At 37.6% G+C, this 57,671-nt stretch carries 51 protein-coding genes, 1 pseudogene and 1 other annotated feature (1 of these 53 running past the window's edge); of the genes and pseudogenes, 47 read left to right on the top strand and 5 right to left on the bottom strand.

Annotation, left to right across the window (positions count from 1 at the left end):
- From EDD71_RS10250 to srlD, 9 genes and pseudogenes are all read left to right on the top strand, one after another.
- Positions 1–229, top strand: the end of a protein-coding gene (locus EDD71_RS10250; protein ID WP_166636439.1) for a BglG family transcription antiterminator. It extends 1,904 nt beyond the left edge of the window; only the last 229 of its 2,133 coding nucleotides appear in the window; its start codon lies off the left edge, out of view; it ends in the stop codon at positions 227–229.
- Positions 207–2,084: a PTS mannitol transporter subunit IICBA gene (locus EDD71_RS10245; protein ID WP_279233021.1), complete on the top strand. Its 1,878-nt coding sequence runs from the start codon at positions 207–209 to the stop codon at positions 2,082–2,084. Before EDD71_RS10250 ends, EDD71_RS10245 begins: the two co-directional genes overlap by 23 nt.
- A 13-nt stretch (positions 2,085–2,097) precedes the next feature.
- Positions 2,098–3,261 (top strand): mannitol-1-phosphate 5-dehydrogenase, encoded by a 1,164-nt coding sequence (locus EDD71_RS10240; protein WP_133628646.1) that lies wholly within the window; start codon positions 2,098–2,100, stop codon positions 3,259–3,261.
- Between the two features lie 428 nt (positions 3,262–3,689).
- On the top strand, positions 3,690–5,660 hold the full coding sequence (locus tag EDD71_RS10235; RefSeq protein WP_133628645.1) for a BglG family transcription antiterminator: 1,971 nt from the start codon (positions 3,690–3,692) through the stop codon (positions 5,658–5,660).
- Positions 5,657–6,061 carry a transcriptional regulator GutM gene (locus EDD71_RS10230; RefSeq protein ID WP_133628644.1) on the top strand — a complete coding sequence of 135 codons (405 nt, stop codon included), beginning with the start codon at positions 5,657–5,659 and terminating at the stop codon, positions 6,059–6,061. The genes EDD71_RS10235 and EDD71_RS10230 overlap by 4 nt, the downstream gene beginning before the upstream one ends.
- A 42-nt stretch (positions 6,062–6,103) precedes the next feature.
- Positions 6,104–6,685 (top strand): PTS glucitol/sorbitol transporter subunit IIC, encoded by a 582-nt coding sequence (gene srlA, locus EDD71_RS10225; protein WP_133628643.1) that lies wholly within the window; start codon positions 6,104–6,106, stop codon positions 6,683–6,685.
- A gap of 30 nt (positions 6,686–6,715) precedes the next feature.
- Positions 6,716–7,672, top strand: a pseudogene (srlE, locus tag EDD71_RS10220) (PTS glucitol/sorbitol transporter subunit IIB).
- A 32-nt stretch (positions 7,673–7,704) separates the two neighbouring features.
- Positions 7,705–8,070, top strand: a complete 366-nt coding sequence (locus EDD71_RS10215; protein ID WP_133628642.1) for a PTS glucitol/sorbitol transporter subunit IIA — start codon at positions 7,705–7,707, stop codon at positions 8,068–8,070.
- 95 nt (positions 8,071–8,165) lie between these two features.
- Positions 8,166–8,942, top strand: a complete 777-nt coding sequence (gene srlD, locus EDD71_RS10210) for a sorbitol-6-phosphate dehydrogenase (protein ID WP_133628641.1) — start codon at positions 8,166–8,168, stop codon at positions 8,940–8,942.
- A gap of 72 nt (positions 8,943–9,014) precedes the next feature.
- On the opposite strand, the gene EDD71_RS10205 is transcribed toward srlD, so the two are convergent.
- Entirely contained in the window at positions 9,015–9,602 is a 588-nt protein-coding gene (locus tag EDD71_RS10205) for a DUF1836 domain-containing protein (protein WP_133628640.1), read from the bottom strand.
- A 275-nt stretch (positions 9,603–9,877) separates the two neighbouring features.
- Here EDD71_RS10205 and EDD71_RS10200 point away from each other — a divergent pair, with 275 nt between their 5' ends.
- The 14 genes from EDD71_RS10200 (at position 9,878) to hsp18 (ending at position 22,657) form a co-directional block, all read left to right on the top strand.
- On the top strand, positions 9,878–10,315 hold the full coding sequence (locus EDD71_RS10200; RefSeq protein WP_133628639.1) for an amino acid permease: 438 nt from the start codon (positions 9,878–9,880) through the stop codon (positions 10,313–10,315).
- A gap of 13 nt (positions 10,316–10,328) precedes the next feature.
- The gene (locus EDD71_RS10195) at positions 10,329–10,976 is read left to right on the top strand and encodes a PspA/IM30 family protein (RefSeq protein WP_133628638.1); all 648 of its coding nucleotides are present in this window, start codon (positions 10,329–10,331) and stop codon (positions 10,974–10,976) included.
- Between the two features lie 145 nt (positions 10,977–11,121).
- The gene (locus tag EDD71_RS10190; protein WP_133628637.1) at positions 11,122–11,775 is read left to right on the top strand and encodes a DUF1292 domain-containing protein; all 654 of its coding nucleotides are present in this window, start codon (positions 11,122–11,124) and stop codon (positions 11,773–11,775) included.
- A 199-nt stretch (positions 11,776–11,974) separates the two neighbouring features.
- Positions 11,975–12,472 carry a DUF3052 domain-containing protein gene (locus EDD71_RS10185; RefSeq protein WP_133628636.1) on the top strand — a complete coding sequence of 166 codons (498 nt, stop codon included), beginning with the start codon at positions 11,975–11,977 and terminating at the stop codon, positions 12,470–12,472.
- Positions 12,473–12,703: 231 nt separating this feature from the next.
- Positions 12,704–15,385 (top strand): sigma-54-dependent transcriptional regulator, encoded by a 2,682-nt coding sequence (locus tag EDD71_RS10180; protein WP_133628635.1) that lies wholly within the window; start codon positions 12,704–12,706, stop codon positions 15,383–15,385.
- 323 nt (positions 15,386–15,708) lie between these two features.
- On the top strand, positions 15,709–16,014 hold the full coding sequence (locus EDD71_RS10175; protein WP_133628634.1) for a PTS sugar transporter subunit IIB: 306 nt from the start codon (positions 15,709–15,711) through the stop codon (positions 16,012–16,014).
- A gap of 38 nt (positions 16,015–16,052) precedes the next feature.
- A complete protein-coding gene (gene celB / locus EDD71_RS10170) occupies positions 16,053–17,381 on the top strand; it encodes a PTS cellobiose transporter subunit IIC (protein WP_133628633.1) in 1,329 nt (442 codons plus the stop codon).
- Positions 17,382–17,416: 35 nt separating this feature from the next.
- Positions 17,417–18,151 carry a chitin disaccharide deacetylase gene (gene chbG, locus EDD71_RS10165; protein ID WP_133628632.1) on the top strand — a complete coding sequence of 245 codons (735 nt, stop codon included), beginning with the start codon at positions 17,417–17,419 and terminating at the stop codon, positions 18,149–18,151.
- A gap of 87 nt (positions 18,152–18,238) precedes the next feature.
- Positions 18,239–18,547: a PTS lactose/cellobiose transporter subunit IIA gene (locus EDD71_RS10160; protein WP_133628631.1), complete on the top strand. Its 309-nt coding sequence runs from the start codon at positions 18,239–18,241 to the stop codon at positions 18,545–18,547.
- A 13-nt stretch (positions 18,548–18,560) separates the two neighbouring features.
- Positions 18,561–19,889 (top strand): 6-phospho-beta-glucosidase, encoded by a 1,329-nt coding sequence (locus EDD71_RS10155; protein WP_133628630.1) that lies wholly within the window; start codon positions 18,561–18,563, stop codon positions 19,887–19,889.
- A gap of 278 nt (positions 19,890–20,167) precedes the next feature.
- Positions 20,168–20,518 carry a PTS sugar transporter subunit IIB gene (locus EDD71_RS10150; protein WP_279233022.1) on the top strand — a complete coding sequence of 117 codons (351 nt, stop codon included), beginning with the start codon at positions 20,168–20,170 and terminating at the stop codon, positions 20,516–20,518.
- A 335-nt stretch (positions 20,519–20,853) separates the two neighbouring features.
- A complete protein-coding gene (locus EDD71_RS10145) occupies positions 20,854–21,492 on the top strand; it encodes an HDIG domain-containing metalloprotein (protein ID WP_133628628.1) in 639 nt (212 codons plus the stop codon).
- A gap of 172 nt (positions 21,493–21,664) precedes the next feature.
- The gene (locus EDD71_RS10140) at positions 21,665–22,060 is read left to right on the top strand and encodes a DUF6438 domain-containing protein (RefSeq protein ID WP_133628627.1); all 396 of its coding nucleotides are present in this window, start codon (positions 21,665–21,667) and stop codon (positions 22,058–22,060) included.
- A gap of 156 nt (positions 22,061–22,216) precedes the next feature.
- Complete coding sequence (gene hsp18, locus EDD71_RS10135; RefSeq protein WP_133628626.1) at positions 22,217–22,657, top strand: heat shock protein Hsp18; 441 nt, start codon at positions 22,217–22,219, stop codon at positions 22,655–22,657.
- A gap of 10 nt (positions 22,658–22,667) precedes the next feature.
- Here hsp18 and EDD71_RS10130 read toward each other — a convergent pair whose 3' ends face one another.
- Positions 22,668–23,021: a DUF2512 family protein gene (locus EDD71_RS10130; RefSeq protein ID WP_133628625.1), complete on the bottom strand. Its 354-nt coding sequence runs from the start codon at positions 23,019–23,021 to the stop codon at positions 22,668–22,670.
- Between the two features lie 136 nt (positions 23,022–23,157).
- On the opposite strand from EDD71_RS10130, the gene EDD71_RS15380 reads away from it, so the two are divergent.
- The 4 genes from EDD71_RS15380 (at position 23,158) to asnS (ending at position 26,557) form a co-directional block, all read left to right on the top strand.
- On the top strand, positions 23,158–23,298 hold the full coding sequence (locus EDD71_RS15380) for a hypothetical protein (protein ID WP_166636434.1): 141 nt from the start codon (positions 23,158–23,160) through the stop codon (positions 23,296–23,298).
- A 26-nt stretch (positions 23,299–23,324) separates the two neighbouring features.
- Entirely contained in the window at positions 23,325–23,489 is a 165-nt protein-coding gene (locus tag EDD71_RS15375; protein ID WP_166636438.1) for a hypothetical protein, read from the top strand.
- A 172-nt stretch (positions 23,490–23,661) separates the two neighbouring features.
- Positions 23,662–24,801: a DUF362 domain-containing protein gene (locus EDD71_RS10125; protein ID WP_133628624.1), complete on the top strand. Its 1,140-nt coding sequence runs from the start codon at positions 23,662–23,664 to the stop codon at positions 24,799–24,801.
- A gap of 62 nt (positions 24,802–24,863) precedes the next feature.
- Positions 24,864–25,098, top strand: a binding site (T-box leader).
- A gap of 67 nt (positions 25,099–25,165) precedes the next feature.
- On the top strand, positions 25,166–26,557 hold the full coding sequence (asnS, locus tag EDD71_RS10120; RefSeq protein ID WP_133628623.1) for an asparagine--tRNA ligase: 1,392 nt from the start codon (positions 25,166–25,168) through the stop codon (positions 26,555–26,557).
- A 35-nt stretch (positions 26,558–26,592) separates the two neighbouring features.
- On the opposite strand, the gene mgtE is transcribed toward asnS, so the two are convergent.
- Positions 26,593–27,936, bottom strand: coding sequence for a magnesium transporter (gene mgtE, locus EDD71_RS10115; protein WP_133628622.1), 1,344 nt, complete (start codon positions 27,934–27,936; stop codon positions 26,593–26,595).
- A 231-nt stretch (positions 27,937–28,167) separates the two neighbouring features.
- On the opposite strand from mgtE, the gene EDD71_RS10110 reads away from it, so the two are divergent.
- The 6 genes from EDD71_RS10110 (at position 28,168) to EDD71_RS10085 (ending at position 37,097) form a co-directional block, all read left to right on the top strand.
- Positions 28,168–28,545 (top strand): hypothetical protein, encoded by a 378-nt coding sequence (locus EDD71_RS10110; RefSeq protein ID WP_133628621.1) that lies wholly within the window; start codon positions 28,168–28,170, stop codon positions 28,543–28,545.
- Between the two features lie 502 nt (positions 28,546–29,047).
- On the top strand, positions 29,048–33,322 hold the full coding sequence (locus EDD71_RS10105) for a 2-hydroxyacyl-CoA dehydratase (RefSeq protein ID WP_133628620.1): 4,275 nt from the start codon (positions 29,048–29,050) through the stop codon (positions 33,320–33,322).
- A 251-nt stretch (positions 33,323–33,573) separates the two neighbouring features.
- Positions 33,574–34,491: a BadF/BadG/BcrA/BcrD ATPase family protein gene (locus tag EDD71_RS10100; RefSeq protein WP_207669329.1), complete on the top strand. Its 918-nt coding sequence runs from the start codon at positions 33,574–33,576 to the stop codon at positions 34,489–34,491.
- 121 nt (positions 34,492–34,612) lie between these two features.
- Positions 34,613–35,758 carry an N-acetylglucosamine-6-phosphate deacetylase gene (gene nagA / locus EDD71_RS10095; RefSeq protein WP_133628618.1) on the top strand — a complete coding sequence of 382 codons (1,146 nt, stop codon included), beginning with the start codon at positions 34,613–34,615 and terminating at the stop codon, positions 35,756–35,758.
- Between the two features lie 11 nt (positions 35,759–35,769).
- Positions 35,770–36,516 carry a glucosamine-6-phosphate deaminase gene (gene nagB, locus EDD71_RS10090; protein WP_133628617.1) on the top strand — a complete coding sequence of 249 codons (747 nt, stop codon included), beginning with the start codon at positions 35,770–35,772 and terminating at the stop codon, positions 36,514–36,516.
- 170 nt (positions 36,517–36,686) lie between these two features.
- Entirely contained in the window at positions 36,687–37,097 is a 411-nt protein-coding gene (locus tag EDD71_RS10085; protein WP_133628616.1) for an Hsp20/alpha crystallin family protein, read from the top strand.
- 78 nt (positions 37,098–37,175) lie between these two features.
- On the opposite strand, the gene EDD71_RS10080 is transcribed toward EDD71_RS10085, so the two are convergent.
- Positions 37,176–37,628 carry a DUF2383 domain-containing protein gene (locus EDD71_RS10080; RefSeq protein WP_133628615.1) on the bottom strand — a complete coding sequence of 151 codons (453 nt, stop codon included), beginning with the start codon at positions 37,626–37,628 and terminating at the stop codon, positions 37,176–37,178.
- 788 nt (positions 37,629–38,416) lie between these two features.
- Here EDD71_RS10080 and EDD71_RS10075 point away from each other — a divergent pair.
- The 10 genes from EDD71_RS10075 (at position 38,417) to EDD71_RS10030 (ending at position 52,397) form a co-directional block, all read left to right on the top strand.
- A complete protein-coding gene (locus EDD71_RS10075) occupies positions 38,417–38,905 on the top strand; it encodes a zinc ribbon domain-containing protein (protein ID WP_133628614.1) in 489 nt (162 codons plus the stop codon).
- 344 nt (positions 38,906–39,249) lie between these two features.
- Positions 39,250–39,558, top strand: a complete 309-nt coding sequence (locus EDD71_RS10070) for a PTS sugar transporter subunit IIB (RefSeq protein WP_133628613.1) — start codon at positions 39,250–39,252, stop codon at positions 39,556–39,558.
- Positions 39,559–39,586: 28 nt separating this feature from the next.
- Positions 39,587–40,915, top strand: coding sequence for a PTS sugar transporter subunit IIC (locus EDD71_RS10065; protein ID WP_133628612.1), 1,329 nt, complete (start codon positions 39,587–39,589; stop codon positions 40,913–40,915).
- Positions 40,916–41,140: 225 nt separating this feature from the next.
- Positions 41,141–41,446 carry a PTS lactose/cellobiose transporter subunit IIA gene (locus EDD71_RS10060; RefSeq protein WP_133628611.1) on the top strand — a complete coding sequence of 102 codons (306 nt, stop codon included), beginning with the start codon at positions 41,141–41,143 and terminating at the stop codon, positions 41,444–41,446.
- 90 nt (positions 41,447–41,536) lie between these two features.
- Positions 41,537–41,830, top strand: a complete 294-nt coding sequence (locus tag EDD71_RS10055) for a hypothetical protein (protein WP_133628610.1) — start codon at positions 41,537–41,539, stop codon at positions 41,828–41,830.
- 37 nt (positions 41,831–41,867) lie between these two features.
- Positions 41,868–44,549: a sigma-54-dependent transcriptional regulator gene (locus EDD71_RS10050; protein ID WP_133628609.1), complete on the top strand. Its 2,682-nt coding sequence runs from the start codon at positions 41,868–41,870 to the stop codon at positions 44,547–44,549.
- Positions 44,550–44,717: 168 nt separating this feature from the next.
- Entirely contained in the window at positions 44,718–45,878 is a 1,161-nt protein-coding gene (gene anmK, locus EDD71_RS10045) for an anhydro-N-acetylmuramic acid kinase AnmK (RefSeq protein WP_133628608.1), read from the top strand.
- A 1-nt stretch (position 45,879) separates the two neighbouring features.
- Positions 45,880–46,968, top strand: a complete 1,089-nt coding sequence (locus EDD71_RS10040) for a DUF871 domain-containing protein (RefSeq protein ID WP_133628607.1) — start codon at positions 45,880–45,882, stop codon at positions 46,966–46,968.
- A gap of 19 nt (positions 46,969–46,987) precedes the next feature.
- Positions 46,988–47,923, top strand: coding sequence for an N-acetylmuramic acid 6-phosphate etherase (gene murQ, locus EDD71_RS10035; protein ID WP_133628606.1), 936 nt, complete (start codon positions 46,988–46,990; stop codon positions 47,921–47,923).
- A 265-nt stretch (positions 47,924–48,188) separates the two neighbouring features.
- The gene (locus EDD71_RS10030) at positions 48,189–52,397 is read left to right on the top strand and encodes a family 10 glycosylhydrolase (RefSeq protein WP_133628605.1); all 4,209 of its coding nucleotides are present in this window, start codon (positions 48,189–48,191) and stop codon (positions 52,395–52,397) included.
- A gap of 311 nt (positions 52,398–52,708) precedes the next feature.
- Here EDD71_RS10030 and EDD71_RS10025 read toward each other — a convergent pair whose 3' ends face one another.
- Positions 52,709–53,644, bottom strand: coding sequence for an AEC family transporter (locus tag EDD71_RS10025; protein WP_133628604.1), 936 nt, complete (start codon positions 53,642–53,644; stop codon positions 52,709–52,711).
- Positions 53,645–53,861: 217 nt separating this feature from the next.
- Between EDD71_RS10025 and EDD71_RS15370 the strand changes: the two genes are divergently transcribed.
- The 4 genes from EDD71_RS15370 to EDD71_RS10010 all read left to right on the top strand — a co-directional run bounded on the left by EDD71_RS15370 (position 53,862) and on the right by EDD71_RS10010 (position 57,579).
- Positions 53,862–54,059 (top strand): hypothetical protein, encoded by a 198-nt coding sequence (locus EDD71_RS15370; protein ID WP_166636436.1) that lies wholly within the window; start codon positions 53,862–53,864, stop codon positions 54,057–54,059.
- An 83-nt stretch (positions 54,060–54,142) separates the two neighbouring features.
- Positions 54,143–54,469, top strand: coding sequence for a hypothetical protein (locus EDD71_RS10020; protein ID WP_133628603.1), 327 nt, complete (start codon positions 54,143–54,145; stop codon positions 54,467–54,469).
- 19 nt (positions 54,470–54,488) lie between these two features.
- Entirely contained in the window at positions 54,489–55,520 is a 1,032-nt protein-coding gene (locus tag EDD71_RS10015) for a V-type ATPase subunit (RefSeq protein ID WP_166636435.1), read from the top strand.
- Positions 55,521–55,536: 16 nt separating this feature from the next.
- Positions 55,537–57,579 (top strand): V-type ATP synthase subunit I, encoded by a 2,043-nt coding sequence (locus EDD71_RS10010; protein ID WP_133628601.1) that lies wholly within the window; start codon positions 55,537–55,539, stop codon positions 57,577–57,579.
- Positions 57,580–57,671: the final 92 nt, after the last annotated feature.

Genomic DNA, 57,671 nt, shown 5'->3' with positions numbered 1-57,671 from the left:
AGATATTGCTATTATTATGCTGGCCCCAGCTAACTGTTCAAAAGCCTATCTTGAAGTGGTAAGTGAAATAAGTAGGGCCTTAATCGAAAAGCCAGATTTTGTTGAAGCTATAAAAGATTGCGATAAGGAGCAAATTTGTATACAAATAAGTAATATTATTGAAGGATTTTACTATGAAAAAATGAATTTATTAAGGGGGAGAAAAAATGAGTATGAACACACAAACTAATGTGGCTTCACAGGTTGGAATTAAAGAAAAAATACAAACCTTTGGACGTTTCTTAAGCGGAATGGTAATGCCGAATATCGGAGCATTTATTGCATGGGGACTAATAACTGCACTATTTATTCCAACTGGATGGATACCAAATGAAAATTTAGGCAAGCTTGTAGGACCTATGATTACAAACTTGTTGCCACTACTTATAGGATACACAGGAGGTAAAATGGTAGGAGGCAACAGAGGTGGAGTGCTTGGAGCAATAGCTACCATGGGGGTGGTGGTTGGAGCAGATGTACCAATGTTTATTGGCGCAATGATTATGGGACCACTTGGAGGATATGTTATAAAGAAATTTGACCAGGCTGTGGAAGGTAAGATACCGGCAGGATTTGAAATGCTGGTAAACAATTTCTCAGCAGGGATTATTGGTATGATATTAGCCTTACTGGCATATCTAGGGATAGGACCTGTAGTATTAGCGTTAAATAACGTGCTAAGAGCAGGAGTTGAGGCGATAGTAAAAGCTGGATTATTACCATTAGCATCATTATTTATAGAACCAGGAAAGATACTATTCTTAAACAATGCAATAAATCATGGAGTATTAGGGCCAATAGGAATAGAACAGTCAAAGGAATTTGGAAAATCAATCTTCTTCCTACTGGAAACAAATCCAGGTCCGGGACTTGGAATATTATTAGCATACTGGGTATTCAGCAAGGGAATGGCTAAAGAATCTGCACCAGGAGCGATAATAATTCACTTCCTTGGAGGAATACATGAAATATACTTCCCATATGTACTAATGAATCCTGTATTAATACTAGCGGTAATAGCAGGGGGAATGAGTGGAGTATTTACATTTGGACTTTTTAACGCAGGTTTAGTAGCAACACCGTCACCAGGAAGTATATTTGCATTACTTGCAATGACACCAAAGGGTGGATTTGCAGGGGTAATATCAGGTGTACTGGTTGCAGCAGCAGTATCATTCCTTGTGGCATCGTTCTTCATAAAGAGATCAAAGAATCTATCCGGAGATGAAGACTTAGCAAGGGCAAAGGACATGGTAAAGGAATTAAAGGGAACTAAAAAGACAGTAGTAAATAAAGTTGTGTTTGCATGCGATGCAGGAATGGGTTCAAGTGCAATGGGAGCATCTACACTGAGAAACAAGTTTAAAAAAGCAGGATTAAATATAGAAGTGATAAACACAGCAATAGAAGATATTCCAGAGGATGCTGATATAGTAGTAACACAGCAAAGTCTAACAGCCAGGGCAAAGGCAATAGCACCAAATGCAGAGCATATTTCTATTACAAACTTTGTAAATGATCCTCAATATGATGAGTTGGTTGAAAGATTAAGCAGAAATAAAACATCTAAGGTGCATAAAGAAGAAGTAAAAGAAGTTATAAAGGAAGAGAAACAAGAGATATTGCTTAAAAAAAATATCAAACTTGGATTGCCAAGTGTTGACAAGGAAAAGGCAATCGAAATGGCAGGTCAGCTTTTAGTGGAAAGTGGTTATGTCGATCATGAATATATTCAGGCAATGAAGGAAAGGGAAGAAATGGTATCGACTTATATAGGCAGTGGAGTTGCTATACCACATGGTGTAGGAGCTGCAAAGGAGAAAATTAAGAAGTCAGGTATCGTAGTTCTTCAATTCCCTGATGGGGTTAATTTCGGTGAAGAAAAAGCTTATCTTGTGATTGGAATTGCAGGAGTTGGGGATGAACATTTAAAAATTTTAGCTAACATTGCAACTACTTTAGAAGATGAAAAGAAAGCACAGGAACTAATTAATGCAAATGATATAGAAGTTATATACAGAGCCTTTACAGTAAGTGAAAATTAAGGAGTGATTTGTAATGAAGAAAGCCATCCAATTTGGAGCTGGAAACATAGGCAGAGGTTTTATAGGTGCACTTTTAGCCCAATCAGGTTACCATGTTGTTTTCGCAGATGTTAACCAGATGATTGTTGATCAAATTAATAAAGACAAGGAATACTGGATAAATGTTTTGGACAAAGAAGTAAAAAAGGAGCATATTGAAAATATTTCTGCATGCAATGTTAATGATGAACTGTTAATCAACCATATAATTGAAGCAGAAATCATAACAACTGCGGTGGGACCGAGGGTTTTACCTAAAATTGCGCCTGTAATTGCAGAGGGAATTAATAAAAGACATAAAGATGGAAAAGAATTCTATTTGAACATCATTGCTTGTGAGAATATGGTTGGTGCTTCAGAATTTTTAAAGGAAGAGGTACTGAAGTTCTTAAATGAAGAGGAAGTTGAATATTTAAACAAGTATGTTGGATTTCCGAATTCTGCAGTAGACCGAATTGTTCCACCCAGTCAGGGGAACAGGGATAGCATTTTACAGGTGGATGTTGAAGCCTTTCATGAATGGATTGTGGATATTACTGGTTTTAAAGGGGATGTTCCACAAATTAACGGAATGGAAGTAACCGATAGATTGATTGCCTATGTAGAAAGAAAGCTCTTTACATTAAATACAGGACATGCAATCACAGCTTACCTTGGATTTTTAAAAGGGTATAAAACAATAAGTGAGAGTATTGCCGATGCAAATATCTATCATTATGTAAAAGGTGCAATGGAGGAAAGTGGTGCTGCATTAATTAGGAAGCATAACTTTGATCCTGATATGCACGCAAAATATATTGAAAAGATATTAAATAGATTTAGTAATCCTTATCTAAGGGATGAGGTGTTGCGAGTAGGCAGGGAGCCTTTAAGAAAGCTTGGTAGAGAAGACCGACTTGTAAAGCCACTTCTAACGGCGCTGGGTTATGGAATAGAATGTAAAGCATTGATTTTAGGAATAGCAGCAGCACTGCACTATGAAAATCCAGAAGATGAGCAATCTATGGAATTAAGAAATATGATAAGGGAAATTGGGATAGCAAAAACACTCGAGAAAGTTACAGGAATTAGTGAAGATACAGAGGTTGGAAATAAAATAGTTGAAGTATATAAAAATATAAAAGAATATATTTCATAATAGGATTTTCATTTAATAAATTTATATTATGTAAATATGCTGTAATATATAGCTAGATTAACTTAACAGCAAAATAAAAAATCCGATATCACCTTCATCAATATTGCTTTATAAAAGTGCACAGGAGGGATATCGGATTTTTTATAATATAGTTGAACTTGCTATGTAATTCTGGACATATATTTGTCGTATTATAAGAATATAATTACTACTATACCTTACAAGAATGTTTTTTGAATATTAACTTGAATCAAATTACTTTAAACAATATTGAAAAACGTTCTTGTAAGGTTTATATTATGCGTAAAAACAGAAATTGTAATTAATACAATTTTTTCATTGTAGGTTTTGAAAAAATATGTATTAATTATTAAATTCAATTTAACTATAATTTAATTAACAAGAGAAAAGGAGAAAGGGAGACTCAGATGGGAAGGTTCCCAATAGATGGAAGGCAATTGCGTATATTAGAAAAGGCTATTCAGAATGAATATAATAAATTAGAAGACTTCGCTGAAATAATTGGTGTAAGTACTAGAACTATAAGAAATTATATTAAGCTCCTCAACAGTACATTGAAAAAAGAAATTGCTCAACTTGTCAATATTAAGGATGCAGGATACAAACTGGAAATTTACGATCGAGAACGGTTTAACGAGTTAATAAATCAATGTTTATTCCAACAGAACAATCTTCCGCTTTTAAATACTCCTGAAGAACGCCTAAAGTATATAATAAAAAGACTAATAAACTCTAAAGTTCCTATAAAAATTGATGAACTGGCCAATGAAATAAGCGTAGGAAGAACTACACTGATAAATGATTTGAAGAGGATATCTGAACCTTTAAGTGCTTATGGTTTAATCATCAAAGGAAAACAAAATGAAGGCATAGAGTTAAAGGGAAATGAATTAAATATACGATTATTTATTTTGGATTTTCTATGTAAAGGTTTTATAACTGATTGTACCGCAGAATACTACTTTGGAACTATAGACAAGTCAAGATATGGTGAGATTAAAAATTATTTAGTGAATTTGTTTTATCATGATAATTTTCTAATAACCGATGAAACCCTTAGAGAACTATTGACTTATATAGCAGTGCTTTTAAGAAGGTCAAAGGACAAAAGATATATAGAAAGTTTGGATAAAAAATATGAAGAAATTACAACGACGGAGGAATACATACTGGCGAAGAAGATAAGAGATAAACTTGAGAAGGAATTTAACTGTGAAATAAACGATAATGAAATTGTATTTTTAACTCTTCCACTGCTTGGAAGAAAAGTGCCAATAAATAATGATAGGTCATGCAATATAAGAATAAGTTCCCATGTAAAACAGCTGGTAGAAAAAATTATTGAAGAAGTGTCTGCAAGTACGGGAATTGACATGAAATATGATAAGGAGCTTATGTGGGGATTGGAATATCATTTAAACTTTACCTTAAATAGACTTATATTCAATATAAAGATAAAGAACCCACTGTTAAAGGATATAAAGAATTGTTATCCTCTCCCATATGAAATGGCAAAGATAGCAGCTAAGGTTATAGAAAAAAACTATAATGTAAAAGTGAATGAAGATGAGATAGGTTATATAGCACTCCATTTTGGAAGCTATATAGAGAGAAGTAATCAAAAACTTTTCCATATAGAGAAGGTTGCGCTAGTATGTGGGACAGGCCTTGGTACTGCTCAGTTACTTTATGTAAAATTAAGGAAGTTTTTGGGTGAAGATAAAGTATTTAATACTTTCTCGGATATAGAACTGACAAGAGATCTATTAAATGAATATGACATAGTATTTACTACTGTGGATATAAATATTGAAACAGAGACACCCATTATAAAGGTTAATGCCATATTTAATGAGAATGAGGTTCAAAAAGAAATTGAGAGGATATATTACTTTAAAAAATATAATTTAAAACTTTTTGAATCCAATTTATCACTTCTTAATATGACGGTAGTTGAAGACATGTTTTTCATACTTGACAGACAAACTTTTATAGATAATTTGATGCTTATGGTTGATGAACTTTGGAAAATTGGAGAAATCGATGCAGGTTTTAAAGACAGAATCATAGAAAGAGAATTTAAGGCACCAACTTCCTTTGATAACTATGTAGCGATCCCCCATGCTATAAATTATAGAGGAGACAGGATTTCAATAGCAGTAGGGATTTTGAAGGAGCCTGTTTTCTGGGGAGGAAAAGAAGTTAGAATCATTATCCTTCTAATGATTCCTAAAGAAGATGTAGATCCAGAACTTATAATTAAGACATATGAAGAGCTACTTAAATTGTGTCAAAATAAACGTTTAATTGAAAATATTTGTAGAGTAAAAAGCTATGTGGAGTTTAGAAAGTTATTGCAAAAGGAGATAATGGTATGAATTCAATATCAGGGTTAATTATTCTTGGTGCTTCAATGTGGATATTAAATTTCCTATTCGGACTAATTCAAATTAAAAACTTTAATAAGAATTATATAGAAATGAGAAGACTTGGTAGAGTAGCTATAGGTAGAAAAAAAGGATATTTTCAGGCAGGGACAGTTGTAATGATGTTGATAGATGAAGAAGGCAAGATTTTGCTATCCAAAAAGATGCAGGGATTGACAGTGCTGGCCAGAGTTAAAGAGTTTACAGGGCTTGAAGGCAAAAATATTGAAGACATAACGGAGGATGATTTAAAGACCTACAACAAATCGATGAAGGCAGCAATTTTAGATGCTGTAAATAATTATAAGACCTTTGGGGGAGGTGAGGCTGTCGAAGGTGCAGTAAACAACTAAATTCCAATCTCTTACATATTAATTATAAGGAGGTATTGATAAATGACTAATTTTTTCCATGTATTAGCGCAGAGTGCAGAATGGTTCATGAATCTTTTTAGAGCAGGGGCTAAAGTATTTATGGATTTCACAACAGGTATAGTTCCACTTCTAATAGCACTTATGGTTGTAATGAATGCCATAATTAAGTTTGTTGGTACAGATAGGGTTGAAAGGCTTGCGAGAAAGTCTGCTTCAAATGTATTTACCAGATATTTGGTTCTACCTGTAATTGGAACATTCATATTTGCAAATCCAATGACTTTGTCATTAGGCAAGTTCTTACCAGAAAAATATAAGCCAAGCTACTATGCTGCAGCAAGTTTCTCATGCCATACGATGAATGGGTTATTCCCACACATAAACCCTGGTGAACTATTTGTTTATCTAGGTATAGCAAATGGTATTACCCAATTAGGACTATCAACTGCAGACTTAGCAGTTAGATATTTTCTAGTAGGTATGGTGACTAACTTTATAAGGGGATGGGTGACTGACTTTACAACTGCAATAGTTGAAAGGCAGCAAGGAATTAAGTTAAAGGATAAAATTGATATTGCACATGTTAACACTAGTGCATATTAATTAAAAATATGATTAAAGGAGTTGAGCCATATGAGTTATAGAAGGGTGAAAATTCATAGAGGCCCAGGAGGGTGGGGAGGTCCAATTGTTGTAGAGCCAACTGAAACAAGAAATAAGATAGTTTACATTACTGGAGGTGCAAAGCCGGAAGTAGCCGTAAGAATTGCAGAGCTTACAGGATGCGAATTAGTGGATGGATTTAAATATGGAGTTAAGGACAGTGAAATCGCTTGTGCGGTAATAAACTGTGGAGGAACTCTAAGATGTGGGATTTATCCTCAAAAGAGAATACCGACAGTAAATATCATGGCAACTGGTAAGAGTGGTCCTCTGGCCATGTTTATAAAGGAAGATATTTATGTTTCGGCTGTAAGACCTGAAAATATTGAAGTTTTAGATTAATATATGGAGGTGCTTTAAATGGGATATGATGTAAACAAGAAGATAAGTGAACAAAGTCAGGGCTTAGTTGCTAAAATTGGTATTGCACTTGGTAAGGTAACAAGCACCTTTTTCCAGGCAGGCAGGGATACAATAGATACAGTTTTACATACAATACTACCTTTCATAGCATTCGTTGCTACCTTAATAGGCATAATTAATGCTTCTGGTGCTGGCAAGTGGTTTGCAAATCTACTTACCCCTCTGGCAGGGAATATAGGAGGATTGATACTTATATCGCTTATATGTTCCTTTCCACTGCTATCACCATTTTTAGGGCTCGGAGCAGTTATAGCCCAGATAGTAGGCGTGCTAATTGGAGTTGAAATTGGAAAGGGAAACATTCCACCACACCTTGCATTACCAGCATTATTTGCAATAAATGCACAGGCTGCTGCTGACTTCATACCAGTAGGACTTGGACTGGCTGAAGCAGAACCGGAGACGGTTCAGGTTGGGGTACCATCGGTACTTTATTCAAGATTTTTAACAGGAGCACCAACGGTTGTAATCGCCTGGCTTGCAAGTTTTGGACTTTATAAGTAATTTAAAGACTTCTTTAGAAAGGGATTTTGACTATGGAGTTAATTTACAGAACAACCATAACTAACGTTGGAAGATGCGCAGAACAGTTCTTAACTCAAAATATGTTCGTCATATTTAATGAAAATGTTCCGCAGGAGTTAATTGATTATTGTTATATCCATAATGAGAATAATCTTTTAAATGATATAAAGGTAGACGACATTTTAATCATTGATGGATGGCAGTATAAGATAACAGCAGTAGGAAGTGTGGTCAATCAGAATTTAAGGAATTTAGGTCATATAACCTTTAAATTCAGCGGTGAAACTGAAGCTGCAATTCCTGGAACATTATTCTTAGAGAAAAAAGAAATTGTACCACTTAAAAATGGTACAACTATTGAAATAATAAGAGCTTAAAATTACCTAACTATTAATTATTATATATTAAAGATGGTATCAAGTCAAAGAAATATAAACAGATTGATATTTCACCTATTAAGGAGGAATTGATAATGACGAAGGTTGCACTAGTGGTAGGTGGAGGAAGAAGCTTAGGAGAATACCTTTCCAAACATATGGCGAAGGAAGGATATGACGTTGCGGTGGCAGATATAAACTATGAAAATGCTTTAAAGGTATCAGAGGAAATAAAAAAGACCACCAGGCAAAAAAGTATAGCTATCGGAGCCGATGCTACCGATGAAGAACAGGTTAAAAATATGGTAAATGAAGTTGTCGAGAAGCTTGGTAGAATAGATCTATTGATTTATAACGCAGGAGTAGCAAAGGCTGCAAAAATTACTGATTTTGAGTTAGAGACTTTTAATTGGTGTATAAACGTAAATCTAACTGGATACTTCCTTTGTGCAAAAGAAGTATCAAAGGTAATGATTGAAAAGGGTATTCCGGGCTGCATAATTCAAATTAACTCAAAGTCAGGAAAGGTTGGAAGTAAGCATAACGCAGGATATTCTGCAGCTAAGTTCGGTGGAGTGGGATTAACTCAAAGCCTGGCACTAGATTTAGCAGAGCATAATATAAGAGTGCATTCATTGATGCTGGGAAATCTTCTTGATTCTGATATGTTTGAAAGTTTAATACCTCAATACGCTAAGAAGCTGGGTATAAAGGAATCAGAAGTAAAGCAGTACTATATCGATAAAGTACCACTCAAGAGAGGATGCACCTTTGAGGATGTAGCGAATGTCTTAACATTCTATGCTTCAGATAAAGCAAGTTACCTTACTGGCCAATCAATAAACATAACTGGTGGACAAGTAATGCACTAGGAATAAAATATAGAAAAAAGGCAACTATTTGTTGTCTTTTTTCTATATTTTACGGCCATTCAGGTGCTCCATCTATTTTTCATACTCAGCTACTATCCTCTGCACAAGTTTTTTTATGGAAGATGCCTGGGCAATTAATGTCATAACAACCAGGAAAATAAGTATCCTTTCCTCGTCCTCGGGTTTTAGGTTGTTTTCCTCTATGATTTTAAAGAGCTTCTCTTCATTGAAATACTTTCGCAAGTTAAAATCTTCAAGGCTCTCCCTCTGAAAATCAGAAAATATTTTATATGCCTTTTCCCATGTAAGTATATCATCGCTGGATTCATTTATGTCGTTAAAGGCAAGCCTGAAAACCTTCTTTATCTCTTCTGCAGTAAGAATAGGTCTCATGTAGCTTAAAAGTACAAGCTGTGCAAGGTGGTCCCTTGTATACCCCCTTTTCTTTCCACCTTCGGGCTTGGATATTACTTCACTTTTAATGTAGTTCTGGACTATATTATTTGTGTAATTCTCACCTGCAAATCTGTCGTTTAAATAATCGATTACCTGGGAAAGAAAAAGATCATATTCAGGAAGGTCCTCATATGATATTATTGTACTATCAGAAATTTGTTTTGCCAGCTTTTTTAGGTTTTCTATATCAATATTTCTTTTCATAAAATAACCTCCAAAGGTTTATTGTATTCTATAATTACATTATATAGTATCTATTAACTTATTACAAGTTAATGTTCACATTTAATTTTTTGAAATAAGGAGTAAATTGAAGAAAAGAATAGATATTTGAAGTTTGCATTTATATCTTTAATAAAGCGGTTATTAATTATACTATATAAGGTAATTTAATGCTTGTTAAGTAGTATTAAATACCATATAATAAAAATATGAGCTGCGAAATATTAATACATAGGCAGCTATAGGGGGTGAAAGGAATGAAAATAAAACGCCTGCTTCTTACGATTTTTCTAACACTAATATTCATCTTTACAAGCCTACCAATTCAAAGTATTACAAATGTTGTAACCAGGGATAAAAAATATACGGTGGCCTATGCAGCACCAAAGTCAAGCTCAGGGGGCTTTAAATCGGGAAGTTTTAAATCATCTGGAGGTTCTGGCTCTTATAAATCAGGAAGTTTTTTCAATTCAAAGGGCAGTTCATCCTCAGGTTCATCAGGATGGTTTAAAACAACTCCGAGAAGCAGTACCCAGAGATCGTATATACCCATACCAATACCACTTCCTTTCTTTGGGACCAGAAGTTTATTTGGGTTTGGTTTTGGATACTCAATTGCATGGGACCTTATTAAAATTGTTGTCATAGGTGCCGTAATTTATATAATCATAAGAAAATTTAGAAGAAGATATTAAGGAGGATTTTAAAATGGGAGTATTTAAAAGAATTTCAAACATTTTTAGAGCGAAGGTAAATAACGCTATTGATGAAATTGAAAATCCTATTGAGCTTTTAGATCAGAAAATAAGGGATATGGAGGAGAGCCTCAATAACGCTAAGATTTCATCAGCACAGATACTTGGAAATGTGCATGAGATTGAAAAGAAAATGGAAAACGCCCTAAGGGAATCAAAGGACTACGATGAGAAGGTTAAGCTTGCCCTTTCAAAGGGAAATGAAGAGCTTGCTAAAAAGGCCCTTCAAAAGAAGCTTGAGGCCGATAAAACCTATGATAGCTTAAAGAAAAGCTACGACGAAGCCGTAAAGAAAGCCGAAGCGGTTAAGGAAAAGCTTAGGGAACTTGAAGAGGAAATTGAAAGAACAAGAAACTACAGGGATGAAGCAGCTGCAAGATATAACAATGCTGAAGCCTCAAGAAGGGTAAACGAAATACTTGCAAACGTTGAAACGAAAACCAATAGAATAAATATTGATGATATAGAAAGAAAAATTCAGAAGAAGGAAGCAATGGCCGAGGGATTTGAAGATCTAAGAACCAATACCCTTGACGACGAGTTCAAAAAGCTTGAGGAATATGATCTTGATGAGGAGCTTAAGAAGTATAAGCAAAATTAACCCACATTCCAGCATGAAGATTTATTCGTTTATTAAAAAACTATAGTGCTGTCTTTGTTTGAAATTTTCTGGCCGGGCGGCTGGAACACTCTGTATTGTCCGCCCGGTCAAGATAGTTTAAATCAATCAGTAAAGGTGGTGCATTATGGGAAAAGCCCTTGATTATATAAGAAAGGAAAAGGAATACTATGGTAAAATACTCTACAATATTAATAGCGCAATAAGCGACATATCGCCCTATGTTGATAAAAGGGAACTAAATGAAAGGAAATACGTCAGCAGAGTTTCCGTTTTAAAAAGATATATGGAGCTTCTGGATGAAGTGGAAAGCAGGGAAGAAAAAGACGGGATTTTAGGATTTTTAAACGATGATAAAAATATTAGGGAGCTTGAGGAGTTTAAAAGAAAGAATAATGATGCATTAACCCAGCTTGAAAAATGTAATATGTGTCAGAGACTTAAATGTCCCGCTGGATGTAAGCTTGCAAGTTGTCTAAGCTGCAGGCCAGGTTCATGGGTTGCATATTGCGACCATGAAAGGATAAAGGTAACCTTCCATGATAACTTCATTCTCGATCTTACCAATGAAAGAACCGGTGTTAGGGAAAGATTTAAAGTTTTGGCAACCGTAGAGGATGATTTAAAGAATAAGCAATATATTATAATTGAAGGGTTATCCTCCAGGGAAAAGTACGTACTTTATTATTATCCAGGAATTGTTGAGGATACCTATGGTGAGATAACCGATGAAGAGGAATTTGACTTTATAGTATCGGTGTTTGAGAGCGTAGAAAGATAACCGTTAGTATTAAAAATGTCCACAGATTTTTGTAAATCTATTTGGAAGAGACTAATTCAAACTTGAAATTACTATAGGAGACAACTTCTATAGTAATTTTATTTTTGAGGCATTACTAAATAATGTATAATACAATAAAGGGGACACTATACGATGGCGTTATGCGGTTTTGCAATAAAATTTAGAAGGGAGAAGGTATATGAATCCAATCTTGAAGAAACTAGGGTTAAAGGAGCAAAATCCTATTCTAATTTTAAATGCACCAGAAGAATATAACGAAGTAATAGATTGTATAGAGGCCGAAGTGCATACAGAGATAAGAGGAACATATGATTTCATACAAGTATTTGCAAAGGACATGGAAGAAGCCCATATACTTGCAGAAAAAGCAGTGAAAGCCTTAGGCGAAGATGGACATTTATGGTTTTGCTATCCAAAGGGGACTTCTAAAAAATATAAATCTGATATAAAACGAAACACAACATGGGATATTTTTGCGCCATTTGAATTTGAGGCGGTATCCCAAGTATCCATAAATGATGATTGGTCAGCAATGTGTTTTCGACATGTAGATAAAATTAAAACGATGAAAAGAAAAACTGCTTCTACTGAAAAAGGCAAAGAACGCATCAAAAAAATGAAGGTGTTAATGAATAATTTTCAACAATCATTAAAGAGCATACATAGATTTGTGTAAACTACATCTATGTATGCTCTTTTTTATGCATGTGTAGCTGGTAGCTGATGATTTTCTCTTACATTAAAATGAATAGATGCACTGAAAATGTTTAATCCATAATCTCAAAATTGTGTTAAAATAAGAAAGAAGGAAAAAGTCTGAAAACGTAGAATTACATTAAAATATGCATCTTTTTTAGGATTTATAACAAATGTTCCCGTAAATATAATTTCATCAGGAGTGATGCCTTTGAAGAGGATAGAGCTGGTTTTCAATAAACTTAAGGAATTAACAAGAGATGGAAAAGGTATAGATGCTAAAACTCTGGCTGAAACATTGGGATTATCCCGTGCTAACGTAAGCAGCGATTTAAATAAACTCTGGAGCGAGGGAAAGGTTAAAAAGAGTGAAGGAAGGCCTGTGCTTTTCAGCGTTGTAGAAGATGAAGGGGCACCGGAGGAATTTGAGACCACCCTTGACAGGTTGATTAAGGAAAATAAAAGCCTTGTAACTGCAGGAGAGCAGGCAAAAGCTGCTATCCTTTACCCGCCAAAGGGCATGCATACTTTGATTTTAGGGGAAACAGGTGTAGGTAAGACCATGTTTGCCTCCATAATGCACAAATATGCCATAGAGATGAAAAAGATGAAGGAGGACGCTCCCTTCATAACCTTTAACTGCGCAGATTATGCAAATAATCCGCAGCTTCTTTTAAGTCAGCTTTTTGGAGTAAAAAAAGGGGCATACACCGGAGCAGATTCCGACAGGCCGGGACTTATTGAAAAGGCAGACGGGGGAATACTTTTCCTTGATGAGGTGCATCGCTTACCGGCAGAAGGGCAGGAGATGTTTTTTACATTTATGGACAGGGGAACCTTCAGGCGCCTTGGGGAGACTGATGTTGAGAGAAAGGCAAATGTGCTTATCATATCCGCAACAACGGAAAATCCTGAGTCATCCCTCCTTAGAACCTTTACCCGAAGAATACCTATGATCATAAGGATTCCAAGCCTCAGCGAGAGGGGGATGGAGGAAAGGTTTGGCCTAATTAAAAACTTCTTCAGAGAAGAGTCCTACAGGCTGGACAGGGAGATAATGGTATCTGTAAATTCTATGAGGGCTCTTTTAAGCTATAACTGCCCAAACAATGTAGGACAGCTTAAGGCCGATATACAGCTTCTCTGTGCAAGGGCATATGCAGACTTTCTTACCCATAAAAAGGAGTCCGTAAGGATTAACAGCTCTGAACTGCCAAACTATATTAAGGAAGGGCTTCTTAAAGAGATTGAACACAGGCAGATATGGAACAGACTAATAGATATAAACAGCAGATATTTCATATTTAATAAGGAGCAGGATAAACTGGTTCTGCAGCATATTGATGAAGAAGATAACATTTATGAAATGATAGATTCAAGAGTCAGCGAGCTTATGAGCAGAGGCGTAACGGGTGAAGAACTGGAAAAAACGATGCAGAAGGATATAGAGGGGTATTTTACGAGATATCTTCACAGAGTAAATGATAGAATAGACAAATCTACCCTTAAAAACGTTATAGATCCACTTATATTGAATATAGTTGATGAGATTGTGAAGTACAGTGAAAAAGAGCTGGATAAGGTGCTAAGCTCCAGAGTGTACTTTGGAATAGCCCTTCACCTTGAAACAACCATTGAAAGAATAAGAAGAAATAAGAAGATTATAAATCCCCAGCTTAACAAGATAAGAACTGAACATCCGAAGGAGTTTGCAGTTGCCATAGAATGCCTCAAGATGATTGAAAGCGCCCTTGATATAAGCCTTCCAATTGACGAGGCTGGATTTTTAGCCATGTTCTTCGTGCTTGATGATGAGGAGCCAAAAAGTCCGAGGAGCAATGTAGGCATAATAATAATGGCACATGGCAATAGCACCGCTACATCCATGGCTGAGGTTGCAAATACACTTCTTGGAGCCAAGTATGCTGTGGGCATAAATGCCCCTCTGGATAAAAGTCCACAGGATGTATTAAATGAGCTTAAGGAATATATCAAGGAATCAGCCAACAGTTCAGGATTTCTGTTTCTTGTAGATATGGGGTCGCTGACTGCCTTTGGAAAGATAATTGAAGAGGAATTAAACGTACCTGTAAAGGTGGTACCACTGGTAAGCACTCTCCATGTTATAGAGGCTACAAGAAAAGCGATGATGGGAAGCAATCTTGAAGATATATATATAGATGTTGCTGGAATATCAGGATATGGCGATGAAGATGAAAATTCTCAGGAAAGGCACCAGGAAAAACCACGGTTTGCAATCGTTACTGTCTGCACTACAGGAGAGGGCAGTGCTACAGCAATTAAAAACTTCCTGCAGGGTCATCTTAAATTTGACAGCAGAATTTTTGAAGTCATACCTGTAAATCTCGTTGGAAAAGAGGATATAAAGGCAAGGCTCCATGCAATAAGTATGGAAAGGGAAATACTGTGTATTATAAGTCCCTTTAATATAGATGTAAAACTTCCCCGGTTTAGTCTTGAGGAGGTATTAAATCTTAAGGCAGTAAAGAAAATACAGAACATTATTGATACACAAACTACCTATCTTAAAATGGGCGATACCTTAAAGTATATGCTAAAGAATGTAGATGGGCTTAAGGTATACAAGGATGTAAGAGATTTTGTAATGGCTATAGAATCGAAGCTCAACGTAAAAATGGATATGGATAGGCTTATTGGCGTTACCCTTCATATAAGCTATGTAATAGATAGGCTGGTGCAGGATAATGTAAAGATAGAGTATATAGACAAGGAAGCTTATATAAGGCAGCATGAGGATATGTATAGAGTAATAAGAAGCGAGATACGGTCATTGGAGAAAAAATATGATATTTCTATAAGCGATGATGAGGTTTGCTATATAATGAATTTTTTCTTACAGGATAACACATAATAAAATATAGTAAACGTATTTAAGAACATATTTTACAAATAAAATATGTTCTTTTTTTGTAAAAACACTAAAACACTAGTGTTTTATTTTAAAAATTATGGGAAAATATCGAAACACTAAGTGATATTTTTAAAACACTATAAAATTTTAAAAAATACTGTTTTATTTTATATCAAAATTAGTCGAAATTTAATAGAAAAAAATGATTTTTTCGCTGTAATAGTGTTTTGGCACGGTATTTGCATATTATATATATGCCAAAACCAAATAAACTTAAATAAAATTAAAAATAAATAAATATATATGCTTAGGAGGTTTTAACTATGAATATTTTATTATGTTGTGCAGCTGGTATGTCAACTAGTTTACTTGTGCAGAAGATGGAAGCAGAGGCTAAGAATATGGGCCTCGATGCAAAAATTTGGGCTGTCTCGGTGGATGAAATAAGAAACCACATCGATAAGGCAGATGTGCTTCTTGTTGGACCACAAATAAGGTATAAGCTCGCAAGCCTTAAGGAATTAGGCAAGGAAAAGGGTATACCTGTAGAAATGATAAACACAGTAGATTATGGAACGCTTAACGGTAAAAACGTTGTTAACTTTGCATTAAAGCTCCTTAATAAATAATTAAGGAGCTTACCATACAGAAGAAAGGGGTAATAGATATGGATAGGTTTATAGCAGCCTTTGAAGAAAAGGTTATGCCAGTAGCTGGAAAAATATCAGAGCAAAAGCACTTAAAGGCAATAAGAGACGGAATCATTCTTGCAATGCCATTTATAATTGTTGGTTCAGTATTCTTAATTCTTGGATTTTTACCAATACCAGGATACAACGAATTTATGGCAAGAACTTTTGGGGAGAAGTGGCTTACAAAGCTTCTCTATCCAGTTGGAGTAACCTTTGACCTTATGGCGGTATTTGTAAGCGTAGGTGTTGCTTACAGACTTGCAGAAAACTACAAGGTTGATGCAATATCAGCAGGTGCTATATCACTTGCATCATTCCTGCTTGTAACACCATTTAAGGTTATGTTTACACCGGAAGGTGCAAAGCAGGCGGTAGAAGTTGGAGGAGCAATCCCAGCAGCCCTTATGGGAAGTAAGGGTATGTTCGTTGCCATGATTATGGCGATAATATCAACAGAAATATACAGAAAGATTATTCAAAAGGGTATAGTTATTAAGATGCCAGCAGGAGTTCCACCTGCAGTATCCAAATCCTTCGTTGCGCTTATACCTACAGCGGCAGTTATAACAGTAACATGGGTTATACGTTTAGGATTTGAAATGACTTCATGGGGAGATATGCACAACTTCATAACAAAGGTTCTCTCAGGACCACTCAGCATTCTTGGAGCAAGCCTATTCGGTGCAGTTGGCTCAGAACTTTTGGTGCAGCTATTCTGGTCAGTTGGTCTTCACGGTGCAAACCTGGTAAGTGGAGTTATGGGACCAATATGGCTTCAATTAATGGACCAGAACAGAGCAGTATTCCAGGCTAATCCAGGAGCACAGCTTCCAAACGTAGTAACTCAGCAGTTCTTCGATAACTTCATACACATTGGAGGTTCAGGTGCAACTCTTTCACTTGTAGTGCTTCTTTTAACTGTTGCTAGGAGCAAACAGCTCAAGAGCCTTGGAAGACTCTCTATAGGTGCTGGAATATTCAACATCAACGAACCAATAACCTTTGGTATGCCAATAGTTTTAAACCCAATAATGATAATACCATTTGTTCTTTCACCAATTGCAATAGTAATTATATCCTACATTGCCATGAGCACAGGACTTGTTGCTAGACCAGCGGGTATAGCAGTTCCATGGACAACCCCACCTGTAATAAGTGGATATCTTGCAACGGGTGGAAAGATATCAGGTGCTGTTCTTCAGATAGTAAACTTCTTCGTCACAATGGCAATATACTATCCATTCGTTAAGATGTGGGATAAGAAGAAAGTTGAAGAAGAAAAAATGTCCGAAGAAGCAGCATAAAAAATATTGGAGATTAGATAACAAATAATTTCAATATGGGTATTCATGTAATGGGGGCGATTATTACGAAGCTTATAGTTAATGCGGATGATTTCGGATATTCAAAGGGGGTTAACCTGGGGGTTATAGAGGCCTTTAAAAACGGAGTTGTAACATCTACAACCATGATGACAAATATGCCGGGGGCTGAGCATGCAGCCTCCCTGGCAAAAGAAAATCCAGGGCTTGGTGTTGGAATTCACCTCGTGCTCACAATGGGAAAGCCCGTCAGAAATGACGTGCCGTCCTTAGTAGATGAAAATGGTAGATTCCATAGACTTAAGGATATGACGGACAAGATTAAAGTTGAGGATGTGGAAAGGGAGTTTGAAGCTCAGATAGAAAGGTTTTTATCCTTTGGGCTCACTCCAACCCACCTCGACAGCCATCATCACGTGCATACACAGAAAAAAATACTTCCAGTGGTGATGAAACTGGCTGAAAAGTATAACTTGCCTGTGAGGGCTTACAATAATATTGTCAATCACTTCATTCATGAATTCTATGGAGACGGATTAACTGTTGATACACTTAAAACTTTACTGGATGCTGCCAGGGACTTTGAAGTCGTTGAGTTAATGTGTCATCCAGCATTTGTTGATAAGGATGTATTATCAGGAAGTTCATACAACCTTCAAAGGGCAAATGAGCTCAGCGTTTTGACAGATCCCAGCCTAAAGAAGGCTCTTGAAGAACGCGGCATTGAACTTATAAACTACAAGGCTATTTAGCAATGCCTAAACTAAGGGGATAATTTTAAAGTTTTAATCTCCTTGAAAATCAATTGCGACAATATTGAAGGAAAGGTTGTGAATTAAATGGAATATCAGGAAATAGTAATGACAATCATATTAAGCGGTGGAAACGCAAGAAGCTTTGCAATGGAAGCAATAAGTCTTGCTAAAAAAGGAGATATAAAAGGTGCAAGGGAAGCGCTTGCAAAGGCAGAAGAGGAACTAGGCGCAGCCCATAGAATTCAAACAGAGCTTATACAGAACGAGGCAGCAGGAAATAGAACAGAAGTAGGTTTATTAATGGTTCATGCTCAGGACCATCTCATGAATGCTATAACAGTTAAGGACCTTGCAAATGAGATAATTGATGTTTATGAAAAGCTCTATGCATAAAGGAGGATGTAGCATGGAAAAGAAGGGGATTAAGGTTGTAACCATAGGTGGAGGTTCAAGCTACACTCCTGAATTGGTTGAGGGATTTATAAAGAGGTATGATTCACTTCCATTAAGGGAATTATGGCTTGTTGACATAGAAGAAGGAAAAGAAAAGCTTGAAATAGTTGGAAACCTCGCAAAGAGGATGGTTGAAAAGGCAGGACTTCCAATAGAAATTCATTTAACACTTGATAGAAGAGAAGCTTTAAAGGGTGCAGACTTTGTAACTACCCAGCTTAGAGTCGGGCTTTTAAAGGCCAGGGCCCTTGATGAGTCAATTCCGTTAAAATACGGCGTAATCGGACAGGAAACTAACGGACCTGGAGGACTTTTTAAGGGGCTTAGAACCATACCGGTAATACTTGATATTACAAAGGATATGGCAGAGCTTTGTCCTGATGCATGGCTTATAAACTTCACAAATCCAGCTGGTATGGTTACTGAGGCGGTTTTAAGGTATGGACATATAAAGAAGGTTATTGGTCTTTGCAATGTTCCGATAGGAATGGAGATGGGGGTTGCAAAGGCCTTTGGAGTTGACCACAGCAGAGTTAGAATAGATTTTGCAGGGCTCAATCACATGGTGTTTGGACTTAACGTATATGTTGATGGGGAAAACGTTACCAAGAAATGTATAGATATGCTTGCAAACGGTGAAGGCGGAAACGATCCAAAGAATATTAAAAGCATAGCTTGGGAAAAGGAATTCATTAAGGCACTTGGAATTCTTCCATGCCCTTATCACAGATACTACTTCAAAAAGAGTGAAATGCTTGAAGAGGAGATGGAGGCACTTAAGAAGGAAGGAACCCGTGCAGAGGTTGTACAAAGGGTTGAAGCTGAACTCTTTGAACTCTACAAGGATCCAAACCTTGCTGTAAAGCCGCCACAACTTGAAAAGAGGGGTGGAGCATACTACAGCGATGCTGCAGTAAGGCTTATAGATTCTATCTATAACGATAGAAGGGATATTCAGCCTGTCAACACAAGAAACAATGGGGCAATAAAGGGGATTCCAGATGACTCGGCAGTTGAAGTAAGCTGTGTAATCACAAAGGATGGACCAAAACCATTAAACATTGGAGAACTTCCAGTCGCAGTAAATGGACTTGTACAATCGATTAAATCCTTTGAGAGGGTAGCGGTTGAAGCTGCTGTAACTGGAGATTATAACACAGCACTTCTTGCTATGACTATAAATCCCCTTGTTCAGTCAGACACAGTTGGAAAGAAGATACTTGATGAGATGCTTGAAGCTCACAAGGAGTATTTACCACAGTTCTTCAAAAAAGAACAGTAATTTTAACCGCTGAAATTTTCATTCCATATTTTTTTTACCTATAGAATATTTACAAAAATAGCTTTATGGTAATGATCCATAAAGCTATTTTTTATGTAAAACACTGATATACTCTTTTTAAAAATATTCATAAAAGTACTAAAACACTAAACAACTCAAATAAAACACTAAAATTATTATCAAAACACTGTTAAAAACATGTAAATGGTAATCTGAAAATTTTAGATAAATCAATAAATTTGTATAATTTTAGTGTTTTGGCATAATAATTGCGTATTATTAAAGTAAAATATGAATTACATAATACTGCAAGGAGGGTTATCATGAATATTTTACTTTGCTGCGCAGCAGGTATGTCAACCAGCTTGCTGGTGCAGAATATGGAAAAAGAAGCTAAAAATATGGGACTTGATGCAAAGATATGGGCTGTTTCAGTTGATGAAGTAAGGTCACATATTGAAAAGGCAGATGTGCTTCTGGTTGGCCCGCAGATTAGATACAAGCTTGCAAGCCTTAAGGAAATGGGAAAGGAAAGGGGTATACCCGTAGAAATGATAAACACAGTAGACTATGGCATGCTCAACGGTAAAAATGTTATAAATTTCGCTTTAAAGCTGCTCAAAAAATAATGAGCAGCCTTTTTATAAATTTCTCTTGACATGTGGAATGTGCTGCTATAAAATGATATTAAAATAATAATAATTATTTAAAAATAATTATTATTTCCCCCCTCCTAAGATAAAGGATGACGATTAAGTACTTAAATGGATTTCAGCAAGTAACAAAATGTACTTTATGATATGGAAAGGTGCATTGCCTTTCCTCCCACCTTTAATTTAATCAGTAATTACCCCCACCAATACGCTGACGCCGTCAGCGTATTTTTTTGGATTGATTTGTGTTTTTGTTAATTTAATAAAATTTGGGAAATATATATTAAAAAAACAGTATTGGAGGAGGTCTTATGGTGGATAGCCAATCATTGTTTAACGATATAGATAAACATATTTTAGAGGATGAAAGGCCCTCTGAATACCTGAACAGCCTATTACATGAAAATAAGTTAAGAGAATACCCGTTTAATATGCTTTTTGACCTGACAAAGGCAGAACAGAACAAAAAATATCATCCTGAGGGAAGCGTATGGAACCATACCATGATGGTGCTTGATGAAGCCGCCAACAGAAAGGATAAAAGTGAATCCCCCAGGGTATTTATGTGGGCGGCCCTTCTTCATGATATAGGCAAACCCTCAACAACAAGGGTTAGAAAGGGTAAAATAACCTCCTACAACCATGAGAAGGTTGGAAAGGATATGGCTGTAGAATTTTTGAAGGAATTCATGGATGATGAGGCTTTCATAAAGAAGGTGGCGGCACTCGTAAGATGGCATATGGAGCCTCTATTTTTAGCTAAGAATTCCCCTTCAGCTAATACGGAGCAGATGCTAAGGGAAGTTTCTCTTGATGAATTAGCGCTTCTTTCGATTTGTGACAGGTTTGGGAGGGGGAATATGAGCGATAATAAAAGAAGAGACGAGGAAAAAGGAATCGAAATGTTTGTTGAAAAATGCAGGAAGATACAAAAAAGCATGAAAAAGTAAAACAATAAGCCAGCGATTATCTGCTGGCTTTAAAAATAAAAGGGGCAGTAAATTATAATTAATTTTATAACAATTCCTAAATGTTAAAATTTTAATTGTATAATTATAATTAGCAGGGTAATTTGTGAAACGTTATTTTTAAGATGTTATGTCTGGAATGGGAGTGATTTTAATGAGTACTCTAAAGGACAAGATAACTGAGATATCTATGGAAAGGACAGTATGTGCAGGGACATGTCCCATTTATACGGTGACATTTAAAAGCGATGGGACTGCGGTATATGAAGGGAAGGAATTTGTTGACAAGATAGGTACATATGTTGGAAAAGTAGATGAAATTGAGTTTAAACGACTTGCATTCCTTATTGAGAAGCTGAACTTCCTTGGACTTAAGGATAACTATTCAATTCCCGTAGCTGATCATGCAAACGTGATCATTACGGTAAATTATGAGGATAAGGTAAAGGGCGTTGATAATTATGGTGATGCCGGCCCCGTTGAAGTATGGGCCATCGAAAAGGTTATAGATGCTATGGTTGAAGATATCTACTGGGAAAGATCCAAATAGATTTTAAAGCCTCTGATAAATTCAGAGGTTTTTTGTATAAAAATGATGGAGTAAAGCAAAAAATATAAAAGGACCCCATAGTGATGATAAAAATGTATGAGTAAAGTATAGCTATATACGATATGCTTAATAATATTTTTGCGTGAGGTGATTGAAATGTTTGGAATGGTTCCATATGGAAGAAACAGGGGTATACCAAGAAGGGGAAACTACTTCGATGATTTCTTTGGAAATTTCTTTACTGAAGGCCTTTTGCCGTCCTTTGATTTTATGAACAACAACTTCAGAGTTGACCTTAGGGAAACAGACGATGCCTATATGGTCGAAGCCGACCTGCCTGGCGTATCGAAGGATTCAATAGATATAGATTACGAAAACAACTACCTGACGATATCGGCTAAAAGAAAGGATATCGTAGAGGACAAGAGGGATGACTATGTAAGGCGCGAAAGGTATTTTGGAGAACTGAGGAGAAGCTTTTATATGGAAAACGTTGATGAGAGTAAAATAACCGCCTCATTTGAAAATGGTGTCTTAAAAGTAACGCTTCCAAAGATGAATAAGGGCAAGGGAAAAAGAAAGATTGAAATACAATAAATCGGGGAATTTACCCCGATTTTTCTACTTTACCGTTTTTAATCAGATAAAGGTGCTGGATATATTCAGATATAAATAAAAGCACTGCAGTTAAAAACGCTCCTCCGGGAGTTATTACAACCCCTTCAAGGAAAAACTGGCTGTAGTATACAATCGCAAGGGCTGCCACGAAGTCAAGTACATTGCTTATCCAGAAAGTACCCTTTCCAAGTATCAAAAGCTCCATTATATGGGCTAATACTGCAAGGATTAGTCCAACAAGCAGCGATTGAAAGAAGAATGGAAAATATACATCACGGAATATAAAATCCGAAGCCATCACAATAAGTGGACAAATAATCAATTTAATAAACAAACCCGTCATCTAAAACAACCTCCCTTTATTATAATTTCATTTACAGGAGAATTTATGCATGATGACAGGTACGTTTACAAAGGAGAAAATCTGAGAATAAAAGAATGCCCTGAGGGAAATCTAATAACAGAAAGGGGAGGTAATTATGACTGATCATCAAAATATGACAAATAAAACCAGCAACAGGCAGAACAAGAAAAACGACATAGACAGGCCAAAGGGAAGGCAGAACAATAAGTCGGTTGGCCCTAAGTTTGAAAGCTTTGATGGAATGCCTACTAAGTAGAAATTGGACTTCCTGGAGGGAATAGCATGGAAAACAGAGAGAAGCGAAGAAGGATTCTTCAGGACGATATAAGGGATGAGATGAAAAGAAATTTAGCCTTCGGACCGGACAATGTGAGCCTTAAAAGGTCAGATGGGGAGAACACTGCAAAATCAAGGGTTTTAGAGGATATAACCGAAGAAGAAAGTTAAATATTTTCCTTATTGAGCAAGGATTTATAAAAACTAAAGGTTTTATATAAAAAAGAAAAAGCATGAAGGCAGGTGTTATGGCTATGGCTGTGACACCTATTTTATTGTAGATTGTTGGAAAAAGTTGCATTATAATTAATGATATAAATATTTGTTGCTGGTGAGGTGTATTATGGCGAAGGTAGCGGTTATTAGATGTGAAAGCTATGAATACGATGAGGTAAAGGCTGCAGTTGAAAGGGGAATAAAACTAATTGGAGGGGCTGAAAGCTTTGTAAAACCGGGAGAAAGGATCCTTTTAAAGCCTAATCTGTTATCAACAGATTCTCCGGAAAGATGTGTGACAACCCATCCTTCGGTATTTAAGGCTGTGGGTGAGATATTTAAAAATGAAGGGGTTTTACTTACCTATGGAGATTCTCCCGCATATAACAGCCCGGAGTCCACTGCTAAAAGGTCAGGCATTGCAGCAGCTGCAGATGAACTCGGAATAGAGATGGCTGATTTTCATAATGGTGTGGAAGTGGACTTTAAGGAAGGGATTCAAAACAAGAAGTTCACAATTGCAAAGGGAGTTTTAGAGAGTGATGGGCTAATAAGCATTTCAAAGCTTAAAACACATGGTTTATCAAAGATGACAGGTGCTGTTAAAAATCAGTTTGGATGCATACCTGGACCTTTAAAGGGAGAGTTTCATGTTAAGCTTCCTGATATAAACAAGTTTGCAAAAATGCTTGTGGATTTAAATAGATTCTTAAAACCAAGGCTTTTCATAATGGATGGAATTTATGCCATGGAAGGAAACGGTCCAAGGGGAGGAAGGCCAAAGAAGATGAATGTTATCCTATTTTCCTCCGATCCCATTGCACTTGATGCAACGGCATGCAGAATTGTAAATTTAAATCCGGAACTTGTCCCAACTATTACAGCGGGAAAAGAGGGAGGGCTTGGTACATATATTAAAGAGGAAATAGAGATCGTTGGCGATGATATCAATAGTTTTATTGATGCCAGTTTTGATGTGGATAGGGAGCCATTAAAACCATATAAACCTGGAAGGGCTTTGAGCATTGTAAGAAACCTTTTGGTTCCAAAGCCATACATAAACACTGACAAATGTGTAAAATGCGGAGTATGTGTAAGGATGTGCCCCGTTGAACCAAAGGCTGTTAACTGGCATGATGGGGATAAGTCAAAACCACCAACACACAGGTACAGGGACTGCATAAGATGCTACTGCTGCCAGGAGCTCTGCCCGGAAAGTGCAATACATGTAAAGAAGCCCTTTATAAGAAGGGTTATAGGAAGATAATAGTCAAAGCAGTTGACAATATAATCCTTGAATATTATAATTTTCTTTGAATATAATATAATTTAAAGGCTATGAAGGGAAGAGTAGATACAGAGTAGATTTTAAGCGAGCTGGTGGTGGTGAAAGACCAGTATGAAGCCTGTATTGAAGAACATCCCAAAGCCTCTAACCGAAATCCCCTGAGAGTAGGATTAGACGGAGCCAGACCGTTACAGACTGGAAAGTATTATTAAGTACTTTGAGAGGCCTTTACTGGCAAATTGGGTGGCACCGCGAAGATATGCCTTCGTCCCTTTGTTGGACGGAGGCTTTTGTTTATAAAAAAACTGGATACTGTCAAATACAATATAAAGGAGGCTAGGCTATGGAAACAACTCTTGTAAAACAAATTTATCGTGACGCAGAAAGCTTTGGTGGAAAAGAAGTAAAGGTTTCAGGATGGGTTAGAACAGTCAGAGACTCAAAGGTATTCGGATTTATAGAGCTAAACGATGGGAGCTTTTTTAAAAACATTCAAATAGTGTTCGATGAAAGCCTTGAAAACTTCAAGGAGATTACAAAGCTTTCGGTAAGTTCATCCATAGTAGTAGAAGGTATTCTTGAGCTTACTCCAGGAGCAAAGCAGCCCTTTGAAATTAAAGCAAGGAAAATAGTGATTGAAGGTACTTCAACACCGGAATATCCTCTTCAAAAGAAAAGGCATACCCTTGAATATTTAAGGACAATTGCACATTTAAGGCCAAGGAGCAACACCTTCTCGGCGGTATTTAGGGTAAGGTCCCTTGCTGCGTATGCAATCCACAAGTTCTTCCAGGAAAGGGGATTTGTATACGTACATACTCCTATAATTACAGGAAGCGATGCAGAGGGTGCAGGTGCCATGTTTAGGGTAACTACCCTTGATCTTAGGGATACACCAAGAACTCCTGAAGGGGATATAGATTTCTCGCAGGACTTCTTTGAAAAGGAAACAAACCTTACGGTAAGTGGACAGCTTGAGGCTGAAACCTTTGCACTTGCCTTTAGAAATGTATACACCTTTGGTCCAACCTTTAGGGCAGAAAAATCCAACACAGCAAGGCATGCTGCAGAGTTTTGGATGATAGAGCCTGAGGTGGCATTTGCAGATTTAGAGGACAACATGAGGCTTGCCGAGGATATGGTTAAGTACATTATAACCTATGTAATGGAAAATGCTCCCGAGGAAATGGAGTTTTTCAACAAGTTCATAGATACAGGACTTTTTGACAGGCTCAACAATATTGTAAACTCCGATTTTGAAAGGATAACATATACGGAGGCCGTAGACATACTTAAGAAATCAGGGGAAAAGTTTGAATATCCTGTAGAATGGGGAATGGACCTTCAAACAGAGCATGAAAGATATATTACTGAAAAGGTGTTTAAAAAGCCTGTCTTTGTAATCAATTATCCAAAGGATATTAAGGCCTTCTACATGAGGTTAAACGATGATGGAAAAACGGTTGCAGCCATGGACCTTCTGGTTCCGGGAGTTGGAGAAATAATAGGAGGCAGCCAGAGGGAGGAGAGGCTCGACGTTCTTGAAAAGAGAATGGAGGAGCTTGGACTTAAGAAGGAAGACTACTGGTGGTATTTAGAGCTTAGAAAATACGGGGGTACAAAGCATTCAGGATATGGGCTTGGGTTTGAAAGAATGATAATGTATCTTACAGGAATGTCAAATATAAGGGACGTAATACCATTCCCAAGAACCACAGGAAATGCAGAGTTTTAAGGAAAAAACGCTCTGGTGCAGGCGCCAGAGCGTTTTTACGTTAAATATGAAATAAAAACAGTTGCAAGTCCTAAAAAGAAGAAGAAACCTAAAACGTCTGTAACTGTGGTTACAAAAACTGCTGATGCAAGGGCAGGATCGACATGAAGCTTTTTCAAAATTAATGGTACTAAAAAACCAGCAAGTGTAGCCGCTGTCATGTTAAGAAGCATTGAAAGTCCAATTACCAGTCCGAATACAGGCTTTCCAGCCCAAAAAAAGCCCAATAAGGCCACCGTAACTCCTATTGAAATACCAGTGCTTACACCAACGCCTATTTCTTTAAGAAGTACCTTTTTAGCGTTCTCAAATGTTAGTTCACCAAGGGCAAGCCCACGCACTATTATTGTTAGGGTTTGGGTTCCGGTGTTTCCCCCCATGCCTGCAACTATTGGCATAAAAGTAGCAAGTGTTACAACCCTTGCTATAGTACCTTCGAAAAGGCTAACGGTGGAGGAAGCTAAAATGGCTGTGAGAAGATTTATAAAAAGCCAGGGAAGCCTCCTTTTAACAGATTCAGTAACTGTACCTGTTATCTTTTCACCTTCCTGTACCCCTCCAAGCCTATATATATCCTCAGTTGTTTCCTCTCTTAAAATGTTCATCACATCATCAAAGGTTATAATTCCAAGCATTTTATCCTTATCATCAACAACCGGCATGGTTAAAAATCCATATTTTTCAAAGAGGTGCCCAACCTCCTCCTGATCCATTGTAACAGGGACGCTTATAACACGCTCATGCATTATGTCGGAAACTCTGGCTTTTAAGTCGCTTATTACGAGGTTTCGAAGCGAAAGCACTCCCTTAAGCCTCTGGTTTTCATCTAGAACATATATGTAATAAGTCGTTTCAGCACCAGGAGCCTCCTTTCTTAAATACTCAAGGGTCTCCTCTACGGTCATGTTTTCGGTTACAGATAAAAATTCCTTTGCCATTATTCCCCCGGCGGTTTCCGGGTTATAAGTTAAAAGCTCCTTTAACTCGTCTGCGTCCTCTGAATCCATATTTGTAAATATTTCCTTTGCTTCTTCAGGGGTAATAGAGCCTACCATATCAGTTAGCTCATCCGATGACATCTCCCCTATTATTTCTTTTTTTCTGGGCCTAGGCAGAACGCTCAAAAGCTCATACTTTTCCTTATCGTCTGCTTCATCTAGAATATATGCAATCATCCATGCAGGAAGCCTGTTTAAAATATCTACTCTGTCATCTTTAAACTGCCTTATAACATCCAGTATATCTGCAGGATGTAAGTCCTCAATGAGGCTTTCATATTCCTTTTCATCAAGGGCTAATAAAAGGCTTCTTAAATGGAAAACATCTTTTTTATATGACAATTAAATCCTCCTCCCTTTTATAGGAGAGTAGTATATAAAGTTTCATAAAAGACTTTACTATATAGTTTTTGTCGTTTTCCACAGTTTTATTTTCATATATTTTTCCTTAAACAGCCTGCTATTGAAAAATAAATATTAAAAGGAAATAAATATTTCACAAAGTTTTTATCGTGTCATTTTAGCCTTAAAGTTCATACTATATATTGTAACTATAAAAAGGAGTGTTAAAGTTTGTATCCCGATGATTTTGAAGATCTACCAATATGTTATTACTGCAGGTTTGGTCCGGGACCATATGTTCCACCGCCTCAAGGACCGCCATTTGGACCAGGCACCCAGCCAGGTCCAGGTCAGGGAGCCCAGCCGCCAGGCCCACCACCAGCTGTTACTCCCCAGCAAACACAGTTAGGCGTACAGGCTGTTTCGCCAGGCTCATTAAGGTTCTGCCTTTTTAAATACACCTATGTCTGGCTGAGAAATGGAAGAAGTTTCTGGATTTGGCCCACATATATAAGAAGAGGTACTATAGCAGGCTGGAGATGGAGCGGACGAAGATGGGTTTATTTTGGACTTGATGTTAGAAGAATAGTCAGCTTTGTGTGTTATTAGACATATTTAAATTAAAGGACGTGTCGAGGGGCATGTCCTTTAATTTGTTAAATCAACGAAAATTCGAGATAGTAGTATTAAATGAATAACAATGATAAAATTATTGATATAGTATGACATTTTTGAATAAAATTACAGGTACTTAAAATATTGACAATAAAAATATACAGGATTATCATCTATCTATCATTATTAACATTAAATTAACTTGTTGTGCTAGATAAATTTATAAATCGGCGCTGCGATAAAAAATATATTTCATTCACCAGCACGCTTAGCAAAGAAATTCTAAGGCTTGGGATTTGAAAAATCAAGAACTTTCGTTAAACTCGCTTCTCTTAAGTCACGAAAGTTCTAGGATTTTTCTGCATCCCTTCGCCAAGAACTTCTATTTGCACGCTTTATGTGAATTTCATATATTTTTTATCTTCGCTCAGCTCCTGAACTAGCACAACGGATTAAATTAATATATCTTTATCTTTTGACAAGGCGGGCGGAATTTATGAATGATGTTTTATTTTTAGGGCTGGACGTAGGTTCAACCACAGTAAAGCTTGTAATTTTAGACAGCACTAAAAGATTGTTATACAAAAAATATAGAAGACATCTTTCAGATATAAAAAGCACAATAGTTGATGTTATTACTGAAGCCTATGAAGGCTTCAAGGACAGATACATATCTATAGTGACGACAGGCTCTGGAGGACTTGGAGTTTCAAAGTGGTTAAACATTCCTTTTATTCAGGAAGTTATAGCCGGTACAAAAGCCATCGAAGAGCTTCATCCGGAGACGAATGTTGCAATAGAGCTTGGAGGTGAAGATGCAAAGATAACTTACTTTGATGGGCAGATAGAACAAAGGATGAACGGCACCTGTGCGGGAGGTACCGGAGCTTTTATAGATCAGATGGCTTCCCTTCTACAAACGGATGCAGGAGGGCTCAATGAGCTTGCAAAGGGCTACAAAGTGATTTATCCAATCGCATCAAGATGCGGGGTCTTCGCAAAAACGGATGTGCAGCCCCTTCTTAATGAAGGTGCTGCAAAGGAGGATATAGCCGCATCGGTTTTTCAGGCCGTTGTAAATCAGACTATAAGTGGACTTGCCTGCGGAAGGCCAATTAAAGGAAATGTAGCGTTTTTAGGTGGTCCCCTTTACTTTTTATCGGAGCTTAGAAGGAGGTTTATAGAAACCTTAAACTTAAAGGAGGAGCAGGTAATATTTCCTGAGAACTCTCAGCTCTTTGTAGCCATTGGTGCAGCACTTTCATGCGATCTTAAAGAAGTTATTACGTTTAAAAGTTTGAAGGAACGCCTTACAAACATAAACAGCACCACGGAAAAGGAAGTGGCGCTTTTAAGACCTCTTTTTTTAGACGATAAGGAATATGACGATTTTAAAAAAAGACATGATAAAAACAGAGTAAAAAGAAGGGACTTGGGAAGCTTTGAAGGGGATTGTTTTCTTGGTATTGATGCAGGCTCTACGACAACAAAGGCTGCCCTAATCGATGAAGAAGGAAGACTTCTATACTCATACTACGGAAGCAACGAAGGAAGCCCCCTTGATTCCGCTGTAAAAATACTAAGGGATCTTTATAAAAAGCTGCCTAAAAAGGGCAGAATAGCAAATTCTGCAGTTACGGGATATGGAGAAGGGTTACTCAAGGCTGCACTTTCAGTCGACATTGGAGAAATTGAAACCGTAGCCCATTACAAGGCAGCAGAATTCTTTCTTCCAGGGGTAGATTTCATACTGGATATTGGCGGTCAGGACATGAAATGCCTTAAAGTATGCAATGGAGTGATAGAAAGCATACTTTTAAATGAGGCCTGCTCATCAGGGTGTGGTTCATTTTTAGAAACCTTTGCCCATTCTCTTCATATGGACATTAAGGATTTTGCAAAGGCCGGACTTATGGCCAAAAATCCCGTTGATTTAGGTACAAGGTGTACTGTATTTATGAACTCAAAGGTTAAGCAGGCCCAAAAGGAAGGAGCCGAAGTTTCAGATATATCAGCAGGTCTTGCATATTCAGTTGTTAAAAATGCCCTTTTAAAGGTTATAAAAATAAGGGATCCAAAGGAGATGGGAGAAAGGATAATCGTTCAGGGAGGAACCTTCTATAACGATGCAGTTTTAAGAAGTTTTGAACTCATTTCAGGAAGGGAGGCTGTAAGGCCTGATATTGCAGGCCTTATGGGAGCATTTGGTGCGGCACTTATAGCAAAGGAAAGATACGAAAAAGGTCACGTAAGCACCCTGTTAGATGAAGATAAACTAAACTCCTTCAACTTTGACGCAAAGATAAGAAGATGCGGGCTTTGCGGAAACAACTGCCTTTTAACCATAAATAAATTCTCCGATGGGAGGAGTTTTGTATCGGGCAATAGATGTGAAAGGGGAGCAGGAAAGGAATGCCACAGGAGGGACGTACCTAATCTTTATGAGTATAAATATAAAAGAATTTTTGGGTACAAGCCTCTTAAGAAGGAGGAGGCTAAGAGGGGAACCGTTGGCATACCAAGGGTTCTTAATATGTATGAAAACTACCCCTTCTGGTTCACCTTCTTCACTGAACTTGGATTCAGGGTTGAGCTTTCAGCCATGTCTTCAAGGAAAATATATGAGCTTGGTATTGAGACCATGCCATCTGAATCTGTATGCTACCCTGCAAAGCTCGCCCACGGACATATCATGAACCTTGTAAACAGGGGGATTAAATTCATTTTTTATCCCTGTATACCCTATGAAAAGAAGGAACAGGAAAATGCAGACAACCACTATAACTGCCCCATAGTGACCTCCTACCCCGAGGTTATAAAGAACAACATGGATGTGCTTAAGAAAATAAAATTTATGAATCCGTTTTTGGCACTGCACGATAGGAAAAAACTAATAAAAAGGCTTTATGATGAACTCAAGGACTTTAATATATCTTTAAAGGAGATAGAGCAGGCTGTCAGGGCTGCATGGCAGGAGGAAGAAAAGGTAAAGAGGGACATAAGGCAGAAGGGAGAAGAAGCATTAAAATACCTGAAGAAAACAGGAAAGAAGGGAATTATATTATCAGGAAGGCCCTACCATATTGATCCAGAGATAAATCATGGAATACCTGAGCTTATTACTGGCTTTGACATGGCGGTATTAACGGAGGATTCAGTTGCCCATCTTGGTGAAGTTGAAAGACCCCTCAGGGTTGTTGACCAGTGGGTATACCATTCAAGACTTTACGCTGCTGCAAGCTTTGCTGCAAAGCAGGATAATATTGAGATTATACAGTTAAACTCCTTTGGATGCGGCCTTGATGCAGTAACTACAGATCAGGTGAAGGAGATACTTGAAAAGCATGGTAAAATATATACCGTGCTTAAAATTGATGAAGGAAATAACCTTGGAGCTGCAAGAATAAGAATAAGGTCCCTTAAGGCTGCATTAGATGAGAGGGACAAAGCAGGTATTAATCTTAAAAGGCCTGAGGCCCATGAGGAGAGGGTAGTCTTTACGAAGGAAATGAGAAAAAGACACACCATTTTAGCGCCTCAAATGTCTCCAATACACTTTAATCTTCTTCAGGAGGCCTTCAAGGCATCGGGATATAATCTCGAGGTTCTTCCCTCCGTTGATAAAAAGGCCGTGGATGAAGGTTTAAAATATGTAAACAACGATGCATGCTATCCTTCCATAATAGTTGTGGGGCAGATTATTGAAGCGTTAAAGTCGGGAAAATACGATGTAGACAACACCTCCGTGATAATCACTCAGACAGGAGGAGGCTGTAGAGCTACAAACTACATAGGATTTTTAAGAAAGGCCCTCAAGGATGCGGGATTCAGTAAAATTCCTGTAATTTCATTAAATGCTGTGGGAATTGAGAAAAACCCGGGATTTAAAATCACTCCTGGACTTTTAAATAAAGCTATGATGGCGCTTGTATACGGGGACCTCCTTATGAGGGTACTTTACAGGGTAAGGCCATATGAGAAGATTCCAGGATCTGCAAATTTACTTTATGAAAAATGGAATAGGAAATGTAAAGAGTCTGTAAGAAGAGGAAATAGAAAACAGTTTAAGGAATACGTTAAAGGCATAGTAAAGGATTTTGACAGCCTTGAGATAAATGATATTAAAAAGCCAAGGGTTGGACTTGTAGGAGAAATACTTGTTAAGTTCCATCCAACCGCCAATAACAACGTTGTTGAGATGATTGAAAGGGAAGGAGCAGAAGCCGTTGTTCCCGACCTTACTGATTTTTTCCTGTACAGCGCTTTTAATAATGATTTCAAATATAATTATCTTGCGGGAAGTAAAAAGTCTAAGATAATTGGAAAGCTTTTAGTCGAGGGAATAGAGTTCTACAGGAAGGAAATGAAATCTGCTCTGAAAAAAAGTAAAAGGTTTGAACCTCCAAGGAGAATTGAGCACCTTGCAGAGCTTGCGTCGACCATAATCTCAATTGGAAACCAGACTGGAGAAGGGTGGTTCCTGACGGCTGAAATGGTTGAGCTCATAGAGAGCGGAGTACACAACATACTATGTATGCAGCCCTTTGCATGCCTTCCAAACCATGTAACTGGAAAGGGAGTCATAAAAAAGCTAAAGAGTATCTATCCTATGGCCAATATCGCTGCAGTTGACTATGACCCCGGGGCAAGTGAAGTAAATCAGCTAAATAGGATTAAGCTCATGCTTTCAGCGGCGTTTAAGGCTCTTGAAAAGGATAAAACGATAGAAAAGCTACACAATGAGGATGTTGCAGCAACAAGGGAGAGTTAGTCTATTTTATATATAGTAAAAATACATCATTTCTAAATGAAATGGTGTATTTTTTATCCTGTTTTATTTCCCTTGATACAGAAGGGTTAAAAAATTTTTTCATATGTTATGATATTTTTAGAAATTTATATTCAATAAAATAAAAAGAATAACAATTTTTAAAAAAAATTATGATATAATTACTATGATTGAAATAATTCCTTGAAGTTTGTGATGGATTGTGTAATATGCAGTAAAGTCATGAAGGGCTGGTGTTTGGAGTGAAGTATGTTATTGGAATTGATGGGGGAGGAACAAAAACTGAAGCTACTGCCTACACTATTGATGGAGAGGAGATTGGAAGTGGATACTCAGGCCCTGGGAACCTTATTTTAAACGGAGAATGGGCCATTGAAAACATAATAAGCGCAGCAAATGAATGCATGGAAACCACGAATCTGGTTTACAATGAATCAGAATGCGTATTTATATACGCTGGCCTTGCAGGAATAGATGGGGCAGATGTAGCCAAGGCCGAAAAGGCTTTAAGCGATAGGTTTAATGTAGAGACTAAGATAGTTAGCGATGCAGAGATTGCCCTGGCTGCACTTTTAAAGGGGGATGACGGAATATTAACCATATCAGGAACAGGCTCCGTATGCTATGGAATACACGAAGGCAAACTTGAAAGGGCAGGAGGATGGGGACATATACTTGGAGATGAGGGAAGCGGCTACTACATAGCTCTTCAGGCCTTCAAAAGGGCAGCCCTTGAAGAGGATGAATGCATTAAAAAGAGCAGGTTAACTGAAAAGCTTTTAGAGAGGCTCGGAATGAAAAAGGTAAAGGAAATTAAAAAATTTATATATTCCTCCCGGAAGGCAGATATTGCTGCACTTGCGCCTCTTGTGGCTGAACTTGGAGAAGAGGGGGAAGAAAACGCAGTTTCTATTTTGAGGGAAGCGGGAAGGGATCTTGCCCTTATTACATGGAGGGTATACAGGAAACTGGGTTTTAATTCAAAGGTTAAAATCGGGATTAGCGGTGGAATAATCAGGAGAGTTAAATTGGTAAGAAAGGAATTTGAGATGGAGCTTGCAAAATACATTAAGGAGTTTATTATTGTTGATGATGATGTTTCACCTTCAAAGGGAGGATATTATCTGGCAAAGAAATATATAACTAATTAGGGGCGGAGAATCGTATGGAAAAGTATGCTGTGGGGTTAATGTCAGAGACATTCCTTGATGGTGTAGATGCAGCCCTGGTTAGGATAAGAAGGACAATGAAAAAACGGGGAGCGTGATATTTATGAAGGCCATAATCAATGGTAAAATAATCATGGAAAATGAGGTGATCTCAGGAAAGGCACTCTTGTTCGATGAAAAAATAAATGGTATAGTAGACAGGGAAGCGCTTAACGATTTTGAAAATTTGGAGATTATCGATGCAGAGGACAATTATGTTTCACCGGGTTTAATAGATGTGCACATACATGGATCAGGAGGAAGGGACACCATGGAGGGAACAATGGAAGCCCTTGAAACTATAAGCAGGTCTATTGCCGGTAATGGAGTTACAAGCTTTCTTCCGACGACCATGACTATGGACAGGGAGTCAATTTATAGAGCCTTTGATGCTGTAAGGGAAGCGATGAAGATAAATATGCCAGGGGCACAGGTCCTGGGAACCCATATGGAAGGTCCATTTATAAATGAAAAATATAAGGGAGCCCAAAATCCAAAGTATATCGTAGAGCCCGATTATGATTTTATAAAGGATTATCTTGATGTAATAAAAATATTGACCTTTGCGCCGGAAAAGGATGAAAATCACAAATTTATTGATAAAATGAAGGAACATGAAGAAATAGTACTCTCTATTGGACATTCAAATGCTACCTATGCACAGGCCATGGAGGCAATTGAAAGGGGAGTTAGGCATGTAACCCACACATTCAACGCCATGACACCATTAAACCACAGGGAGCCTGGAATCGTTGGTGCAGCCTTTAGAAGCAATATAACCTGCGAGCTTATAGCAGATACCATTCATGTTCATCCAGCAGTGTTTAAGATATTAAAGGATATAAAGGGAAATGATAAGGTGGTGCTCATAACTGACTGTATGATGGCAGGCTGCATGGAGGATGGAGTATATGAGCTCGGTGGACAGAAGGTTGTTGTGAAGGATAGGGCTGCAAGGCTTGAAGATGGCACTTTAGCAGGAAGCGTCCTTACTTTGAACAGAGCTATAAAGAACATGCTTGATAACACCGATTTAGAGGTTTATGAGGCTGTCGCTATGGCATCATTAAACCCTGCAAGGGTTATTGGTATGGATGATGTTAAAGGAAGCATAAAAAAAGGCAAGGATGCAGACCTTGTAATATTCGATGATGAATTTAATGCAATAACTACAATAGTAAAAGGTAATACAGTATTTAATAAAAGATAGGAGTGTGTGCTATGAGAATTATAGTTACTAAAGATTATGATGAGATGAGCAAAGTTGCAGCAAGGATGGTTGCCAGTCAGCTTATACTCAAGCCTGATAGTATACTTGGCCTTGCAACTGGAGGAACGCCTGTAGGTTTTTATAAGGAACTTGTAAGGCTTTACAACGAGGGAACATTTGATTTCAAGGATGTTAAGACCTTTAACCTTGACGAGTACTTAGGGCTTAGTAAGGATAATCCCCAGAGCTATTACTACTACATGATGGAAAACCTCTTCAAGCATGTAAACATAGACCTTAATAATGTCCATATACCGGATGGCATGGCGGAGGATGTTGCCAGAGAATGTAAGGAATATGAAAGGAAGATTAAGGAGGCGGGAGGAATAGACTTACAGGTGCTTGGTATAGGAAACAATGGCCACATAGGATTTAACGAACCCGATGTAAAATTTGAAGCAGAAACCCATATGGTAAATCTGGATGAAGAGACAATTCAAGCCAATTCAAGGTTCTTTAATTCCATTGAGGAAGTCCCAACAAGGGCCATAAGCATGGGAATTAAAACTATAATGCACGCTAGAAAGATTATTTTACTTGCTTCAGGCACAGGCAAGGCAGACATAATCAGGGAAGCGGTACATGGAGGAATAACACCGGATGTTCCGGCTTCAATACTTCAGCTTCATCCAGATGTAACTTTCATACTGGATAAAGAAGCAGCATCAAAGCTTTCCGAATCGGATATAACAGGATAATAAACAGGTATGCGTCAGGCATACCTGTTTTACTTTAATCATTTAAAATCCTTTTATGGCAGTCCATCTCTGCTTCGCAGTGAAAAGTTATAGGATGTCACACCAGTATAATTCAGGAATATTATAAAATAAGAATATTTCATTCCATACCCCTTGAAGGAGGTGGTATTGTGTTCAATCTTATTCCTCAGGGAGGGAACCCTGGCAGCAACTTTCTTGCAAACATGCTTATAGATATATTTAACAATTTATTGTTTGCGCCAACTATTTCTTTGAATGAAGGTATTATGAGTATAGATATAAGGGAAACAAAGGATGCCTATTTTGTTCAGGCAAATCTTCCGGGTGTTACAAAGGAAGGTATAAATGTTGAGTATAATAATAACTATCTTACAATTACTGCAAACAGAAATGAATATGTGGAAAACAGAAATGGGGCTTTTATAAGATATCAAAGGTATGTCGGAGGTATAAGAAAAAGTTTTTACATTGAAGATGTTGATCCATCAAGAATCGATGGAAGATTTGAAAATGGAGTGTTAAAACTTGTTCTGCCAAAGAGGAAAAATGAAAATAAATAGAAGCTGTGTATATTGCAGTGGCGGGTCTTTAGGCCCGCCGGAAACATTTTGATTATCTTTTTAGACTGCCTCTTCCTGTCATAAACTACTGATTCCTCCGATCTGTGATATCATGTTGTTTAGAGTAGTAAGGTGAGATCTATCATCATCCAGCATACCCTTAACCAGGTTAAGGCTTTCATCATCAAGATCGCCCTTCACAACCTCTGTGGCCATTTTGATTCCGACATCTTCCCCGTCATAGGCTCTTTTAAGTATTTGAATATCGCTTTTCTCCCTTCCATCCTTTATGTTCGATATAACCTCCGAAACCCTGCCTATTATACCAACACCATCCACTGGCGTTCCCCCAAGGTTTTGAATCCGTTCAGCTATCATAATAGCATGCATTTTATGATCCTGTTGTATGTTTTGAAGAGTTTTTTTAGCCTCCATATTGTCAACTGATTGTATAAATTTTTCATAACCGTCTATGGCCATGTATTCACCTTTTAGAAGTGTGTTTAATTCGTTTATGGTAGTATTGTTCATTTTATCATCTCCTGTTTTCACTGATTTTATGAAGTATCCCTTGAAATTAAAATAACGCTCTGTTCCAGCTATATTTTCAAAAGACGCGTAATAAAAAAATATATTGTTCTCACAACCAGGCTTGTGCACAGAGGTTCTAAGTGAATGAAATATATTTTTTATCGCAGCGCCTATCTGTATATATTTTCTGCTTTTATTCCAATTGGCTTTTCAGAGTACAAAACGAGTTAACTTAGTTTATTTTTAGCTTATCCTCTGAACAAATAATTATGCAATTTTTCCTGTTGAGTTTTGGGATAAAGGAGCTGTAACTATAATGGATTGAATTTTGGGAGGATGTGAATAAAAACAGGGCTAAGCCTTAGACTTAACCCTGTTTTATGGTACAAGTGTTCTTTGGGAGATTAATCATAGACATTGCATCATGCTGCACGGTATATATCTTCAGGATGAATAGGACATCCTGAAATTAAAAGGGGAATGACCAGTTTTTAATTTAACTGGGGCAATGTTATATTGAAAATTATTTTCAATTAAATATTATTATAACTAAACCCTTTTGTCAATAGTTAAATTTTAAGGTATAAACAAGCAATCAGACAAGAAAAAATCAAGACTTTCAATGTTTCTTCATCAACAGGATAATTATGAATATACATATAGTAGGGGCTGTAAAGGGCTGAGGCTTATATATTAAAAGACGATATAGCTTCCAGATAAACTTATTAAGTTTATGAAATTAATGCTCTATGCTGGGACATTTATTTTAAACATAAAGGAGGGATTGTATGCCATTTAAAGACAGCATATCTAAAATTGCAAAAAGCGTAGAAGGCAGCGCAAAGTATGTTGCTAAAAAATCCGGAGACATGGTGGAAATAACAAAGCTTGGGAGAGAAATAGCATCCCAGGAGGGAAAGATAAAAAATCTGTATTATGAACTTGGAAGGCTGTTCTATGAAAGATATGGCGGTGAAAAGGATTTCGATAAGGATATAAGCGATATTTGTGTTCAAATTAACGAAAAATATAAAATAATTCTAGGAATAAAGGAGAAAATAGCCTCCCTCAAGGGTATGAAAATATGTCCAAGATGTGGTCAGGAACTTGATATCAAAATTGCTTATTGCCCAATGTGTGGGACAAAACAGGAGATGGCTGAGGAGGTTATTGGTGTACAGGATAGAGATGTAAAGGTTGATGAGAATAAAGAACTGGAAAAAGAGTGTGAAAAGGATAATGCATCAGATGAATCAAATGAACATGGGGACGGTTAATAAAATATAGTACATCCGCAGTTGGTGAATAAGAAAAACACAGCGATAAACAAGCTGGTATTAAAGAAAATTTGTGTGTCATGTTTTAAAATACGTTTTTGTATCTGAACCTAATTGCAGAAAAAAAAGATTTAATATCATTACACATCCTCATGGCATAGTGTATCATATTTATGATACACTATGCCATTTTTTAGAACAAAATAGTGTATCAAGGGAAATAATAAATGATACACTATCTTTAAAAGCTTGATTAATCAGCTTGTTTATAACTTGGCACAGTTATTGCTTATAATTAATACTGAAAAATAGAAATCATATTTAAAACATAGGAGGTAATTTATATGAAGGTTCTAATGGTTTGTTCCGGCGGAATGTCAAGTGCTATAGTCGTTAAGGCTATAAAGCAGGAAGCGGATAAGCAGGGATTTCCCCTCGAGATCAAAGCGGTAGGTACCGGGGAGTTCGAAGAGGAGCTCAAGACAGGAGGATATGACCTTGCTATAGTTGCGCCACAAGTAAAGCATAGAATGGATGTGTTTAAGGAGCAGGCCTCAAGTGCTAATGTTCCAATCGAGCTTATAGTACCTATGGGATACACTCCAATAGGCGCTCCTAAGGTCCTGGAACAAATAAAAAAGCATGTAAAGTAATTTGTAAATAGGAAAGGGGGATTTGTTTATGGAAAAATTTCTTCAGTGGATTGAGGCAAAATTTATGCCTCCAATGGCCAAGCTTGCAGAACAAAGACATCTGAGAGCTATCAGAGACGGTATCATCTCCACACTATCTTTAATTATAGTCGGCTCATTCTTCATCATCGTTGCTCAGCCACCTGTTAAGGCATGGTCTGATGCTATAGCACCAAATGCAGGTAAAATACTTATACCCTTTAGATTAACAACAGGGCTTATGGCGCTTTATGCAGCCTACGGTATGGGGTATAGCCTGGCGAAGTCCTACAAGCTTGACGGAGTTTCAGGTGGGGTTCTATCCCTTGCTGCATTCCTTCTCTTAACAATACCGGTTAATGTAGATGCAGTATTAACTGCAGCACAGAAGGCTGGAGTTAAGGGTGCAGCTCCAATAGGTGGCTGGGTACTTCCAATGGCCAACCTTGGTGGAGCAGGCATGTTTGGTGCAATACTTGCCATGATATTTGCAGTTGAAACTCTAAGACTTTTAAAGAAATATCACGTTACAATTAAAATGCCTGAGCAGGTTCCAGAATCAGTTGCAAGATCCTTCGAAGCACTTATTCCGGCAGCAGTTATAATAGTAGTTGTTTGGTTTATTAGGGTATGGCTTAACTTTGACATTCAGAAGTTCTTAATGGATGTATTCAAACCAATTCAGAACGTAGCAGGAAACAGTATCTGGGGAGTAATAGTTCCAATATTCCTTATAACACTACTGTGGGCAGCAGGTATACATGGTGTATCCGTAATAGGTTCAATTTTAAGGCCATTCTGGCTTGTAGCCCTTGAGCAAAATGCACAGGCAGCTGCAGCTGGCACAGCAAGCACTCAGTTGCCAAACCTTGTTCCAGAGCAGTTCTTCCAGTGGTTCGTATGGATCGGAGGATCAGGTGCTACACTTGCTCTTTGCATACTAATGGTGTTCTCAAAATCAGAGTACCTCAAGAGAGTTGGACGATTCTCAATAGTACCTGGAATATTCAACATCAATGAGCCAATTATATTCGGTGTTCCAATAGTTATGAACCCAATACTTTCAATACCATTTATCATTGCACCACTTGTAACGGGTATTGTATCTTATATTGCATCAGCGGCAGGTCTGGTAGGCAGGTTTACAGTGCTCGCACCATGGACTCTTCCAGCACCCTTTGGAGCCTATGCGGCAACCAATGGCAGCTGGGCAGCTGCAATACTAACAATTGTCAATATAGGAATCGCACTTGTTATCTACTACCCATTCTTCAAGATGTATGAGAAGAAAATGCTTGCTGAAGAGCATGCAGCAGCTAATAACCAATTAAGTATGTAAAACACATAGCACCGGGAGTCTTCCGGTGCTATATAACTAAATCTTGCTGCTGTGGCAGCAGCTGTACAAGGTGACAAAAACAGAGCTCTAATGACCTTTGTAAGCCATCTGCTGTTACCATTAGATGAGGTAGCGAAGGGATTTCTAGAGGATTTGTTAAATATAAATAGGGAATATTTGCTGCAGTTTAAATAATACTAGATGATAATAGTGGAGGTAATTAATATGGAAAATGAAATCTTTGAAATAATATCCCATGGTGGAAACGCTAGGGCCTTTGCCTTCGATGCTATAAAGGCTGCTCAGGAGGGAAAAATCGAGGAGGCAGAGGAGCTTCTGAAGCAGGCCCAGGAGGAGCTTGATATTGCCCACAACACTCAGACCAAACTTATACAGGCTGAAATAAATGGACACAACCTTCAGATGAATCTTTTAATGGTTCATGCACAGGATCATCTCATGACTGCCATATCAGAAAAGAACCTTATTGAGCACATAGTGGGGCTTTACAAGGTTTTACACGAAAAATAAATTTACAGGGTTTATAGGGCAATATTCGAAGGGATATTGCCTGGAAATTAAGATTTCTCCAATGTTTTTAAGATAATAGGAGTGATAGTTATGTGGGAAAAATTTTTGTATATACTTTTTTTAATGCTGCTTCTCTTAGGCTCAGTTAAATTTACGCGCATTATGATGAAAAGGTTCAAGCTTAACAGATGGATAATAGGCTTTTCTGCCTTTTTAGTATTGATTATACCTAATATTATATTTGATGAAATACATCCTGCAATATGGTATGGGTTGTCAATTATATTTGCGGTACTTTGTATAATGTTTTTTGAAATTACTAGGACTATGCTTGAGAAAGATGAGTATAAGGGGCTTGTAAAATACGACATGAAAAGAAAGTAGAGTCGCGTCTGATAAAAAATTACGGGGAGGGATGTAGATGAAATATCAAGAGGTTTACAACATCCTTCGAGATTTATGTTTGAAACAAATTAGAGAAACTGGAAAACTGACAGGCTTTAGTACCGAGGAGGTGGCAAATGCCCTCGGAATGAAAAGAGCGAATGTTGCCAGAGAGTTTGGAAAGCTATTAAAGGATGGATTAATAGATAAAAGAGAGGGTAGACCTGTTCTATATTTTATCAAAGAAAATAACAAAGACAACAGTGCAAAATCAATAACTGAAAAAAAGCCAAAGGAAATTTCAAACGTGTTTGACAATGTAATTGGAAAGGACAGGAGCCTAAAGCACCCCATTGCTCTGGCAAAAGCTGCAATAGTTTATCCTCCCAGGGGACTGCATACTCTCATAGTTGGTGAAACCGGAGTTGGTAAATCTTTTTTTGCCAAATGTATGTTTAAATATGCGCTTGAGGTAAAGGTTATAAAGGACAGCAGCCGTTTTGTGGTCTTCAACTGTGCAGACTACTCCAATAATCCACAACTCCTTATGGGACATCTTTTTGGGGTAAAAAAAGGTGCCTATACAGGAGCCATGGAGGATAGAGAAGGAATAATAGAAAGGGCACGGGATGGAATACTGTTTTTGGATGAGGTGCACAGGCTTCCTCCCGAGGGACAGGAGATGCTCTTTACCCTTATTGATGAGGGAAGGTATACCCCGCTTGGAAGTACCAGGGAAGTCAAGATAGATGTAATGATAATTTCGGCAACTACGGAAAATATCAACTCAGCCCTACTTAAAACCTTTACGAGAAGAATACCAGTAACCATATCCCTTCCACCCCTTCGTGAGAGGAGCGAGGAGGAGAGGCTAAAATTAATAGAGAACTTCTTTGAGGAGGAATCCAAAAGAATAGGTAAAAAGATAGAGGTGGAGGATGAAGCCACAACTGCGCTTTTAAACTATGAGTGCCTTAATAACATCGGTGAACTGAAAAGCGATATACAGATAGCCTGTGCCAAGGCTTTTTTAAGGAGTATGTTTACTGATTTTACGGTAAGGATTAACATTGAGGATTTTAGTGAAAAGGTAAGGGCCGGGCTTTTAAAGGCTAGGAAGGTTACTCCTAGAAGTTTCAAGCTTGAGATAAAAAGTTCCGGAGAATCCACAGATGAAGATCCAGGGGATAAGTATAGCCTGTCTACAAATATATATGAATTTATAGAGAACAGAAGCGAAAATCTTAAGGCCAAGGGTCTTGGACAGGATGAAATAAGGCTTAAGGTTTCCAATGAGGTGGAAAGTTTCTTAAATAAGTATCTTGCCAATATAGAGGATAAACATGGTGAGGATGATATAAAGCGCATAGTTAGCACTGAACTCTATGACTTTTTAAGTAGCTTTATATATTTAGCTGAGTACAGGCTCAAAAGAAAGATATCAAGGAATACATTTCTTGGGCTTCTTGTTCATATAGATACCTTTCTTGGAAGGGCAAGGGCAAGCAAAATAATCGAAAATCCAAAACTTGATGAGATAAGAAAGAAATATCCGGAGGAATTTAAGCTTGCCATGCTTCTTGCAGAAAAACTGGAGCAGAGGTATGAGGTTGCGGTTCCGCTGGATGAGATAGGCTTCATTACCATGTTTTTTGCAGCGGACGTGGAAGCGAATACGGGAAGGGTGGCTGTAATAGTTGCAATGCATGGAAATTGTACCGCCAGCTCTATGGCTGAGGTTGTAAATCAGCTTTTAAATACCAACCATACCATTGGCTTTGACATGCCTTTGTCCATGAAGCCTGAAATTGCTTTGGGAAAGATAAAGGAGCTTGTAAAGAAGCATGATGAGGGAATGGGAGCCCTGCTTCTCGTTGATATGGGGTCCCTTAAGTACTTCGATAAGATTATTAAGAATGAAACGGGAATTGAGGTAGTGGCTGTAGATATGGTTACTACCGTAATGGTATTGGAGGCAACCAGGAAAGCCCTAATGAACCAAAGCCTTTATGAGATCGTGAAATCTTTGGATTTTGAAAGTAGATATCTTGCAAATAATGTTGAAAGTGATATTAAACATAGGAAGGACGTTATAATAACAGCCTGTTCTACGGGCGAAGGTACTGCTCAAAAAATTAAGGAATTGATATATACAAAATATGATAAGGAACAATATGACGTTATTAACCTGAGTATAAAAGATAAAGAAGAGTTTAGACGGGCTGTTGAGAATATAAGAATGGAAGCCAACGTTAAAGCAATAATAAGCGCCTTTGAAGTAAATATTCAGGGCGTAGACTACATTCCCATGGATAAATTCTTCAAGGAATTTATGGGCGAAAATTTTGACGCCCATATAAAGGATAAAACACTTATAAAAAATATGGAGTTAGTATACAGGGAGTACCTTGATCTTAAGGATTATGATTATATAATCAATACCTTCATGGAACTTATATCTACCATGAAGTATGCCTTTGATATCCACCTTGACAGTGAAAAGCTCAATGGACTTTTGATGCATTTTGGCTGTCTGATTCAAAAGCTCATGAACAAGGAAGAGACGGATAAATGCAAAAACAAGGAAATAATATTTTCACGCCATAGGGACTTATTTAACTACCTAAAGGACGGTCTTAAGGGACTCGAGGAAAAGCTCAATATACAATTTACAGATGATGATATAGCAAATATAGTTGAAATACTTGTCAATTTGTAGGGATTAAGTACATTTATAAACCTATCTTTCAAGAGGTTCTGTGTCCTTTTATTTATGCAGGTATTGCAGGGCTTGACAGCGATAATTAGGAAGGCACTTGTGAATGCTGCCTTGAACTAAAGGGCATTTGAATTAACAAACGAAACAATAGAAGGGAGTGATGACGGGATGGAAAAATACGCAGTTGGGCTTATGTCGGGGACTTCCCTGGATGGAATTGATGCTGCCCTTGTGAAAATCATGGGTTCAGGGGAGAAAACAAAAGTTGAACTTATTGATTTTACAAACGAGAAGCTTCCTGAAGACATTAAGGACGAGATAAGAAGCTGCTGCCTGGTGGATAAATCAAACGTTGAACTTGTATGCAGCCTTAATTTCAAGCTTGGTTATCTATTTGCAGAGGCTGTCAAAGGAGTATGCAGGAAAGCGGGCTTTGAGCTTGACAGACTGGATTTCATTGGTTCCCATGGACAGACCGTATTCCATATACCGAGGGGGTATGGAAACTTTGTCAAATCAACTCTCCAAATAGGGGAGCCGGCTGTTATTGCATACGAAACAGGTTGCACAGTGGTTTCAAACTTTAGAACAATGGATATGGCAGCCGGAGGAGAGGGGGCACCCCTTGTTCCCTATACAGAGTATTTACTTTACAGAGGAGACAGGAACAGGGCTCTTCAAAATATAGGGGGAATAGGCAATGTAACGGTTCTTCCGGCAAATTGTGGACTTGATGACATGTACGCCTTTGATACTGGACCTGGAAATATGATTATCGACGAGGTTGTAAAAAGGCTGAAGGGTTTAACTTATGACAAGGATGGATCCTTTGCGGCAGAGGGGGAGGTTAATGAACAACTTCTAAAGGAGCTTATGAATATTCCATATATCAAGGCAGCCCCGCCAAAAACCACAGGAAGGGAGCTTTTTGGAAGCCAATTTGTGGACGAGCTTCTTATAAAATGGGGACATTTAAGGGATGTAGATCTTATAGCTACGGTTACAGCCTTTACTGCACATTCGATTGCAGAAAATTATAGAAGCTTTGTATTCCCAAAGCATAAAATAGATGAGGTTATTCTTGGAGGAGGAGGAAGCTACAACAATACCCTTGTTGCTATGCTTAAGAAGCTTCTTCCGGAGTGTAGAGTACTTATTCAGGAAGACCTGGGATATTCCTCCGATGCAAAGGAAGCTATAGCCTTTGCAGTTCTTGCAAATGAGACCTTGAATGGAAATGCAGGGAATGTAATCGGAGCTACAGGTGCAGTGGAGAGAGTAATACTTGGAAATATAACGCCAGGAAAAAACTACTTTAGGAGGAAGTAATATGAGAAAGTTAGGAATTTCAATATATCCAGAAAAGGCAAGCTTTGAGGAGAATTTAGCTTACTTAAAGCTTGCACATAAGTATGGCTTTACAAGGGTGTTTACCTGCCTTTTATCAGTAGCAGGGGACAAGGAAAAGATAGTACAGGACTTCAAGGATATTATATCTGAGGCTAACAAAATTGGTATGGAGGTTATTGCAGACGTAAGTCCAAGGGTGTTTGGAGACCTTGGAATCAGCTATAAGGATCTTACCTTCTTTGCTGATCTTAAGGCCTATGGTATAAGGCTTGATATGGGATTTAGCGGGCTTGAGGAGTCGATAATGACCTTCAACCCCTTTGGACTCAAGATAGAAATAAACATGAGCAGTGGAACCAGGTATATTGAAAATATAATGAGCCACAGGCCAAACCTTGAAAACATGCTTGCAAGTCACAACTTCTATCCCCATAGATATTCAGGCCTGAGCTATGAACATTTCATAAAGTGCAGCAGACAGTTCAAAGAGCTTGGAATAAGAACGGCTGCCTTTATTTCATCAAACGCAGCAAACTTTGGGCCATGGCCTGTAAACGAGGGGCTATGCACCCTTGAGATGCACAGGGAGCTTCCAATAACAGTTCAAGCAAAGCATCTCTGGGCAACTGGGCTTATAGATGATATTATAATAGCCAACTGCTTTGCCTCTGAAGAGGAGCTTAAGGCCCTTGGGGAAATGGATAGAGAAATGTTGAGCTTTGAGGTTGAACTGGTGGATAATATTCCTGAAATAGAAAGAAAGATAGTTCTCGAAGAGCTTCACTTTAACAGGGGAGACGTTTCAGAGTATTTAATAAGGTCAACTCAGAGTAGGGTTAAGTACAAAGGACATGAGTTTGTACCCTTCAACACCCCTGATATAAAGAGGGGGGATATACTTATAGATACTTCACTTTATGGACATTACGCAGGAGAGCTTCAGCTTGCCCGTAAGGATATGAAGAATTCAGGAAAAACAAACGTTGTTGGAAGGATTAGAGAAGAGGAGCATTTTCTTCTTGATTTCATTGAACCATGGCAGAAGTTTAAACTTACTTTGAAGAAGTAGATTAAAAGGAGAGGCGCAAATGGATGTAAAGGATTTGGCAAAGCTAGCTACGGAAAGCAGAAACCCCAATACAATGAATATAGACAGGGTAAGCACCCTTGAGATGATAACCATGATAAATGAAGAGGATAAGAAGGTTGCCTTTGCGGTTGAAAAAGCCAAAGAGGATATTGCAAGGGCAGTTGATCTTATTGCTGAAAGAATGCAAAGGGGGGGAAGGCTCATATATGTAGGAGCAGGTACCAGTGGAAGGCTTGGTATACTCGATGCCTCCGAGTGCCCTCCAACCTATGGAGTTGACTCTGAACTTGTACAGGGCCTTATAGCAGGAGGGTATACAGCTATATTCAAGGCAGTGGAGGGAGCAGAGGATGATGCCGAGCTTGGCAAGAGGGAACTTATGGAAAAGAACCTCAATGAGAGCGATATAGTGTGTGGAATAGCGGCATCAGGAAGAACTCCCTATGTAATAGGGGCAATGAAATACGCAAGGGAAGTTGGAGCAGCTGTTCTTTGTATTACTATGAATCCTGAAAGTGAAATGGCCAAGTATGCTGACATTCCAATTTCCGTAGTTGTAGGCCCGGAGGTTATAATGGGATCAACAAGGATGAAAGCAGGAACTGCTCAAAAGATGATTCTCAACATGCTTTCAACAGGGGCTATGATAAAGCTTGGGAAGGTTTATGGAAATCTTATGGTGGACGTTCAGCCATCCAACGAAAAGCTTGTAGCAAGGGCTAGAAGAATTGTGAAGCTTGCAACCGAGGCTGAGGATAACCTTATTGAGCAGGTACTTGATGAAACAGGATATAATGTGAAGTTAAGCATATTAATGATTGAGACAGGGCTTCCTAAGGAAGAGGCTAAAAAGCTCCTGGAGAAAAATAGGGGATATATTGCAAAGGCTTTGGATGAATTTGAAAATAAAATATTGAGTGTATCATCAGTTTAGAACTGTATCAAGTTCTAAAAATGTTAGAAAATAGAATGAATAATCAATAGATAGTTAAAAAACTGCTTGTCCATTGACAGGCAGTTTTTTAATAATAGCAAACAATCTACAGCTAAAGTGTATCAAATTATATTCACAAAATTGTATCAATTCAAAATTTAAAAGATACACATATTGGAGAAATCAGTTTTACCATGGATTACTAAACATGGCATGTTTTTTGCTTCTACATTAAGGTGAGAAAAATGTAAAGGGGGGTCTTTTTTTGAAACAGTTTAAAAAATTAAGATCAATTTCCTTAATCATGGCTTCAGTTGTGACCTTTTCAATGTTTGCACCTAATTTAAGAATAGCTAAAGCCTATGATGGAGAATTGGTGCCGCTATTTAAGTATGGTACACAAACACCAATCACATTACATAATAATCAGATTCAAATTCCAAAGGATCCAGCGCATCAAAAGAGACAATTCAGGAGTGCATGGGTATCTACAGTTGATAACATTGACTTTCCAAGCAAAAAGGGATTAACCCAGGATGAGTTCAAGGCTGAGTTCAGAAAAGTTTTAGATGATTTTGAAGCTCTAAACATGAATGCAGTTACTGTTCAGGTAAGGCCAAAGCTTGACGCCTTCTATAAGTCAGATATAAATCCATGGTCTGAATATCTAACGGGAACACAGGGAAAGGATCCAGGTTGGGATCCATTGCCATGGATGATTGAGGAAGCTCACTCAAGGAACATGGAGTTCCATGCATGGTTCAATCCATACAGAGTAACAAATACATATAAACCAAACGATACTATACAGCAGATGCTTGATACACTTGCGCCGAACAATTGGGCAAGGCTTCATCCTGAATATGTAGTTAAGTTTGATGGAAAGCTTCTTTTAAATCCAGGTGAGCCTGCAGTTATGCAGTACATTGCTGATTCTATAGTAGAAGTTGTTGAAAAGTACGATGTAGATGCAATACATTTTGATGATTACTTCTACCCCTATAAGGTAACTAGAAATGGGGTTACATACTATTTCGGGGATGCTGGTGAAGACAAGGCTACCTTTGAAAAATATGGGACAAGCTTTACTGATATAAAGGAATGGAGAAGAAATAACATCAATACCATGATTAGCATGGTTTCAAATGCTATAAAGGCAAAGAAGCCATATGTTAAGTTTGGTGTAAGCCCCTTTGGTATATGGGGGCATTATGACAACCATCCGGCAGGAAGTCCTGAGGGAGAAGGTTCACATACACCTGTAACTTCCTCTGCAAGTTATGACGATATATATGCAGATACAAGAAAGTGGGCTAAGGAAGGAACTATAGACTACATAACTCCACAGATTTACTGGGCATTTGGCACTACAGCCGCGCCCTATGGAGAACTTGCTGACTGGTGGGCTAACGTAGTTAAGGGAACCAACTGCCAGCTCTATATTGGACATGCAAACTATAAGATTAATTCGTCTGATACTGACTGGAAGAATCCAGAGGAAATAGGAAACCAGCTTAAATTTAATGCTCTATATCCTGAAATAAAGGGAAGCTCTTTCTTCAGCTTAAAGCAATTAAGACTTAATAATTTAGGAGTAACAGACAAAATCAAGAACGAATACTTCAATACTAAAGCTCTTGTTCCAACAATGCCATGGCTTGATAATAAGGCACCAAACAAGGTGGGAAGAGTCATCAGCACGAAGGCTCAGGATAAGGGGATCGAATTATCTTGGACAGATGCAGCAGATAATGATTCAACCTATTATGTAATATATAGATTTGAAGGAAAGAAACTTGGAGATATTGAAGATCCATCAAATATTCTTGCAACAGTTAGAAGAACTGCAGGACAAACATCCTTCAATTATGTAGACAAAACTGCAGATAGTTCAAAGGAATATGTTTATCAGATAACAGCCGTTGACAGGCTCCATAACGAAAGCAAGCCATCAGTTTCCTTCTATCCAATGGCCCTTGAGCTTCAGGAAAAGATAATGGCAAAGGATTCGGTAAACAAGACATTAGACCTTGAGTACAGAGGAGTAGTTCAGCTTGCTGACAACTATATAGTTTATCAGGTAATCAATGGAAAAGCCTTTGAAAGGTCATTATCTGATGTAATGGTCGGAGCGGAAAATATAAAGGTTTATCTTAACAGTGAAGAAAAAATTGATATAATCGTTATCGACGGAAAAACTCCTGTTAATAACATGAGAATAGGCTTGAGAAGCAATGTTAATGATCCATCAAATCCAGCACTTCTTGATTACACACAGGTTGATATGAAGGCTGCAGATGGATTTAAGCTAATTGATAAAAAGGCTGACAGAAGCTTTGATATAGCAGCTGACGAACAAATAAGCTTCACAGTTGACAAGAACACTATTCAAGTTACCAAGAATGGAATAGTGCTTTACAGGACAGATAACAGACTTTATGCAGTTCCAGCAAATAAGGATGCTAAAATCACTATACCGAGTTTAAAGAGAGGTTATGGTGCACCAGGTTACAGAGGAACAATAGAAATAACCCTTTCAAAAGATAATACAAAACTAAACCTTATAAATGAAGTACAGCTTGACGACTATCTCCTCCAGGTAGTTCCAAGTGAAATGCCTGCATCCTTTGGACTTGAGGCTTTAAAGGCCCAAGCAGTAGCTGCAAGAACCTATGCGCTTACTGACTATTACAGCAGCAGGTTTGCGGAGAGAGGCTTCCATGTGGATGACAGTACACTAAGTCAAGTTTATAATAACAGTGCTGAAAACCCAACAGCCACACAGGCAGTAAATGAAACCAGGGGTATAATAATGAAGAGTGGCAATGAGCTTGTTGACGCAAGATATTATTCAACTTCAGGAGGGTACAGTGCTGCCAAGCATGAGGTATGGTCAGACCCAGTTACTAACAAGTTCCCAGGAACACCACTTCCATATTTAATTGGAAAGAGCTATACTTATGATCCAGCGGACAATACAAAGATGCTTACCATAGATACTCAGAACGAAAAGGCTATAGCTGATTTTTATAAAAATCTTTCTCTTATATCCTATGATCTGGATTCGGCATGGTTTAGATGGAAGGTTGGTCTTTCAAAGACTGAATTTGAAAATACTGTTAACAAAAACCTGCAAATAAGATATGCAGCTGATCCGTTATTCATTCTGACAAAGGACGAAAGTGGAAACTTTATAAGTAGGCCAATTCCTGCTGAAGGCATAGGTCAGTTTAAGAATATGTATGTTGCAAAGCGAGGTGAAGGCGGCAATATAATGGAGCTTGTAATTGAAGGTACGACTGGAACCTACAAGATAATCAAGGAATTCAACATAAGGTTTACAATAAGGCCAACTAAATCTGATACACTTGGTTCTGATGTTTTACTTTACAGGGCACCTGGCGGCTCCTCTTCATACACTGGAACACTGGCAAATTACAGTATACTTCCATCAGCATTCTTTACATTTGATATAGAGAAGGATGCAAACAATAATATTATTGGAGTAACCTTCTATGGTGGTGGAAATGGTCACGGGGTAGGCATGAGCCAGTATGGTGCAAAGGGACTCGCTTCAAAGGGAGCTACATTCACAACAATATTAAATACTTTCTACACTAATGCAAAGCTTGTAAACGTATACGATGAAAATTCATCAACAGAAACCAAGTCTCTAAGCCTTCTTATATCAGTGGCTGAGAAGCTATATGATAGTGCTGTTGAAGGTACAAAGGCAGGAGAATATCATAAAGGATCAAAGGCAGTATTTAAAGCTGCGATTGATAAAGCCCTTGGGGTGTTAGGTGACAGCAATTCGGATAAGGCAGCATTGGATGCGGCAGTTGTAGAACTGAAGGCGGCGATAGACAACTTTAACGCAGCAAAGATTACTGAAGAACAGGCAGCACAGTTTGCCAGGGAAAAGGCAGCAATCGATGCAATAGCAGCCCTTCCAGAGGTAGATAAGCTAACTCTGGAAGATGAGGCAGCAGTAGCTAAAGCAAGGGAACTAGTAATAGCAGCAAACAACAATGCTAACATAACAAATCTGGATAAGCTTGTAGCAGCAGAAAATAGAATAGCAGAGCTTAAGAAAGCAGCAGAGGAACAGGCAGCAAGGGAAAAGGCAGCAATCGATGCAATAGCAGCCCTTCCAGAGGTAGATAAGTTAACTCTGGAAGATGAGGCAGCAGTAGCTAAAGCAAGGGAACTAGTAATAGCAGCAAACAACAATGCTAACATAACAAACCTGAATAAGCTTATAGCAGCAGAAACCAGGATAGCAGAACTTAAGAAAGCAGCAGGCGATGATGAAGATAGTGATAATGATATGGAAAAAGATAAGGACAAAGAAGGAAAGCTTCCTAAGACTGGTGGAATGTTTGACGCTAATGCGGTGGCAGGATTGGGACTTTCACTAATTTCAATAGGTACCACAATAGCTTATATAAAGGGAAGAAAGGGAAATAAATAGTTTTATAATATATAAAGGGTGTCTCGGGTTATCGAGTCACCCTTTATATATGTAGATATTATTTACCTGGATTGAGGAAAGAGCCAATTGATTGCCTCGTCTTAGTTAATTTCAGCTGGCAAGTGGGACGGTTAATAAAATATAGTACATCCGCAGTTGGAGGGTTAATTAGTTATATTAAGGATTTAGAAATATGAAATTTCCACAGTTAATAATTAAAAATAAAAACATCATTTTTGTGATGAATTTTGCAACAAATTCAATGAAAGGGATGTTTTTTAAAAAAAGGAGTTAAAGGAATTAACCGTCCCCTAGAGGATGGACATATATATGGGTATCACAATGAGGCTTGCAAGTGTGCTTATGGTTATCATAATAGCTGAGTATTCATGATCTGCCCCATAGGCCTTTGAGATAATTGCAGTTTGTGTCATAACAGGCATTGCAGCCTGAATCACGAATACCTTTTTCATAAGGTCAGGTATGGGGAAAAAGTATGCAAGGGCCAGTATAGTAAGTGGTGATATTACAAACCTTCCAATAATAAGAGCAATCATATCCATGTCTATCTTTACATCCCTGAGCTTTATAGAGTATATGGTAATACCTATAAAAAGCATTGAAATAGGCGTTGTAAGGTTTCCAAGGTATTTAAAGGTATCCATTAAAAAGGTGGGAAGCTTAATATCTAGAAATATAAAAATGACGGCTACAATAAAGCCCATTAAAGGCGGAGAAAATATTCTTCTTACAGTTTCCAGTGTGAAAATGCCGCTTCCTTTGCCGGAACCATCCCTGCTTATTCCATATACTCCAAGGGTCCAGAATAAAGTTGTATTAGCTATGTAGTAAAGAAGAACATATGGAACGCTGACATCTCCAAAGAGTGCCAGATTTATTGGAAGTCCTATGAATATGGTGTTTGAAACAAAAAACATGGAATGAAATATTCCAAGCCTCTCTTTTCTTACCCTTATAAGCCTTGATACTAACCTGCCTATTAAATAAGTTATCAACATTGAAAGAAATGGCACTATAAGCCCGCTGGCCGATGAAATTAACTTGTTCCTGTCAAAGTTAGTCATCAAGTTGGAAAACATAAGCGGCGGAAGGGAGATGGTAGTTACAAGTTTTGCAAACAGCTTTGATACATCATCATCAAACCATTTTTTATAGGTAAGATAGTATCCAAGAGAAATCATTATAAATATGCTTAATATGCTTTGAAGAGAATTTAAAATTATCAAAACCCACAACTCCCTTAAATTTAATATTATATGTAAAATTCATATATATTAATACATAAAACCCGGATGATTTCATGTATTAAAGAAATAATATTTAAGATTTAGGAATGTGTATCTTTGTATTTATGTGAAATACTTTAAATTTCTTTAAATTAACTCGTTGTGCTAAATAAATTTACAGATCAGCGCTGCGATAAAAAATATATCTCATTCATTAATGAGCTTTAGCAAAGAAGTTCTAAAGCTCATTTTGTATATTTTTTATCTCCGCTTCTTTGAAGTAACAGCAAAGTTCTGGTTCTATGAATTGCAGCAGATTGCAACTATAGGCCATCTGAAAGTGAAAATAGATGAAATTTCTATTATATCAGATATTTACCATTATGTATTGAATAAATTAAATAAAATGGATTAATATGGCTATATACAAAAAAATTGATAATTTGAAATTGTGATTTACAAGGAATACAATAAATGTATGTTATTGGGGGTGAGCGTATGGAGCATGCAATGGAAGAAATAATTAAAAACATCATTCACATTGATAAAAGCGCTGTTGAGTTGAGGGAGAAGCTTGAAAATGAGATAAAAGACAGGAAGAGTAAAATTGATGATGAGGTAGAGAAGCTGAGAAGTGAAATCATAAATTCGGCACTTGAAAAAGCTGAGAAGAAAAAGGACGCACAGATTAGGGATGCCTGCAATGAAGCTGAGCTAATAAAGAAATCCGCAGAAAAGAAAGCTCAGAATATGTATGAAAAGTATATAAAAAACAGGGATAAATTTTTAGATGAAGTCTTTAAGGAGATTTTTTCGGGCAGGTGATTGTATGGCTAAAGGTTCGATGTATAGAGTGGTGAATACCAAGATAGCCTCCATGTCCTCAAGGCTTTTAAGGGATGAAGATTATAAAAAAATGATTGCACTCAAGTCACCTTCAGTGATAGCCCTCTATCTTAAAGAGAATACTGCATATGGAGATTTTTTTAAGGACCAGGATCCTAATCTGATGCATAGAAATGAAATTGAAAGACTTCTAAAGGAAGGCCTTATCAATTTAATGGATAAGCTGATTCACTATTTCAACGGGGATTACAGAAATTTTTTTAAGTGTTTTTATTTAAAGTATGAGATATACGATCTTAAAAGGATTGCAAGGCTTGTACACATCGACAAAAACTTTGAGCATTTAAGGGAAAACCTTGTATTTGCTGGTAAGTATAGATATATCGATATGGATATGCTTCTCAAGGCCCAGAGCATTGAAGAAATAATAGAATCCCTTGAAGGAACTGTTTATCATCCCTTTTTAAAAAATCTCGTTAATGGAAGCACAACTGAAACCTTGTACAGGTTTGAAATGGCACTTGATAAGGCCTATTTCAGCATACTGGAGGAGAACGTTAAAAAGATTTCAGAGGAGGATCAAAGGGCTTTTTACGATCTTTACGGAAGCTATATTGATATGCTCAATATCCAGTGGATATATAGAGGAAAGAAGTATTATAAACTGACACCTGAGGAAATATTTAATTACTCCATAAATAGGGGCAACAGGTTTAATTATAAGAAAATCAAGACCTTCTGCTATGCAAAGGATACCAATGAGCTCTCAAAGATGATAGAAAATACTCCCTACGGATTTATGCTCAAGGGTGACAGCCTTCAGGACATATTTATGGAAAGACGAATGAACAGGTTTATGTATTTCAGGCTAAAATCAGCTAAAAAGAGGTTTAAAATGGATATATCCATTCTACTTAGCTTTATGGAACTTATTGAGTTTGAAATAAGGGATATAATATCCATAGTTGAAAACGTGAGGTATGGAATGGAATATGAGGAAGCCAAAAAGTATTTAATTAAGGCCATATAGTATTTGGGGGGGTTCTATGGCGGTTGAAAAAATGGAAATGGTAAACATAATAGGGCATATGGAAAATGTGGATGAAATTGCAAAGAAAATCATACTTTCATCCTCGGTTCATATGGTAAACTCCATAACGGAAATAAATCAGAACAACTTTCCAATCCTTCAGGCACAGGATGAAGTGGATGCCTTGATAGATTATAACTATATAAGGCAGTATAATTCGAAGAAGGATATTGGAAGTGTTGAAGCAAAGCTTAGGGCGATATGCGAAATATTTGAAATTAAAAACAAGGTTTATCTATCCCACATAAGGGAAAGCTACAATTTTCAAGAGGACATAAAGGCCATTGATGAAATATATCAGATCGTTGAGGAGAAACATGAAAGGCTTCTCAGTTTAAACAAAGAAAATGATGAGCTTATGATTTTAGAGGAGTATCTATCATATCTTAAGCATATCGATATAAACCTGTCAGAACTAATGGGTATGAAATACATGAAGATGAAGCTGGGCAAGCTTTCAAAGTATAATATGGATAAACTAAAGAAGAACTATGAAAACATATCGGCAATAGTTTTCAAGCTTTACACAGATATAGAATATGTATTAGTTCTAATAGTTGTTCCACAATCCGTTGAAATAGAGGTTGACAGAGTTTTAAAATCATTGAACTTTGATGAGTACATCCCTGCTGTAAAATATGAGGGTTCCCCTGCAGAATGGATTGAAAAGCTTAATATAAGGAAGCAGCAGATAGAGAGTGAAATCAGATATATAAAATCCTGTTTACTGGATATAAAACACAAATATATGAAGGATATACAAAAATACTGTTCAAGGCTTGCTATGGAATTCAAGATAGAGGAACTTAAAAGCCATATAGCCTGTACAAGAGAGTTTTTTTATCTTACAGGATGGGTACCAATTTATAAAAAGAAGGTGCTTTTAAACAGCCTTGGAGAATGTCAGGATAAGCTTATCATCATATTTAAGGAGGTAAAGGAAACAAGGGAGGGCCTTGAACCTCCGACCTGTTTAAAAAACACCAAGCTTTTAAAGCCCTTCGAAACCATTGTTAAGCTTTACGGTATACCTTCCTATAGAGAGCTTGATCCTACTGCCTTTCTGGGAATAAGCTACATGCTTCTCTTTGGAATCATGTTTGGGGATGTGGGACAGGGGTTTTGCCTGTTTCTTGCAGGGGAGTTTCTCTACAGAATAAAAAAACGTGTCAACCTTGGAGGAGTACTGGTAAGGCTGGGATTCAGCTCAACCATATTCGGCTTTCTATATGGAAGCATATTTGGATTTGAGGATATACTCGAAAACTATGTGTTAAAGCCTATAAGGCCTATGGAAAACATAAATTCCATGCTTATAGGTGCAGTAGTTTTTGGAGTAATACTTCTATCGGTTGGATTTATATATAATCTTGCAAACTCATATAAAAACAGGGATATAGAAGAGGGGCTGCTAGGCAGAAATGGACTGGCGGGACTTATGTTTTACTGGATTTTGTTCTATTATGTAGTATCAAGAGTCATGGCTATGGAAACCTTCATTCCTGGTGAGCTCATAACAATTATACTTGTATCACTTCTTATTGTAATGCTCCTTAAAGAGCCACTTGCAAACCTTATAAAGGGAGTAAGGCCTTTATACAGTGAGTCTAAAGCTGATTACTACATTGAAGGAGGATTTGGAGTTGTTGAGACGCTCCTTACCATGTTCAGCAACACGGTGTCCTTTATAAGGGTTGGGGCCTTTGCAATAAACCATGTCGGTCTATTTATAGCCTTCGATACCCTGTCAAAGATGATGTCAAATAGGGCTGAGAGTGCACTGGTTATAGTGCTTGGAAACCTTGTTATCATTGGCCTTGAGGGATTGATAGTTTTCATACAGGGCCTAAGGCTAGAGTACTATGAGCTTTTCAGCAAGTATTATAGCGGTGCAGGTTATGAATACAGCCCATGCCACCTTGAAGGCATAGCTCATTCAAAAAAGAGAAGGCGAAATATAAATATAAAATCCAGAAAATCAATTCAAATAAATATATAGGCAATTGCAAAACTCATTAAAATTTTAGCTGAAAAATTAGCCTTCTTTAAAAAAACAGGAATTTAGACAGGGAGTTTTAAACAAAGAAAGAA

Origin of the sequence: Fonticella tunisiensis (assembly GCF_004364155.1) — a bacterium.
In the GTDB taxonomy this organism is placed as follows: domain Bacteria; phylum Bacillota; class Clostridia; order Clostridiales; family Caloramatoraceae; genus Fonticella; species Fonticella tunisiensis.
Note: the sequence above shows the minus strand (reverse complement) of the source record. Positions and strands in the feature narration are given on the sequence as shown.

Excerpts from the sequence above, each read along its gene's own strand:
- EDD71_RS10245 (WP_279233021.1), top strand. The coding sequence starts at position 207 with ATGAGTATGAACACACAAACTAATGTGGCTTCACAGGTTGGAATTAAA.
- EDD71_RS10240 (WP_133628646.1), top strand. The coding sequence starts at position 2,098 with ATGAAGAAAGCCATCCAATTTGGAGCTGGAAACATAGGCAGAGGTTTT.
- EDD71_RS10235 (WP_133628645.1), top strand. The coding sequence starts at position 3,690 with ATGGGAAGGTTCCCAATAGATGGAAGGCAATTGCGTATATTAGAAAAG.
- EDD71_RS10230 (WP_133628644.1), top strand. The coding sequence starts at position 5,657 with ATGAATTCAATATCAGGGTTAATTATTCTTGGTGCTTCAATGTGGATA.
- srlA (WP_133628643.1), top strand. The coding sequence starts at position 6,104 with ATGACTAATTTTTTCCATGTATTAGCGCAGAGTGCAGAATGGTTCATG.
- EDD71_RS10215 (WP_133628642.1), top strand. The coding sequence starts at position 7,705 with ATGGAGTTAATTTACAGAACAACCATAACTAACGTTGGAAGATGCGCA.
- srlD (WP_133628641.1), top strand. The coding sequence starts at position 8,166 with ATGACGAAGGTTGCACTAGTGGTAGGTGGAGGAAGAAGCTTAGGAGAA.
- EDD71_RS10205 (WP_133628640.1), bottom strand. The coding sequence starts at position 9,602 with ATGAAAAGAAATATTGATATAGAAAACCTAAAAAAGCTGGCAAAACAA.
- EDD71_RS10200 (WP_133628639.1), top strand. The coding sequence starts at position 9,878 with ATGAAAATAAAACGCCTGCTTCTTACGATTTTTCTAACACTAATATTC.
- EDD71_RS10195 (WP_133628638.1), top strand. The coding sequence starts at position 10,329 with ATGGGAGTATTTAAAAGAATTTCAAACATTTTTAGAGCGAAGGTAAAT.
- EDD71_RS10190 (WP_133628637.1), top strand. The coding sequence starts at position 11,122 with ATGGGAAAAGCCCTTGATTATATAAGAAAGGAAAAGGAATACTATGGT.
- EDD71_RS10185 (WP_133628636.1), top strand. The coding sequence starts at position 11,975 with ATGAATCCAATCTTGAAGAAACTAGGGTTAAAGGAGCAAAATCCTATT.
- EDD71_RS10175 (WP_133628634.1), top strand. The coding sequence starts at position 15,709 with ATGAATATTTTATTATGTTGTGCAGCTGGTATGTCAACTAGTTTACTT.
- celB (WP_133628633.1), top strand. The coding sequence starts at position 16,053 with ATGGATAGGTTTATAGCAGCCTTTGAAGAAAAGGTTATGCCAGTAGCT.
- chbG (WP_133628632.1), top strand. The coding sequence starts at position 17,417 with ATGGGTATTCATGTAATGGGGGCGATTATTACGAAGCTTATAGTTAAT.
- EDD71_RS10160 (WP_133628631.1), top strand. The coding sequence starts at position 18,239 with ATGGAATATCAGGAAATAGTAATGACAATCATATTAAGCGGTGGAAAC.
- EDD71_RS10155 (WP_133628630.1), top strand. The coding sequence starts at position 18,561 with ATGGAAAAGAAGGGGATTAAGGTTGTAACCATAGGTGGAGGTTCAAGC.
- EDD71_RS10145 (WP_133628628.1), top strand. The coding sequence starts at position 20,854 with ATGGTGGATAGCCAATCATTGTTTAACGATATAGATAAACATATTTTA.
- EDD71_RS10140 (WP_133628627.1), top strand. The coding sequence starts at position 21,665 with ATGAGTACTCTAAAGGACAAGATAACTGAGATATCTATGGAAAGGACA.
- hsp18 (WP_133628626.1), top strand. The coding sequence starts at position 22,217 with ATGTTTGGAATGGTTCCATATGGAAGAAACAGGGGTATACCAAGAAGG.
- EDD71_RS10130 (WP_133628625.1), bottom strand. The coding sequence starts at position 23,021 with ATGACGGGTTTGTTTATTAAATTGATTATTTGTCCACTTATTGTGATG.
- EDD71_RS15380 (WP_166636434.1), top strand. The coding sequence starts at position 23,158 with ATGACTGATCATCAAAATATGACAAATAAAACCAGCAACAGGCAGAAC.
- EDD71_RS15375 (WP_166636438.1), top strand. The coding sequence starts at position 23,325 with ATGGAAAACAGAGAGAAGCGAAGAAGGATTCTTCAGGACGATATAAGG.
- EDD71_RS10125 (WP_133628624.1), top strand. The coding sequence starts at position 23,662 with ATGGCGAAGGTAGCGGTTATTAGATGTGAAAGCTATGAATACGATGAG.
- asnS (WP_133628623.1), top strand. The coding sequence starts at position 25,166 with ATGGAAACAACTCTTGTAAAACAAATTTATCGTGACGCAGAAAGCTTT.
- EDD71_RS10105 (WP_133628620.1), top strand. The coding sequence starts at position 29,048 with ATGAATGATGTTTTATTTTTAGGGCTGGACGTAGGTTCAACCACAGTA.
- nagA (WP_133628618.1), top strand. The coding sequence starts at position 34,613 with ATGAAGGCCATAATCAATGGTAAAATAATCATGGAAAATGAGGTGATC.
- nagB (WP_133628617.1), top strand. The coding sequence starts at position 35,770 with ATGAGAATTATAGTTACTAAAGATTATGATGAGATGAGCAAAGTTGCA.
- EDD71_RS10080 (WP_133628615.1), bottom strand. The coding sequence starts at position 37,628 with ATGAACAATACTACCATAAACGAATTAAACACACTTCTAAAAGGTGAA.
- EDD71_RS10075 (WP_133628614.1), top strand. The coding sequence starts at position 38,417 with ATGCCATTTAAAGACAGCATATCTAAAATTGCAAAAAGCGTAGAAGGC.
- EDD71_RS10070 (WP_133628613.1), top strand. The coding sequence starts at position 39,250 with ATGAAGGTTCTAATGGTTTGTTCCGGCGGAATGTCAAGTGCTATAGTC.
- EDD71_RS10065 (WP_133628612.1), top strand. The coding sequence starts at position 39,587 with ATGGAAAAATTTCTTCAGTGGATTGAGGCAAAATTTATGCCTCCAATG.
- EDD71_RS10060 (WP_133628611.1), top strand. The coding sequence starts at position 41,141 with ATGGAAAATGAAATCTTTGAAATAATATCCCATGGTGGAAACGCTAGG.
- EDD71_RS10055 (WP_133628610.1), top strand. The coding sequence starts at position 41,537 with ATGTGGGAAAAATTTTTGTATATACTTTTTTTAATGCTGCTTCTCTTA.
- EDD71_RS10050 (WP_133628609.1), top strand. The coding sequence starts at position 41,868 with ATGAAATATCAAGAGGTTTACAACATCCTTCGAGATTTATGTTTGAAA.
- anmK (WP_133628608.1), top strand. The coding sequence starts at position 44,718 with ATGGAAAAATACGCAGTTGGGCTTATGTCGGGGACTTCCCTGGATGGA.
- EDD71_RS10040 (WP_133628607.1), top strand. The coding sequence starts at position 45,880 with ATGAGAAAGTTAGGAATTTCAATATATCCAGAAAAGGCAAGCTTTGAG.
- murQ (WP_133628606.1), top strand. The coding sequence starts at position 46,988 with ATGGATGTAAAGGATTTGGCAAAGCTAGCTACGGAAAGCAGAAACCCC.
- EDD71_RS15370 (WP_166636436.1), top strand. The coding sequence starts at position 53,862 with ATGAGCTTTAGCAAAGAAGTTCTAAAGCTCATTTTGTATATTTTTTAT.
- EDD71_RS10020 (WP_133628603.1), top strand. The coding sequence starts at position 54,143 with ATGGAGCATGCAATGGAAGAAATAATTAAAAACATCATTCACATTGAT.
- EDD71_RS10015 (WP_166636435.1), top strand. The coding sequence starts at position 54,489 with ATGTATAGAGTGGTGAATACCAAGATAGCCTCCATGTCCTCAAGGCTT.
- EDD71_RS10010 (WP_133628601.1), top strand. The coding sequence starts at position 55,537 with ATGGCGGTTGAAAAAATGGAAATGGTAAACATAATAGGGCATATGGAA.